54 protein-coding genes and 1 tRNA gene (2 of these 55 only partly in view) are annotated in these 55,185 nt (G+C 69.3%); 39 read left to right on the forward strand and 16 right to left on the reverse strand.

Features of this window, described 5'->3' with window-relative positions:
• From ntrX to hflX, 5 genes are all read left to right on the forward strand, one after another.
• A protein-coding gene (ntrX, locus tag P6F26_RS10125; RefSeq protein WP_278028564.1) for a nitrogen assimilation response regulator NtrX crosses the window boundary here: on the forward strand, positions 1–158 show its 3' end. 1,240 nt of this gene lie to the left of the window's left edge; the window shows 158 of its 1,398 coding nt (coding positions 1,241–1,398); its start codon lies off the left edge, out of view; its stop codon occupies positions 156–158.
• Positions 159–210: 52 nt separating this feature from the next.
• Positions 211–1,638: a Trk system potassium transporter TrkA gene (trkA, locus tag P6F26_RS10130; protein ID WP_347403041.1), complete on the forward strand. Its 1,428-nt coding sequence runs from the start codon at positions 211–213 to the stop codon at positions 1,636–1,638.
• 3 nt (positions 1,639–1,641) lie between these two features.
• Positions 1,642–3,159: a potassium transporter TrkG gene (locus tag P6F26_RS10135; protein WP_278028566.1), complete on the forward strand. Its 1,518-nt coding sequence runs from the start codon at positions 1,642–1,644 to the stop codon at positions 3,157–3,159.
• A gap of 121 nt (positions 3,160–3,280) precedes the next feature.
• Positions 3,281–3,514 (forward strand): RNA chaperone Hfq, encoded by a 234-nt coding sequence (gene hfq, locus P6F26_RS10140; RefSeq protein ID WP_262876822.1) that lies wholly within the window; start codon positions 3,281–3,283, stop codon positions 3,512–3,514.
• A gap of 60 nt (positions 3,515–3,574) precedes the next feature.
• The gene (gene hflX / locus P6F26_RS10145) at positions 3,575–4,825 is read left to right on the forward strand and encodes a GTPase HflX (protein ID WP_278028567.1); all 1,251 of its coding nucleotides are present in this window, start codon (positions 3,575–3,577) and stop codon (positions 4,823–4,825) included.
• Between the two features lie 55 nt (positions 4,826–4,880).
• On the opposite strand, the gene P6F26_RS10150 is transcribed toward hflX, so the two are convergent.
• The 4 genes from P6F26_RS10150 to mazG form a co-directional block, all read right to left on the reverse strand.
• The gene (locus P6F26_RS10150) at positions 4,881–6,023 is read right to left on the reverse strand and encodes an outer membrane protein transport protein (protein ID WP_278028568.1); all 1,143 of its coding nucleotides are present in this window, start codon (positions 6,021–6,023) and stop codon (positions 4,881–4,883) included.
• Positions 6,024–6,180: 157 nt separating this feature from the next.
• Positions 6,181–7,095: a DMT family transporter gene (locus tag P6F26_RS10155; protein WP_430736738.1), complete on the reverse strand. Its 915-nt coding sequence runs from the start codon at positions 7,093–7,095 to the stop codon at positions 6,181–6,183.
• 4 nt (positions 7,096–7,099) lie between these two features.
• Positions 7,100–7,453: a hypothetical protein gene (locus P6F26_RS10160; protein ID WP_278028569.1), complete on the reverse strand. Its 354-nt coding sequence runs from the start codon at positions 7,451–7,453 to the stop codon at positions 7,100–7,102.
• A 64-nt stretch (positions 7,454–7,517) separates the two neighbouring features.
• Positions 7,518–8,324, reverse strand: a complete 807-nt coding sequence (gene mazG, locus P6F26_RS10165; protein ID WP_278028570.1) for a nucleoside triphosphate pyrophosphohydrolase — start codon at positions 8,322–8,324, stop codon at positions 7,518–7,520.
• Positions 8,325–8,390: 66 nt separating this feature from the next.
• Between mazG and P6F26_RS10170 the strand changes: the two genes are divergently transcribed.
• A complete protein-coding gene (locus P6F26_RS10170; RefSeq protein ID WP_278028571.1) occupies positions 8,391–9,554 on the forward strand; it encodes a M20 aminoacylase family protein in 1,164 nt (387 codons plus the stop codon).
• 27 nt (positions 9,555–9,581) lie between these two features.
• On the opposite strand, the gene P6F26_RS10175 is transcribed toward P6F26_RS10170, so the two are convergent.
• Positions 9,582–10,100, reverse strand: coding sequence for a flavin reductase family protein (locus P6F26_RS10175; RefSeq protein ID WP_278028572.1), 519 nt, complete (start codon positions 10,098–10,100; stop codon positions 9,582–9,584).
• Positions 10,101–10,234: 134 nt separating this feature from the next.
• On the opposite strand from P6F26_RS10175, the gene speB reads away from it, so the two are divergent.
• The 6 genes from speB (at position 10,235) to P6F26_RS10205 (ending at position 14,987) form a co-directional block, all read left to right on the forward strand.
• A complete protein-coding gene (gene speB / locus P6F26_RS10180) occupies positions 10,235–11,197 on the forward strand; it encodes an agmatinase (protein WP_278028573.1) in 963 nt (320 codons plus the stop codon).
• Between the two features lie 85 nt (positions 11,198–11,282).
• The gene (locus P6F26_RS10185) at positions 11,283–12,215 is read left to right on the forward strand and encodes a lysophospholipid acyltransferase family protein (RefSeq protein ID WP_278028574.1); all 933 of its coding nucleotides are present in this window, start codon (positions 11,283–11,285) and stop codon (positions 12,213–12,215) included.
• Positions 12,216–12,234: 19 nt separating this feature from the next.
• On the forward strand, positions 12,235–13,053 hold the full coding sequence (locus P6F26_RS10190; protein ID WP_278028575.1) for a glutamate racemase: 819 nt from the start codon (positions 12,235–12,237) through the stop codon (positions 13,051–13,053).
• Positions 13,054–13,334: 281 nt separating this feature from the next.
• The gene (gene ccmE, locus P6F26_RS10195; protein ID WP_278028576.1) at positions 13,335–13,787 is read left to right on the forward strand and encodes a cytochrome c maturation protein CcmE; all 453 of its coding nucleotides are present in this window, start codon (positions 13,335–13,337) and stop codon (positions 13,785–13,787) included.
• A gap of 82 nt (positions 13,788–13,869) precedes the next feature.
• Entirely contained in the window at positions 13,870–14,481 is a 612-nt protein-coding gene (locus tag P6F26_RS10200; protein WP_278028577.1) for a holin-associated N-acetylmuramidase, read from the forward strand.
• A complete protein-coding gene (locus P6F26_RS10205) occupies positions 14,472–14,987 on the forward strand; it encodes a holin family protein (RefSeq protein ID WP_278028578.1) in 516 nt (171 codons plus the stop codon). The genes P6F26_RS10200 and P6F26_RS10205 overlap by 10 nt, the downstream gene beginning before the upstream one ends.
• On the opposite strand, the gene P6F26_RS10210 is transcribed toward P6F26_RS10205, so the two are convergent.
• Both P6F26_RS10210 and P6F26_RS10215 read right to left on the reverse strand, forming a co-directional pair.
• Positions 14,984–16,399, reverse strand: coding sequence for a M20/M25/M40 family metallo-hydrolase (locus tag P6F26_RS10210; protein ID WP_278028579.1), 1,416 nt, complete (start codon positions 16,397–16,399; stop codon positions 14,984–14,986). The two genes, P6F26_RS10205 and P6F26_RS10210, sit on opposite strands and share 4 nt — an antisense overlap.
• A 179-nt stretch (positions 16,400–16,578) precedes the next feature.
• Positions 16,579–16,668, reverse strand: a tRNA-Ser gene (locus P6F26_RS10215).
• A gap of 270 nt (positions 16,669–16,938) precedes the next feature.
• On the opposite strand from P6F26_RS10215, the gene P6F26_RS10220 reads away from it, so the two are divergent.
• The 9 genes from P6F26_RS10220 (at position 16,939) to P6F26_RS10260 (ending at position 25,121) form a co-directional block, all read left to right on the forward strand.
• Entirely contained in the window at positions 16,939–17,817 is an 879-nt protein-coding gene (locus P6F26_RS10220) for a hypothetical protein (protein WP_278028580.1), read from the forward strand.
• 231 nt (positions 17,818–18,048) lie between these two features.
• Positions 18,049–18,735, forward strand: coding sequence for a 50S ribosomal protein L21 (locus tag P6F26_RS10225; RefSeq protein WP_278028581.1), 687 nt, complete (start codon positions 18,049–18,051; stop codon positions 18,733–18,735).
• 11 nt (positions 18,736–18,746) lie between these two features.
• Positions 18,747–19,016 (forward strand): 50S ribosomal protein L27, encoded by a 270-nt coding sequence (gene rpmA / locus P6F26_RS10230; protein WP_278028582.1) that lies wholly within the window; start codon positions 18,747–18,749, stop codon positions 19,014–19,016.
• A 136-nt stretch (positions 19,017–19,152) separates the two neighbouring features.
• Entirely contained in the window at positions 19,153–19,692 is a 540-nt protein-coding gene (locus P6F26_RS10235; RefSeq protein WP_278028583.1) for a GNAT family N-acetyltransferase, read from the forward strand.
• Between the two features lie 105 nt (positions 19,693–19,797).
• A complete protein-coding gene (obgE, locus tag P6F26_RS10240; protein ID WP_278028584.1) occupies positions 19,798–20,835 on the forward strand; it encodes a GTPase ObgE in 1,038 nt (345 codons plus the stop codon).
• Entirely contained in the window at positions 20,823–21,953 is a 1,131-nt protein-coding gene (proB, locus tag P6F26_RS10245; RefSeq protein ID WP_278028585.1) for a glutamate 5-kinase, read from the forward strand. The genes obgE and proB overlap by 13 nt, the downstream gene beginning before the upstream one ends.
• Before the next feature lie 10 nt (positions 21,954–21,963).
• The gene (locus P6F26_RS10250; protein ID WP_278028586.1) at positions 21,964–22,503 is read left to right on the forward strand and encodes an antibiotic biosynthesis monooxygenase family protein; all 540 of its coding nucleotides are present in this window, start codon (positions 21,964–21,966) and stop codon (positions 22,501–22,503) included.
• Between the two features lie 29 nt (positions 22,504–22,532).
• On the forward strand, positions 22,533–23,798 hold the full coding sequence (locus tag P6F26_RS10255; protein WP_278028620.1) for a glutamate-5-semialdehyde dehydrogenase: 1,266 nt from the start codon (positions 22,533–22,535) through the stop codon (positions 23,796–23,798).
• Between the two features lie 132 nt (positions 23,799–23,930).
• Positions 23,931–25,121, forward strand: a complete 1,191-nt coding sequence (locus tag P6F26_RS10260; RefSeq protein ID WP_278028587.1) for a trans-sulfuration enzyme family protein — start codon at positions 23,931–23,933, stop codon at positions 25,119–25,121.
• 15 nt (positions 25,122–25,136) lie between these two features.
• Here P6F26_RS10260 and P6F26_RS10265 read toward each other — a convergent pair whose 3' ends face one another.
• Together P6F26_RS10265 and P6F26_RS10270 are read right to left on the reverse strand one after the other, a co-directional pair.
• Positions 25,137–25,469, reverse strand: coding sequence for a hypothetical protein (locus P6F26_RS10265; RefSeq protein ID WP_278028588.1), 333 nt, complete (start codon positions 25,467–25,469; stop codon positions 25,137–25,139).
• Between the two features lie 46 nt (positions 25,470–25,515).
• Positions 25,516–25,938 (reverse strand): hypothetical protein, encoded by a 423-nt coding sequence (locus P6F26_RS10270; protein ID WP_278028589.1) that lies wholly within the window; start codon positions 25,936–25,938, stop codon positions 25,516–25,518.
• Between the two features lie 225 nt (positions 25,939–26,163).
• Here P6F26_RS10270 and P6F26_RS10275 point away from each other — a divergent pair, with 225 nt between their 5' ends.
• The 3 genes from P6F26_RS10275 (at position 26,164) to P6F26_RS10285 (ending at position 28,794) form a co-directional block, all read left to right on the forward strand.
• Positions 26,164–27,255, forward strand: a complete 1,092-nt coding sequence (locus tag P6F26_RS10275; RefSeq protein WP_278028590.1) for an ATP-binding protein — start codon at positions 26,164–26,166, stop codon at positions 27,253–27,255.
• A 256-nt stretch (positions 27,256–27,511) separates the two neighbouring features.
• Positions 27,512–27,955, forward strand: coding sequence for a type II 3-dehydroquinate dehydratase (aroQ, locus tag P6F26_RS10280; RefSeq protein ID WP_278028591.1), 444 nt, complete (start codon positions 27,512–27,514; stop codon positions 27,953–27,955).
• A complete protein-coding gene (locus P6F26_RS10285) occupies positions 27,952–28,794 on the forward strand; it encodes a helix-turn-helix transcriptional regulator (protein WP_278028592.1) in 843 nt (280 codons plus the stop codon). The genes aroQ and P6F26_RS10285 overlap by 4 nt, the downstream gene beginning before the upstream one ends.
• 400 nt (positions 28,795–29,194) lie before the next feature.
• On the opposite strand, the gene tsf is transcribed toward P6F26_RS10285, so the two are convergent.
• Positions 29,195–30,070: a translation elongation factor Ts gene (tsf, locus tag P6F26_RS10290; protein ID WP_278028593.1), complete on the reverse strand. Its 876-nt coding sequence runs from the start codon at positions 30,068–30,070 to the stop codon at positions 29,195–29,197.
• Positions 30,071–30,188: 118 nt separating this feature from the next.
• Entirely contained in the window at positions 30,189–30,989 is an 801-nt protein-coding gene (rpsB, locus tag P6F26_RS10295) for a 30S ribosomal protein S2 (protein WP_278028594.1), read from the reverse strand.
• A gap of 354 nt (positions 30,990–31,343) precedes the next feature.
• Here rpsB and P6F26_RS10300 point away from each other — a divergent pair, with 354 nt between their 5' ends.
• The 3 genes from P6F26_RS10300 to P6F26_RS10310 all read left to right on the forward strand — a co-directional run bounded on the left by P6F26_RS10300 (position 31,344) and on the right by P6F26_RS10310 (position 33,934).
• Positions 31,344–32,237, forward strand: coding sequence for a PfkB family carbohydrate kinase (locus P6F26_RS10300; protein ID WP_278028595.1), 894 nt, complete (start codon positions 31,344–31,346; stop codon positions 32,235–32,237).
• Complete coding sequence (locus P6F26_RS10305; protein WP_278028596.1) at positions 32,230–33,138, forward strand: pseudouridine-5'-phosphate glycosidase; 909 nt, start codon at positions 32,230–32,232, stop codon at positions 33,136–33,138. Before P6F26_RS10300 ends, P6F26_RS10305 begins: the two co-directional genes overlap by 8 nt.
• A gap of 85 nt (positions 33,139–33,223) precedes the next feature.
• The gene (locus tag P6F26_RS10310) at positions 33,224–33,934 is read left to right on the forward strand and encodes a DUF502 domain-containing protein (protein WP_278028597.1); all 711 of its coding nucleotides are present in this window, start codon (positions 33,224–33,226) and stop codon (positions 33,932–33,934) included.
• A 43-nt stretch (positions 33,935–33,977) separates the two neighbouring features.
• Here the strand turns inward: P6F26_RS10310 and P6F26_RS10315 are convergent, their stop codons facing one another.
• Complete coding sequence (locus tag P6F26_RS10315; RefSeq protein WP_430736739.1) at positions 33,978–35,801, reverse strand: extracellular solute-binding protein; 1,824 nt, start codon at positions 35,799–35,801, stop codon at positions 33,978–33,980.
• Between the two features lie 567 nt (positions 35,802–36,368).
• Here P6F26_RS10315 and P6F26_RS10320 point away from each other — a divergent pair.
• The 3 genes from P6F26_RS10320 to P6F26_RS10330 all read left to right on the forward strand — a co-directional run bounded on the left by P6F26_RS10320 (position 36,369) and on the right by P6F26_RS10330 (position 38,730).
• Positions 36,369–37,154 (forward strand): 3-hydroxybutyrate dehydrogenase, encoded by a 786-nt coding sequence (locus tag P6F26_RS10320; RefSeq protein WP_278028598.1) that lies wholly within the window; start codon positions 36,369–36,371, stop codon positions 37,152–37,154.
• Positions 37,155–37,280: 126 nt separating this feature from the next.
• Positions 37,281–38,315: a patatin-like phospholipase family protein gene (locus tag P6F26_RS10325; protein ID WP_278028599.1), complete on the forward strand. Its 1,035-nt coding sequence runs from the start codon at positions 37,281–37,283 to the stop codon at positions 38,313–38,315.
• Between the two features lie 67 nt (positions 38,316–38,382).
• Entirely contained in the window at positions 38,383–38,730 is a 348-nt protein-coding gene (locus P6F26_RS10330; protein ID WP_278028600.1) for a CsbD family protein, read from the forward strand.
• A 230-nt stretch (positions 38,731–38,960) separates the two neighbouring features.
• Here P6F26_RS10330 and P6F26_RS10335 read toward each other — a convergent pair whose 3' ends face one another.
• Positions 38,961–39,581 carry a helix-turn-helix domain-containing protein gene (locus P6F26_RS10335; RefSeq protein WP_278028601.1) on the reverse strand — a complete coding sequence of 207 codons (621 nt, stop codon included), beginning with the start codon at positions 39,579–39,581 and terminating at the stop codon, positions 38,961–38,963.
• A 66-nt stretch (positions 39,582–39,647) separates the two neighbouring features.
• Here P6F26_RS10335 and P6F26_RS10340 point away from each other — a divergent pair, with 66 nt between their 5' ends.
• The 3 genes from P6F26_RS10340 to P6F26_RS10350 are packed head-to-tail and all read left to right on the forward strand — an operon-like array spanning position 39,648 to position 43,032.
• Positions 39,648–41,135, forward strand: coding sequence for a class I adenylate-forming enzyme family protein (locus tag P6F26_RS10340; RefSeq protein WP_278028602.1), 1,488 nt, complete (start codon positions 39,648–39,650; stop codon positions 41,133–41,135).
• Entirely contained in the window at positions 41,132–41,800 is a 669-nt protein-coding gene (locus P6F26_RS10345; protein ID WP_278028603.1) for a DsbA family oxidoreductase, read from the forward strand. Before P6F26_RS10340 ends, P6F26_RS10345 begins: the two co-directional genes overlap by 4 nt.
• On the forward strand, positions 41,797–43,032 hold the full coding sequence (locus P6F26_RS10350; protein ID WP_278028604.1) for a multidrug effflux MFS transporter: 1,236 nt from the start codon (positions 41,797–41,799) through the stop codon (positions 43,030–43,032). Before P6F26_RS10345 ends, P6F26_RS10350 begins: the two co-directional genes overlap by 4 nt.
• Before the next feature lie 4 nt (positions 43,033–43,036).
• Here the strand turns inward: P6F26_RS10350 and P6F26_RS10355 are convergent, their stop codons facing one another.
• From P6F26_RS10355 to P6F26_RS10365, 3 genes are all read right to left on the reverse strand, one after another.
• Positions 43,037–43,765: a DUF2306 domain-containing protein gene (locus tag P6F26_RS10355; RefSeq protein ID WP_278028605.1), complete on the reverse strand. Its 729-nt coding sequence runs from the start codon at positions 43,763–43,765 to the stop codon at positions 43,037–43,039.
• A gap of 112 nt (positions 43,766–43,877) precedes the next feature.
• Positions 43,878–47,402 carry a transcription-repair coupling factor gene (mfd, locus tag P6F26_RS10360; protein WP_278028606.1) on the reverse strand — a complete coding sequence of 1,175 codons (3,525 nt, stop codon included), beginning with the start codon at positions 47,400–47,402 and terminating at the stop codon, positions 43,878–43,880.
• Between the two features lie 80 nt (positions 47,403–47,482).
• A complete protein-coding gene (locus P6F26_RS10365; RefSeq protein WP_278028607.1) occupies positions 47,483–48,001 on the reverse strand; it encodes a component of SufBCD complex in 519 nt (172 codons plus the stop codon).
• 172 nt (positions 48,002–48,173) lie between these two features.
• Here P6F26_RS10365 and hemB point away from each other — a divergent pair, with 172 nt between their 5' ends.
• The 6 genes from hemB to P6F26_RS10395 form a co-directional block, all read left to right on the forward strand.
• The gene (gene hemB / locus P6F26_RS10370) at positions 48,174–49,172 is read left to right on the forward strand and encodes a porphobilinogen synthase (protein ID WP_278028608.1); all 999 of its coding nucleotides are present in this window, start codon (positions 48,174–48,176) and stop codon (positions 49,170–49,172) included.
• 170 nt (positions 49,173–49,342) lie between these two features.
• Positions 49,343–49,900 (forward strand): lipid-binding SYLF domain-containing protein, encoded by a 558-nt coding sequence (locus P6F26_RS10375; protein WP_278028609.1) that lies wholly within the window; start codon positions 49,343–49,345, stop codon positions 49,898–49,900.
• 88 nt (positions 49,901–49,988) lie between these two features.
• Positions 49,989–52,460: a penicillin acylase family protein gene (locus P6F26_RS10380; RefSeq protein ID WP_278028610.1), complete on the forward strand. Its 2,472-nt coding sequence runs from the start codon at positions 49,989–49,991 to the stop codon at positions 52,458–52,460.
• 228 nt (positions 52,461–52,688) lie between these two features.
• The gene (locus P6F26_RS10385; RefSeq protein ID WP_278028611.1) at positions 52,689–53,540 is read left to right on the forward strand and encodes a LysR family transcriptional regulator; all 852 of its coding nucleotides are present in this window, start codon (positions 52,689–52,691) and stop codon (positions 53,538–53,540) included.
• 67 nt (positions 53,541–53,607) lie between these two features.
• Complete coding sequence (locus P6F26_RS10390; RefSeq protein WP_278028612.1) at positions 53,608–54,486, forward strand: ATPase; 879 nt, start codon at positions 53,608–53,610, stop codon at positions 54,484–54,486.
• Between the two features lie 34 nt (positions 54,487–54,520).
• A protein-coding gene (locus P6F26_RS10395; RefSeq protein ID WP_278028613.1) for a homoserine O-succinyltransferase crosses the window boundary here: on the forward strand, positions 54,521–55,185 show its 5' portion. Its footprint extends 295 nt past the window's final position; only the first 665 of its 960 coding nucleotides appear in the window; the start codon lies at positions 54,521–54,523; the stop codon falls past the right edge of the window.

Genomic DNA, 55,185 nt, shown 5'->3' on the forward strand with positions numbered 1-55,185 from the left:
ACTACCTCATGGCGCAGATCAACCGCTTCGGCGGCAACATCAGCCGCACGGCGAATTTCGTCGGCATGGAGCGCTCGGCGCTGCACCGCAAGCTCAAGTCGCTGGGCGTGGTGACGTCGAACAAGGCCGGCGCACGGATGGCGCAGGTCGAGGAGTGACGCCGGGGCGCCGCGCGCCGCGCCGCCGGGGCCGCAGATTGACGCCCGCGCCCTGCTCTGCCATGGCTTTCAGTCCAGAGACACCGGTCCGGGCGTTGGGCACATGAAGGTCATCATCTGCGGCGCGGGCCAGGTCGGCTGGCAGATCGCGCGGCATCTTTCGGGCGAAAACAACGACGTCACCGTGGTGGACAACAACCCCGCCCTGGTGCGCCGCGCCACCGACACGCTCGACGTGCGCGGCCTGACGGGCTTCGCGAGCCATCCCGACGTGCTCGACACGGCCGGGGCGCGGGACGCCGACATGATCATCGCGGCGACCTTCTCGGACGAGGTGAACATGGTGACCTGCCAGGTCGCCCACTCGGTCTTTTCCGTGCCGCGCAAGATCGCGCGCCTGCGCAGCCAGTCCTACCTCGACGCGATCTATTCAGACCTCTACCGCCGCGACCACCTGCCCATCGATGTCGTGATCTCGCCCGAAAAGGAGGTGGCCGAGGCCGCGCTGCGCCGCATCGGCTCGCCCTCGACCTTCGACACGGAGACATTCCTGTCGGGAGACGCGCAGATGCTCGGCATCGCGCTGACCGCCGATTGTCCGGTGCTGAACACGCCGCTGAGGCAATTGTCCGAGCTGTTCTCGACGTTGCGCGCCATCGTCGCGGGCGTGCGGCGCGACGGGACGCTCTTCGTGCCGGAGCCGGGCGACCAGCTGTTCGAAGGGGACCAGATCTACGTCTTCACCCATATTCAGGACGCCGAGCGGACGCTGGAGATCTTCGGCAAGACGGCGAAGGCGCCCGAGCGCGTCATCGTGGTCGGCGGCGGCAACGTGGGCCTGAGCGTCGCCCGCACGCTGGAGCGGCGTCAGCAGCGCATCCGCACGCGGGTAATCGAGGCCAGCCGAACCCGCGCCGAGACGGCGGCCGACGCGCTGGAGCGGACCATCGTGCTGCATGGCGACGGCCTCGACATGGAGCTTCTGAAGGAGGCGGGTGTGGAGCGGACGGACGCCGTCCTGTGCGTCACCGACGACGACAAGACCAACCTCCTCGCCTCGGTGCGCGCCAAGTCGGCGGGCGCGCGCATGGCGATCGCGCTGGTGAACGACCCGACCCTCGTGCCGTTGATGGAGCCCCTGTCGATCGACGCCTACATCAACCCGCGCGCCACCACCGTCAGCTCGATCCTGCGCCACATCCGCCACGGGCGCGTGCGCGGCGTCTACTCCATCGGCGATGCCGAGGCCGAGGTGATCGAGGCGCAGGTCCTGTCGACCTCGTCGCTGGCGGGACGGGCGGTGCGCGACATCGATTTCCCCGAGGGCGCGCTTCTGGGCGCGGTGCAGAAGGGCGGCAAGGTGATCCGGCCTTCGGGATCCACCCGGATCGAGGAGGGCGACTCGATCGTCATCTTCGCGCTGGCCTCCGACGTGCCTGCGGTGGAGACCCTGCTCCAGGTCTCGATCGACTTCTTCTGAGCGATGCTGGCCTGGTTCCGCAATCTGCCGCTTTTCGTCGCCCTGCTCTGGATCTCCGCGGGTGCGATGCTCCTGCCAGCGGCGATGGCGGTGGCGAGCGAGGATTTCGCGACCGGCCGCAGCTTCTTCTACGCGAGCCTCCTGACGATGGTGGGCGCGACGCTGATCGGGATCGCCGTCCAGCGCAGCGGCAGGACCCCGAACGAGCGGCGCCAGCTCGTGACGCTTGTTCTGTCCTATCTCGTCCTGCCGCTGGTGCTGGCCGTTCCGATGGACGATGCCGTGCGCAACACGCGGTTCATCAACGTCTATCTCGACATGGTCTCGGCCTTGACCACCACGGGCGCGGTCGTCTTCGACCCCGCGCGCCTGCCCCCGGCGGTGCACCTGTGGCGCGCGACGGTCGGCTGGCTGGGCGGGCTTCTGATCTGGGTGTCGGCGATGGCCGTCCTCGCGCCGCTCAGCCTCGGCGGCTACGAGGTGACGTCCGAGGCGCGCATCGAGGGGCGCCTCCAGTCCGGCCTGATGCCGGCAGGCGCCTCGGGGGCCTCGGAGCGGCTTGCGCGCAGCGCGGCGCAGCTGACGCCCGTTTACCTCGTGCTGACGCTGGCGCTGGCCTTGCTTCTGTCGGCGGCGGACGAGGCGCCGCTGGTCGCGCTGATCCATGCCATGTCGACGATGGCGACCTCGGGGATCACGCCGGTCGAAGGTCTGGCGGGGCGGCCCGCGGGCGTCATGGGCGAGGCGATGATCTTCCTGTTCCTCGTCTTCGCCCTGTCACGGCGCACCTTCTCGCAGGGGTTCGACCGGACATGGCCCGAACGCGTCGCGCGCGACCGCGAGGTGCGGCTTGCGGCCTTCGCGGTGATCTGCCTGCCCACGCTTCTGTTCGCGCGGCACTGGCTGGGCGCGCTGGAGGTCGACACGATCTCGAACCTGCAAGGCGCGCTCGCTGCGCTCTGGGGCGGGGCGTTCACGGTTCTGTCCTTCCTCACGACCACGGGCTTCGTGTCCGAAAGCTGGGCGGACGCGCGGCAATGGTCTGGCCTGCCGACGCCGGGTCTTCTGCTGGTCGGTCTGGTGCTGATGGGGGGCGGCGTGGCGACCACGGCGGGGGGCATCAAGCTTCTGCGGGTCTACGCGCTCTACAAGCATGGCACCCGCGAGATGGGCAAGCTGGTCCATCCCCACTCGGTCGCGGGCGCGGGCGTCCTTGGCCGGCGCATCCGGCGCGAGGGGGCCTACATCGCCTGGATCTTCTTCATGCTCTTCGTCATTTCGCTGGCCGCCATCATGCTGGCGCTCGCGGCGACCGGGCTTGCCTTCGAGGAGGCACTGATCCTGACGATCGCCTCGCTGACCACGACCGGGCCCCTTGCCGCGATGGCGGGCGAAGTCCCCGTGCAATACGCCATGCTGGGCGACGCCGCCAAGCTCATCGTGGCGATGGCGATGATCCTGGGACGGATCGAGACGCTGGTGCTGATCGCGCTGTTCAACCCCGCGTTCTGGCGGTCCTGAACGCAAATGCGCCCGCAAGTGTCGGTTTCCGGGGTGGAAATCCGGTTTTTTTCACACCATAATATCCGTTGGAGGAGTCCGCCGGGTCAACGGCGGCAAACCGAAAAAGGCGCGAAAAAAAATGGCCGAGAACAAACAGAACCTTCAGGACGCATTTCTCAACCACGTCCGCAAGACCAAGGTGCCGGTGACGATCTTTCTCATCAACGGCGTGAAACTTCAGGGCGTGATCACCTGGTTCGACAACTTCTGCGTCCTTCTGCGCCGCGACGGCCAGAGCCAGCTGGTCTACAAACATGCCATTTCCACCGTCATGCCCGCGCAGCCGATCAACCTTTACGACGGGGAAGATTGAGCCCACCGGGCCCGGAGACCTTCCATAGAACACGACAGCCACGGGACCGAGCGCGCGAGGATGCGCACGCTCGTCCTGCACCCTGACATCCAGAACGACCGGGACCGCCGCGAGGCCGGGCCGGCGCTGGAAGAGGCCGTGGCGCTTGCCGCGGCGCTTCCCGACATCGACGTCGTGGGAGGCGCGATCGTGCGCCTGCCCAAGGCGCAGCCCGGAATGCTGTTCGGCTCGGGCAAGATCGACGAGCTGAAGGAGCGGATCGAGGCCGAGGAGGTCGGCCTCGTGTTGATCGACGGCTCGGTCACGCCCGTCCAGCAGCGCAACCTCGAGAAGGCCTGGGGCTGCAAGGTGCTGGACCGTACCGGTCTGATCCTCGAGATCTTCGCCGATCGCGCGCGCACGCGGGAGGGCGTGCTGCAGGTCGAGCTGGCCGCGCTGAGTTACCAGCGCACGCGGCTTGTGCGGGCATGGACCCACCTCGAGCGGCAGCGCGGCGGACTGGGCTTCGTGGGCGGACCCGGCGAGACGCAGATCGAGGCCGACCGGCGCGCCATCGACGAAGCGATCACCCGCCTGCGCCGACAGCTCGCCAAGGTGGTGCGGACCCGCTCGCTGCACCGGGCGGCGCGCAAGAAGGTGCCGTTCCCAATCGTCGCGCTGGTGGGCTACACCAACGCGGGCAAGTCCACGCTGTTCAACCGGCTGACGGGCGCGGACGTGATGGCCAAGGACATGCTTTTCGCCACGCTCGATCCCACGATGCGGGGCGTCACGCTGCCCGACGGCACGAAGGTGATCCTGTCCGACACGGTGGGCTTCATCTCGGACCTTCCAACGCAACTGGTCGCGGCCTTCCGCGCCACGCTGGAAGAGGTGCTGGACGCCGACCTGATCCTTCACGTCCGTGACATCTCGCATGCGCAGACGACAGAACAGGCCGAGGACGTCGCCGCGATCCTTGAGGATCTCGGCGTGACCGAGACGACGCCCCTGATCGAGGTGTGGAACAAGACCGATCTCCTGAAGGGCCCCGATCGCGAGACGCGCCAGACCGAGGCGGCACGCCGCGACGGCGTCTTCGCGATCTCTGCTCTGACAGGAGAGGGGTTGGGGCCGCTTCTGGCCGCGGTGGCCGAGGGCACGTCCGAGCCGCGCAACCGCGCCGAGGTCCGGCTTCCCCACGAAGAGGGGCGCCGCCGCGCCTGGCTCTACGAGCAGGGCGTCGTCGAGGGCGAGCGCCAGGAGGAGGACGGCATCGTGGTGGCGGTGAACTGGACGGATCGCCAGGCGCAGGCGTTCAAGGCGCTCTGAGACGCGAAAAGGCCCCGCGACGGCGGGGCCTTCTGCGTGTTCCAGAGTCTGCGGATCAGAAGCGGAAGCCGATCCGAAGGCCCACGCCGATGACCTCGTTGTCGTCGAAGTCGACCGGGGCGGCAGCGATGACCGTCTGGTCTCCGGGGATCCCGTAGGTGATCCCGCCCGAGAGCGTGACGGCGTCCATTTCGTACTGCGCCGCGACCGCGATGGAATTGAGGCCGGTGGTCGGCGACAGCGACGAATCCGACGGCACCGTTCCGCGCGTGCGGTGCGTGTAGGAGACCGAGCCCGACCAGTTCTCGTTGAGCCGGCGGCCCAGGCCGACCTGGTAGGTCGTCGTGTCGGACGTGAAGTTCACGTAGTTCCCGACATCGGTCGAAAGGTTGAACCCGTCCCAGTACTCGTAGTGGATCGAGCCGAAGACGAGCGTATCGGCCGCGATGCCGCTCTGGAATTCGAGCGTCCAGCTTTCAGGGAACTCCACCGAGAAGTCGGCGGTGCCCTCGGGACCGGTCGCAACACCGAAGAAAGTCGAGACGGGCGTCTCGGAGGCGTCGTCGAAATCGACTTCAAGCGCCGAATGGTAGGTCAGCGAGACTCGCAGCGCGATTTCCGGCCGTTCGTAGGCCGCGCCAAGAAGGTAGCCGTAACCGATCTCGCTCGTCCCTGCGAGACGGTGGAATTCGGTCGGGTCCGCGGTGACGTTCGTGTAGATGTCGCCCTCGACGTCCATTGCCCGGAGGCCGCCGTGGACGCTGAAGCCGTTGCCGAACTCGTAGCGGCCCATGAGGGTCAACTGCCGCGTGTCGACGGTGGCGTAGCCCCCGAAGAAGGGCCCGCCGGAGGGGATGAAGAACGGAGGCACGCCGATGGGCGTGCCGCCCGCGCCGAAGCCCGGATAGCTGACGTCCGCGCCGAAGGGCGTGTCGTAGCTCAGCGCGACCGAGACCTGGTCGCTGTAGCGGTGCAGGATGCCGAAGCCGGGCTGTGCGTAGCTGGCGAGCGGGTCGGGAACGACGCCGTTCGATCCGGCCTTGGGGTTGATCGAACCGAAGGACAGTTCACCGTAGGTTCCTGTCGGACCGACATCCTCGAACAGGAGGCGCACCGTCGGATCGGCGCGCGAGATGTCTGCCTGGGCGATCGCCGTCGTGGCGAGCAGGACCGCCGACGCGCTTGCTAGTTTCTTCATGGAATTCCTCCCCGACATGCCTCGTCATGTTTGAAACGATCCTATTCCGAAAAGCGTGGGACCGGTCAATTCTGCCGCAGGGTCAGGTTGCAGCGATGGCGTTGCATGACCCGCACACTGTGTCGCTTTTGCTACAAACCCCCTTGGTGACGCTGCGTCAGGTCGTCCTGCGGCGTGCCGCGATGATGTTGACGTAGTTTCCCGCGAAGATCAGCGCGGCCCCCCCGAGCACGCCCCACAGAAGCGGCTCGTCGTAGAACAGCATTCCCACGACGGCGATGGCGGGCAGCCTCGCGAAGTCCATCGGCATGACGATCGAGGCGGGCGCCATCGACAGGGCCGTGGTCAGGCAGAAATGCGCCGTCAGCCCGGCCACCGCGATCAGAACGACCCAAGGCGCGGTCGCGAGGCTTGGCATCGCCATGTCGCCGTCGATCAGCGAGCAGGCGAGGCCGAGGACCAGTTGCATGGCGGTGAGGTAGAACATGATGCAGGTGATCGTCTCGGTGGCGGTCAGCTTCTTGGTGAAGATCGCGGTCGTGGCGAACATCACCGCCGCCATCGCCGCCGTGACCATGCCCGACGACAGGGGCGCGGCGCCGGGCTGCACGATCATGAGCACCCCCGCGAAGCCCAGCCCGCCGGCGAGCGCCTTGGCGCGCGTCATCCGCTCGCCGAGAAAGATCGCGGCCAGCAGCATCGTCCAGAGCGGCGAGGTGAATTCCAGCGCGAAGACCAGCGCCAGCGGCGAGACAGTGATGGCGTAGAACCACAGGTTCTGCCCGGTGAAGTGGGCGATGTTGCGCGCGACGTGCAGGTGCATCCTGCGCCGCGTGACCTGCCCGAGGGTGCCTGCGAACGCGCCGATCGTCAGGACGATGAGAAGGCCCACGGCCGAACGCCACGACATCAGCTCGAACGTGTCGAGTTCCAGCGCCGCTGCCCGCCCTGCGACGGCCATCGCCGAGAACGACAGGATCGCCCCGACCATCCACAGCGCGGCCAGCCCCGGCCGCGCGTCGGGCAGCGGCGCGGAGGCGGCGATCACGGTCTCCCTCGGCAGGTCTGTCATGGTCTCAATCGGCCTCCCGGCAGCAGCCGAACATCGGCCGCAGTCCCTCCGAGGTCTGAATACCGATCTCTACCCGGTAGTCGAGTTCGATTCCGAAGATCGGGCAGGCGGCCTCCTCGAGAAACAGCGGCACCGCGCCGCCATGGGTCCGCAGATCGGTCCGGCGCACCCCGTCGAGGGGCAGCGTCACGGCAGGCTCCAGATCGAAGACGCCGTCGCCGAGGTAGTCGAAGCGCGCGGTTCCGCCATCGATCACCAGCATGAAGCCGGGGCCTGTCCCCAGGCAATGCAACTCGGCCCCGGCGAGGGGCGCGGGAAACAGCGCGGCGGCGAGGAACGGGGCGATGCGAAGCGGCATGGATCTTACATAGCGCGGCGTGCGGGCTCGTCCGCAAGCCGGGCGGGACGGCCGCGCCCCGGCCTCAGAGGCCGCGCGCCTTGGCCTCGTTCCAGAGCGCGTCCATCTCGTCGAGCGTGCTGTCGCCGGGACGCTTGCCAAGCTCGGCCAGTCGCGCCTCTATATGGGCGAAGCGGCGCGTGAACTTGGCGTTGGCGCGGCGCAGCGCGGCCTCGGGGTCCACCTTGAGATGGCGCGCGAGGTTGGCGACGACGAACAGCAAATCGCCCATCTCGTCCTCGATCCGGTCATGCGGCGCGCCGTTCCGCGCCTCGGCCAGTTCGCGCGCCTCCTCGGCGATCTTGTCGATCACCTGGTCCACCTGCGGCCAGTCGAAGCCCACGCGCGCCGCGCGCTTCTGCAACTTCTCGGCGCGCATCAGCGCGGGCAGGCCCAGCGCCACGTCGTCCAGAACGCCGCCCTTCGCCCGCGACGCGCGCTCGGCCGCCTTCACGGCTTCCCAGTCGCGGGTCTGCTGTTCGGCGGACTTGTCGCGGCTTTCGTCGCCGAAGACGTGCGGGTGGCGGGCCACCATCTTGTCGGCGATGGCGGCGGCGACCTCGTCGAAGGTGAAATGCCCTGCCTCCTCGGCCATCTGCGCATGGTAGACGGACTGGAACAGAAGGTCGCCAAGCTCACCCTTCAGCTCGTCCCAGGCCTGCCGCTCGATGGCGTCGGCGACCTCGTAGGCCTCCTCGATCGTGTAGGGGGCGATCGAGGCGAAGTCCTGCTCGATGTCCCACGGGCACCCCGTCGCGGGGTCGCGCAGGCGGGCCATGATGGCGCGCAGCCTGTCGATCGGGCGGGGGTGGTCCGGGGCGGTGTCTTGCATTGCGGCGGCGCCTGAACTGGTGCAGGTTCGCCCCCTTAGACCGAACCGCGAGGACGGAGTCCAGTTATGGCCGTTGTAAACCGCATCGCCTCCTACGCCGAAGAGATGACGGGCTGGCGGCGGCATCTGCACGCCCATCCCGAGCTTGGCCTCGACTGCTTGGGCACGGCGGCCTTCGTGGCCGAGAAGCTGCGCGCCTTCGGGGTCGACGAGATCCACGAGGGGATCGCGACCTCGGGCATCGTGGCCATCGTCGAGGGCCGGGGCGAGGGGCCGGTGATCGGCCTGCGCGCCGACATGGATGCGCTGCCCATGACCGAAGAGACGGGCGCCCCCCATGCCTCGACCGTGCCGGGGCGGATGCACGCCTGCGGCCATGACGGGCATACCGCGATGCTGCTGGGGGCCGCGAAGTACCTTGCCGAGACGCGCAATTTCTCGGGGCGCGTCGCGCTGATCTTCCAACCTGCCGAGGAATCCGGGGGTGGTGCGGACGTGATGTGCCGCGAGGGGATCATGGACCGCTTCGCCATCGACCGCGTCTTCGCCCTTCACAACGTGCCGGGGCTGGAGGAGGCGCGCATCCTGACGACGCCGGGGCCGATCATGGCCGCCGTCGACACGTTCCACATCCATGTGAAGGGCGTGGGCGGCCACGGCGCCATGCCCCACGAGACGGCCGACCCGATCCCGCCCGCGCTGGCGATCGCGCAGGCGATCCCCACGATCGTGTCGCGCAACAACTACGCGCTCGACGACCTCGTGATCTCGGTCACGCAGATCCACGCGGGCTCGGCCGACAATGTCGTTCCCGACAAGGCCTACATCAACGGCACCGTGCGCAGCTTCGACCCCGAGGTGCAGAAGATGGTGATCCGCCGGATGGAGGAGATCGTGGCGGGCCATGCCGCGGCCTTCGGCGTCGAGGCCCGCCTCGACTACGAAGTGGGCTATCCGGCCACGATCAACGATCCCGAGGCGGCGGATTTCGCGGCGGCGGTCGCGGCCGAGGTCGTCGGCGCGGACCTCGTGGACGCGCGCTCGGGCCGCGAGATGGGGGCGGAGGATTTCTCCTACATGCTGGCCGAGCGGCCGGGCGCCTACTTCTTCATCGGCGCGGGGCCGGGCGCGGGGCTGCATCACCCCGCCTTCGACTTCAACGACGCGATCTCGCCCATCGGCGCCAGCATCTTCGCCCGGCTGGTCGAGACGGCGCAGCCCGCGGCCTGAAGGAGGCCGGGCGGCCGCGCGCGCCGCCTAGTGGTCCTCGGGCCTTAGATACTTGCGCAACCCATAGAGCAGGGGCTCGCCCTCGTGCGCCGTCTTCACGGCCGCGACCTCGCCGATGCAGATGTGGTGCGTCCCGATCTTCTCGGCCGAGATCAGGCGGCAGTCGAAGCTGACCAGCGCCGACTTGATGCGCGGCGCGCCGGTGGCCATCGTCTCGGTCTCCACGACGTTGAACTTGTCGCCGCCGGGCGCGGGCAGGCGGGACGAGAAGATGTCCGAAATCTCGGTCTGTCCGGTCCTGAGCACGTTGATGCAGAAGCATCCGTTCTCCAGCACCAGCGGCAGCGCCGAGGACGACGCGTTGAGGCAGGTCAGCATCGTCGGGCGCGCGCCCTCCGCCGAGATCGACGTCATTGCGGACACGGTGACGCCGCCGCGCCCCGCCGGTCCGTCCGTCGTGACGACCGAGACCGAGGCGGCCGAGCGGCTCATCCCCTCGAGGAACGCGGCGCGCAGGTCGGCCTGGGGGTCTGTCACGTCTTGCATTGCGCGTCTCCTGGGGCGGTGCCGCCCGTCCATGCCCGATGCCTCAGGGATGGGCAAGGCCGATGCACGGCGCCTCTTGCGTTCCGGCGCAGGTAGCGGCAGGGCTGGTCGGGGAAAGGGAGAAGGACGGAAAAATGGCCCTCGAGGACGCCAAGAACGAGATCGACGCGGCCGTGACCCGGTCCGACCTGAAGGGCCTGCGTTTCGAGAACGTGTTTTCGGGCGCGCCGAGCTTCCTGCGCCGCCGATGGGGCAAGGATCTGAGCGGCGTCGACGTGGCCGTTACGGGCATCCCCTTCGACCAGGCCGTGACAAACCGGCCCGGCACGCGGCTTGGGCCGCGCGCGATCCGCGAGGCCTCGGCGCTTCAGCCCTTCGATCCGCCCTACGGCTGGGACGGCTATTCCCCGCTCGAGGCGCTTGCGATCCTCGACTACGGCGACATGGCCTTCGACTACGCCCACACCGCCGACGTGCCCGCGCGGATCGAGGCTCACGCCGCCACCATCCTTGACGCGGGCGCGGCCTGTTTCGTGATGGGAGGCGACCACTCGATCACGCTGCCGCTTCTGCGGGCGCACGTGGCGCGGCACGGCCCCCTCGCGCTGATCCAGGTGGACGCGCACACCGATACCTGGCCCGACGACGACCCGGCGCGCATCGACCACGGCACCTTCGCCTACAAGGCGGTGAAGGAGGGGCTGATCGACGTGGGGCGCTCGTCCCACGTGGGCATCCGCACGGTGGTCGGCGACAACCTCGGCATCGCCATCCACGATGCCCGCGAGGTATTCACGCGCGGCCCCGCGGCGGTGGCCGAGGCGGTGCGCGGGCGGGCGGGCGGCGCGCCGGTCTATCTCTCCTTCGACATCGACGGGCTGGACCCCGCCTTCGCGCCCGGCACGGGCACACCCGTCTGGGGAGGCCTTTCGAGCATGGAGGCCGGCATCTTCCTGCGCGAGCTTGCGGGGATCGGCCTCGTGGGCGGCGACGTGGTCGAGGTCTCTCCGCCGTTCGACCATGCGTCCATCACGGCGGTCGCGGCGACCCATGTCCTTCACGACCTGATCTGCCTCTGGGGGTGGACGCGGCGCTGATCGGGGGCGCCCGCGCCTGATGTCTGGACCGACTCGGGCAGGGCGGGCTATGGCAAACGAAAGCAACCCACCGGAGGGGCCGTTCATGGTCCGTCGCCGCCGAGACGCCGACCTCAGGACCGCCGCGCGCGACATCTCCTACGCGTCATCGGCCGAATCCCGGACCGGCCGCGCGATGATCCGCGCGATGGAGAACGCGACAGGCCGGCTGGGCCTGATCCGGCGCGCGGCGGGCTACAACGACGAGGTGCGCCAGGGCCGCGATTTCTGGCAGGTGATGGTCGAGCGCTACGGGCTGAAGCTGGAGGTTGCGGGCGGGAGCCTCGGCCTGATCCCGCGCGAGGGGCCGCTGATCGTCATCGCGAACCATCCCTACGGCATCCTCGACGGCCTGATGCTCGGCCACATCCTTGCGGAGGTGCGCGGCGATTTCCGCATTCTCGCCCATCGCATCTTCCGCCGGGCCGAGGGCATCGACCGCATCATCCTGCCGATCAGCTTCGAGGACACGAAGGAGGCGCTGGCGCTGAACATCGAGACGCGGCGCGACGCGCTGCGCTTTCTGGCCGGGGGCGGGGCGATCGGCGTCTTTCCCGGCGGCACCGTCTCGACCGCCGCGCGGCCCTTCGGGCGGCCGATGGACCCGGGCTGGCGCAGCTTCACCGCGCGGATGATCGCCAAGTCCGACGCCGCCGTGGTGCCGATCTACTTCGAGGGGCAGAACTCGCGGCTGTTCCAGCTGATGAGCCATGTCCACACCACGCTGCGGATGGGGCTCCTGATCAAGGAATTCCGGTCGCGCGTGAACACGCCCGTGCGCATCGTGGTCGGAAATCCGATCCCGAGGGACGAACTGGAGGCCTTTCGCGGGGACGCGCGGGGCATGATGGCGTTCCTGCGCGAAACGACCTATGCGTTGAGTCCCAGGCCTCTCGACGCGCGCCTGCGCGGCTTCGAGTTCGATCAGCAATATCGGGACGGGCAGGGGCGCACGGGACGGATCATCGACCGGTACTAGAGCCAGGAAGGGCAGGGACATGGCGGTTGGCGTTTTCGATTCGGGCCTCGGCGGCCTTACCGTTCTGGACGCGGTGACCAGGCGGCTTCCCGACGTGCCCTTCGTCTACCTCGGCGACAACGCCAACACGCCCTACGGCGTGCGCGACGCGGACGACATCTACGATCTCACCACGCGCGGCGTTCAGTGCCTTTTCGACCAGGGCTGCGACCTCGTGATCCTCGCCTGCAACACCGCCTCGGCTGCCGCGCTGCGCCGGATGCAGGAGGGCTGGGTGCCCCAGGGCAAGCGCGTGCTCGGCGTATTCGTGCCGCTGATCGAGGCTCTGACCGAACGCAAGTGGGGCGACAATTCTCCCCCGCGCGAGGTGGCGGTGCGTCACGTCGCCCTCTTCGCAACGCCCGCCACCGTCTCCAGCCGCGCCTTTCAGCGCGAGCTTGCCTTCCGCGCGATCGGCGTGGACGTCGAGGCGCAGCCCTGCGCGGGCGTGGTGGACGCGATCGAGATGGGCGACATGATCCTCGCCGACGCGCTGGTGCGAAGCCACGTCGAGTCGCTTCTCCGGCGGATGCCGAAGCCCGAGGCCGCGATCCTCGGCTGCACCCATTACCCGCTGGTCGAGGAGGTATTCCGCGAGGCCCTCGGCCCCGACGTGGCGGTCTACTCGCAACCCGACCTCGTGGCGGCGGCGCTGGCCGACTATCTCGAGAGGCACACGGGGATGCGCGGGGCGGGGGGCGAATCGAGGTTTCTCACCACTGGAAATCCGAAGCGCGTCGCGTCGAAGGCGACGCAGTTCCTCCGCCGCGAAATCGTTTTCGAGCCTGTCGAGACCTAGGCAGCCTGTGGACGGATCTGGGGTCGGATGCCGTCAGACTGCTTCCGGACGGAAGGCTTGCATAATAAAAACAAATACTTGAAGTTTTTTCCTCACGCTGGCCGCTGCGGTGGGAAAGTGCAGCTTCGGCGTCGCACGATGCCACGCGGGGGCCATCCTGCCCCGCGCGGCTCCGTGTCCACTCGACGCGGGGCCAAAACGCTCCCAAATAGATCCACAGGGATGCTGGCGGCGGCGATCCAAGGGAATGCGGCACGGCCGCCGAAACGAGCGAGTGACCCATGCGCGGTTTGAAGAAACAGAGACGGATCCAGATCATCGCCCTCGCGGTCCTGGCGCTTGCGCTGTCCTCGGCGCTGATCGGCTACGCGATGCGCGACGGCATCAACTTCTTCCGCGCGCCGACCGACGTGGCGGGCGCGCCGCCGCCTCCCTCCGAGGTGTTCCGCATCGGCGGCCTCGTCGAGGAGGGCACGCTGGTGCGCGGGCAGGGCGAGACGATCACCTTCAACGTGACCGACGGCGGCGCCTCGGTTCCGGTGCGCTACACCGGCGTCCTGCCGGACCTCTTCGGCGAGGGCGAGGGCATGGTCGGGACCGGGCGGCTGGTCGACGGCGTCTTCGAGGCGACCGAGATCCTTGCACGGCACGACGAGACCTACATGCCCGAAGAGGTCATCGACGCGTTGCAGGCGCAGGGCGTTTACCGCGCGCCGGGCGAACCCGAAAGCTGAGCCCGCGCTCGGCTTTAGCGAAATCTTAAGCATCCCATCGTGACATGCAGGCTGTCCCAAGCCGAGCATGGAGGTGCGAGCCATGCTTTCGGTTCGCGATATCGCCAAAGACATCGTGGCCCGTGAAGGCGGGTTCGTGAACGACCCCGACGATCCGGGCGGGGCGACGCAGCACGGCGTTACCCTCGCCACGCTGCGCCGGCTCGGGATCGACCTCGACCGCGACGGCGACGTGGATGCGCGCGACCTGCGCCGCGTCACGCCGCAGATCGCCGCCGACATCTGCGTCACCCACTACTTCGAGCGCCCGGGCCTCGCCGGCCTGCCCGAGGCGCTGCAGGCCACCGTCTTCGACATGTACGTGAACGCGGGCTCCAACGCGGTCCGGCTGTTGCAGCGGCTTCTGTGCGACATGGGCCACGACGTCGCCGTGGACGGCGTGATCGGGCCGCAGACGCTTCGGGCCGCGCACGCCGCGCAGGCCCGCGCGCCCGGCCACCTCGCCGACGCCTACGGCATCGCGCGGCGCAACTATTACTACCGCCTCGCCGACCGCCGCCCCGCAAGCCGCAAGTATGCCCGCACCCGCGACGGCGGAAAGGGCGGCTGGATCCGCCGGGCCGAGGCCTTCATCTCGCCGCGCTGGCATCTCAGCTTGCAGGGCCACAAGGAAAGGACCGCCGCATGGGACTGATCGGAAGGGCGCTCGCCTCGGGCGCGCTCGCTTCGGCGGGGGAGGCGGCCGAGGGGCTGTCGGAGGTCTTCGTGGCCAACGCCACACGCAGGCTCGAAGTCTCGCACGACGCCTACCGCATGGCGCTCGAGGCGGCGGCGGCGGAATACGCCCATGGCGGCTCGTCGCGCTTCGACCGGCTGGTGAACGGGCTCAACCGCCTGCCGCGCCCGCTCATGGCGCTGGGGACGATCGGGCTGTTCGCCTACGCGATGGCCGACCCGCCGGGCTTCGCGGCGCGGATGATCGGCCTGTCCGAAGTGCCCGAGCCGCTTTGGTGGCTTCTGGGCGCGATCGTGGGCTTCTACTTCGGCGCGCGCGAGTTCCACTATCTCAGGCGTCCGCGCGCCGCGCCCGCGGCGGGGTCCGGCGGCCTTTTCGCACGCCTCCGCCAAAGGCCCGCGGCTGCCCTAGACGAGAACCCGGCGCTGTCGGACTGGGCCGCGTCGCGGGGCGATGCGCCCTAGCCCGCGCCCCCGATCGAACCCTGGCGCAGATCCAGCGCCTCCGGCGTGCCGAGGTCCCAGTAGAGACCGGCCATGAGCCCCGCCGCATCGGGAAAGATCGCGGCGGGAAGATGCTCGTCCGGTGCGTGCTGCGAACAGCCCGGATAGGAATGCGGCACCCAGATCGTCGGAAGCGCCAGGATGTCGGTGAACACGTCGTTGGGAAGCGAGCCGCCGAGCGAGGGCAGGACCACCGGCTCGCGGCCGGCGGTCCGTTCCAGCGACGCGGCGGCGAAGCGCGCGGCGGGGTGCGCGGGCGGCGTCGCGGTGGCGGGGAAGGCCGCGCCGTCCTCCGTCACCTCGATATCGCCGAAGCCCTGCGAGGCGAGATGGTCGCGCAAATGGTCTCCGAGGCGGTCGGCCTCCAGGCCCGTGACATGGCGCAGCTGCACCCATGCCGTCGCCTCGGGCGGGATGGCGTTCACGGGATGCGAGGGATCGCCGCAGGTGAAGGCGAGAACCTCGGCCGAGCACCAGGCGTGGACGCGCTCGGCAGGCGTGAGGCCGGGCGTGCCCCAGCCCGGATCGATCTCGCCAGCGGCAGGCGTCACCCCCTGGAGAAGGCGGCGCGCTTCGGGATCTACGGCCGGCGGCGTCCAGCCGGGCACGCGGATCGCGCCGCGCGCGTCCGCGATCGCCGCCAGCGCGTGGGCCATCTCGAGACCCGGATTTCGCAGGAGCCCGCCGAAATTTCCCGAATGCCGACCGCCCTCGCGCCGCCTGAGATGCAGGCGGAAGGTCCGCCCCCCACGCGCGCCCAGAAACATCGTCGGCGTCTCGGCAGACAGGCGCGGCCCGTCCGAGGCCACAAGAAGGTCGGCGGCCAGGAGATCCCGCCGCTCGGCGCAGAGCGCACCGAGACCGGGCGAGCCGATCTCCTCGCCCATCTCGATCAGCCACACGGCGTTGAAGCCGAGCCGCCCGCGCGCGGCGAGCACGGCGCGCATCGCCGTGAGGTTGACGAGAAACTGGCCCTTGTTGTCGGCGATGCCGCGTCCGTAAAGACGCCCCTCGGCCGGCGCCTCGGTCAGCTGCCACGGCACGCGGCCCTCGCGCCAGCGCCCCTCCATCGCGGGCACGGTGTCGCCATGCGCATAGCCCAGGACCGTGGGAAGGGCGGCGTCCTCGATCCGGCGTGCGATCAGGAAGGGACGGCCCTCGGCCTCGCATCGCCGCGTCTCGAAGCCGTCATGCGCAAGCTCCGCCGCGACATGGTCGAGGTAGTCGGACAGGACCTGCCGCGCGCCCGGCGCGGAGGCGTCGGTCGGAAAGGCGACGAGCCGCGAAAGGGCGTCGCGGAACGCGGGTGACGCGGCCATGTCGCGGGCGCGGGCAACGGTGGCAGGGCGGGCGGCGTGAGGATCTTCTGTCATGGCACATGACTGGCGCGCTTCGCGGGTCTGCGCAAGCGGGAGGAGCATCCGTGAAGGGCCGGGGGCGGAGGCCTGATCCTGCGCGGGAGGCGTGCCAAGGGTCACGCACGGGGCGACCCGGGATATCCCCGCCCCGGGATGCCCCGGCGGCGGCTTCCGGTCGGGTCTTCAGGAAATTCTGGCGGAGAGACAGGGATTCGAACCCTGGGTGGACTTGCGCCCACAACGGTTTTCGAGACCGCCCCGTTCGACCACTCCGGCACCTCTCCGCGACAAGGTGGTCCTTGTGAGGGCGCGATGTAGCGAATGGTTTTCGGGGGCGCAAGAGGAATGCCCGCAATCGTCGCGCGATCCTTCGAGGGTGCGGTCCCCCCGTGTCCCCCTTCGTCGCTCGTGCCCGCTCACCCGTGCCCGCGCGCGCCGCCCTGCCGGCTCACGATCCCGGCATTCGCCCGCCGATGGCCTTGCGCCGCGCTGGAAATGCGTCGCGGACTGTCCCATGTGTTCCCATGACGATATCGCGCAACCGCGGAGAGCCCATGTCACGCAGTCTCATCCTTGCCACGTCCATTGCCGTCGCGCTGGCGGGCGCTGTTCCGGTCGCATCCGGCGCGCAGACGATGCCGGGCGCAAGCCTTCCCCCCTTGTCGGAGCGGGCGCCGCATGTCGAGGAGATGCTGGAGGCGCTGCACCTCTATGAGGTCCTTGCAATCATGGCGAGCGAGGGCATCGAGGCGGCGCGGACGCTCGAGGCGGACATGTTCCCGGGCGAGGGCGGGGCGGCCTGGTCGGCCGAGGCCCATCGCATCCACGGCGAGGACCGCATGACGGGCCTTTTCGAGGACGCGTTTCCGCTCGATGCCCTGAGCGAGGAGGAGGTGGCGCAGGTGACGGCCTTCTTCACCGCCGAGCCCGGCGCGCGCATCGCCGATGCCGAGGTCGAGGCGCGGCGCGCGTTCCTCGATCCGCGGGCGGAGGACATGGCGAACGCGGCCTTCCGAGCGGCCATCGCCGAGGGCGATCCGCGCATCGAGCTCTTGACCGGCTTCATCGAGGCGAACGACCTGGTGGAGCGCAACGTGGCCGGCGCGCTCAACTCCAACTTCGCCTTCTACCGCGGGCTTGCGGACGGCGGCGCTTTCGAGGTCGAGATCCCCGAGGACCTGATGCTTTCGGAGGTCTGGGCGCAGGAGCCGCAGCTGCGCCGGGACACGATCGAATGGCTCTATTCGTTCCAGCTGAGCGCCTATGACGACCTTTCGGACAGCGATCTGGAGGCCTATGTGGCGTTCTCCGGGACCGAGGCGGGGCAGGCGTTGAACGCTGCGCTCTTCGCCGCCTTCGACACGATGTTCGAACAGCTCAGCCACGAGCTGGGCGATGCCGCCGCAGGCTTCATCGCCGGCGAGGACGCCTGAGCCGAGCGGTCCGCCCGGACCGTCCCGCGCGCGGCCCGAGGGCCTTGACATGCGGGGTCGGGTGGGGCATCTGGCGGCTTCCGTCGTCGGGCGCCTCGCGCCGGGCACGGCAAACATGGATCAACGCCCCTTGCCGGGGCGCGCTGCTCGAGGCGGAGGTGCCGTGAAGGCCTCTCCACGAACGCCGGGACACCGGGGCCGCAGAGCGCGGGAAACTGAAGGGATACGCGCATGTTCGCGGTCATGAAGACAGGCGGGAAACAGTACCGGGTGCAAGCCGGCGACCGTCTGCGCATCGAGAAGCTCGCCGCCGATGCGGGCGAGACGGTGCAGTTCAACGAAGTTCTGATGGTCGGCGGCGACGAAGCCGTCGTCGGCAGCCCGCTGGTCGCGGGCGCCGCCGTTCAGGCGCTGGTCGTCGACCAGGTCAAGGGCGAGAAGCTGATCCACTTCGTGAAGCGCCGCCGCAAGCACGGCTCGCAGCGCAAGAAGGGTCATCGCCAGCAACTGACGCTGGTCGAGATCACCGAGATCCTGTCGTCGGGTGGCGACGCCTCGGGCGTCAAGGCGGCGATCGGCGCGGGCTCGGCTCCAGCGACAACGACGTCGGCACCCGCTTCGGCTCCGGCAGCGAAGACCGGCAAGTCGACCGCGAAGGCCGCGGCTCCGGCCAAGGCCGAGACTGCGAAGCCCGCGAAGGCGAAGGCCGCCGCCGCGGACGGCGACGATCTCAAGAAGCTGTCGGGCGTGGGCCCGGCGCTCGAGAAGAAGCTGAACGAGGCCGGCGTCACGACCTTCGCCCAGATCGCGGCGTGGACCGAGGCGGACATCGCCGAGTTCGACGAGAAACTGAATTTCAAGGGCCGGATCGAGCGTGAAGGCTGGGTCGACCAGGCCAAAGAACTCGCCAAGGGCTGAGGAGAGACGACATGGCACATAAAAAAGCAGGTGGTAGCTCCCGCAACGGCCGCGACAGTGCTGGCCGGCGTCTGGGCGTGAAGAAGTTCGGCGGCGAAGCCGTGATCCCCGGCAACATCATCGTGCGCCAGCGCGGCACCAAGTGGTGGCCGGGCACGGGCGTCGACATGGGCAAGGATCACACGCTGTTCGCCGTGGAAGAGGGCCGCGTGTCCTTCTCCAAGGGCTTCAAGGGCCGCACATACATCTCGGTCCTGCCGCAGGCGGAAGCCGCCGAGTAGCGCCGAATCCGTACGGACGTTTTCCGAGGGGCCGGCGGATCCGCCGGCCCTTTCGCATTTTCGACATCCTCTTGTGCGACGGGACGTGCGAGCCCAGCTCAAGCAGGGGCGGTTCGGCCGGAGGAGGGCCAGACCCATGAAGCAGGAAGCCATCGTGGCCCAGCCCGTGATCGAGGCGCCGCGCATGTACCTTAGGCCGCTTCGGCCTTCGGATGCGGGTCTCATGACCATGTATGCCTCGGACAGGCGCGTGGCGGAGATGACGACGACCATCCCCCACCCGCTGCCGCCCGGCACGGCCGAGGCCTTCATCGCGCAGGCCGCGCGGCAGGCCGGCGACGAGGCGGTCTGGGCGATGGACGCCACGGAGTTCGGGGGGTCCGAGCTGATGGGGATCGTGTCGCTCAAGCGGATGGACCGCGGCCAGTCCGAGATCGGCTACTGGGTGGCGCCCGCACTCTGGAACACGGGCTTCGCCTCGGAGGCGGTGGGCGCGCTGGTGGCGGCCAACCCGCTGCAGAACACCACCATGTTCGGCAGCGTCTTCCAGGACAACGCGGGATCGGCACGGGTGCTGACCAATGCGGGGTTCGAGTATCTTGGCGACGCCGAGGCCTATTCGGTCGCGCGCGGGGCGAAGGTGCCGACATGGACTTACCTCAAGCGTCTGGGGTAGGGGCGGGCGTCCGGCGGCGAGGGGCCAGCCCCTCGCGCTCCCCGGAGTTTTTTGCAAGGATGAAGCAGGGGCGCTTCCCGCGCATGGGGACGTCGGGGTGATGCGATGAAGTTTCTCGATCTGGCCAAGGTCTATATCCGCTCGGGCGGCGGCGGAGGCGGGGCGGTCAGTTTCCGCCGCGACAAGTTCATCGAGTATGGCGGTCCCGACGGCGGCGACGGCGGCGATGGCGGCGACGTCTGGGCCGAGGCGGTGGACGGGCTGAACACGCTGATCGATTTCCGCTACCAGCAGCATTTCTTCGCGAAGAACGGGCAGCCCGGCATGGGGCGGCAGCGCACCGGCAAGGACGGGGCCGACATCGTGCTGAGGGTGCCGGCGGGCACCGAGATCCTCGAGGAGGACGAGGAGACCGTGATCGCGGACCTCGCCGAGGTGGGCGAGCGCGTGCTGCTTGCGCGGGGGGGCAACGGGGGCTTCGGCAACCTGCATTTCAAGACCTCGACCAACCAGGCGCCGCGGCGCGCCAACCCGGGCCAGCCGGGGATCGAGCGGACGATCTGGCTGCGGCTGAAGCTGATCGCGGATGTGGGGCTTCTGGGGTTGCCCAACGCGGGCAAGTCGACCTTCCTTGCCGCCACCTCGAACGCGCGCCCGAAGATCGCGGACTATCCCTTCACCACGCTGGTTCCGAACCTTGGCGTCGTCGGCGTCGACGGCGCGGAATTCGTTGTCGCCGACATTCCGGGCCTGATCGAGGGCGCGCACGAGGGCAGGGGGCTCGGAGACACGTTCCTTGGACATGTGGAGCGGTGCGCGGTCCTGCTGCACCTCGTGGACGGGACGTCCGAGGAAGTCGTGCAGGACTACCAGACGATCATCGCCGAGCTCGACGCCTACGGCGCGGGCCTTGCACAGAAGCCGCGCGTCACGGTCCTGAACAAGGTGGATGCGCTGACCGCCGAGGAGATCGCCGAGAGGCGCGCCGCGCTGGAGGAGGCTTCGGGCGGGCCCGTCATGACGATGTCGGGCGTCGCGCGCACCGGTCTCGTCGAGGTCTTGAGGACGCTTCGGGCGCGCATCGACCGGGGGCGCGCCGCGGATCGCGACGCCCGCGAGGAGCCGCAGGCATGGCGGCCCTGAGCGAAGCGCGCGTGCCGGCGCTGGCCGAGGCGCGGCGGCTGGTCGTCAAGATCGGCTCGGCGCTCCTGGTGGACCGGGAGAGCGGCGCGCTCCGCTCGGATTGGCTCGGGGCGCTGGTTGCCGACATCGCGCGCATCAAGGCGCGGGGGACGGACGTGATCGTCGTGTCGTCGGGGTCCATCGCGCTGGGGCGCGGGGTGCTGGCGCTGGGGTCTGGCGCGCTGTCTCTGGACGAGGCGCAGGCCGCGGCGGCCGTCGGGCAGATCCGCCTGGCGCGCGCCTACGAGGAGGCTTTGGCGCCGCACGGGATCACGGCGGCGCAGATCCTGCTGACGCTGGACGATTCCGGGGACCGGCGCCGATACCTCAACACGCGCGCCACCTTCGCGGCGCTGCTTGGCCGGGGTGCCGTGCCCATCGTCAACGAGAACGACACCATCGCCACCGACGAGATCCGCTATGGCGACAACGACAGGCTCGCCGCGCAGGTCGCCGTCATGGCGGGCGCGGATGTCTGCGTGCTTCTGTCGGACGTGGACGGGCTCTATACCGCGAACCCCGCGAGCGATCCCGGGGCGGCGCACCTTCCCCTGATCGAGGCGATCACGCCCGAGATCGAGGCGATGGCCGGCGACGCGGGATCGGGCCTGTCGAAGGGCGGCATGAAGACCAAGCTGATGGCCGCGCGCACCGCGACGGCGTCGGGCTGCGCGATGGCGATCGCCGCGGGCGCGCGGCTGAACCCGCTCGCGGCGCTGGAAGAGGGCGCGCGGGCCACATGGTTCACCGCGACGCTGGACCCGCAGGCGGCGCGCAAGCGTTGGATCTCGGCGATGAAGCCGCGTGGCGCGCTGCGGCTCGACGCAGGCGCGGTGGCGGCGCTGGGGCGGGGAAAGTCGCTTCTGCCGGCGGGTGTCACGGCCGTCACGGGCACGTTCGGTCGCGGCGATCCGGTGATGCTGGAGGACCCGGACGGCGCGAGCCTGGGGCTGGGGCTGTCGCGCTACACCGCGGCGGAGGCGCGCGCGATCGCGGGCCACCGTTCGGACGAGATCGAGGCGCTGCTGGGGGCGCCGGGGCGTGCGGCGCTGGTCCATCGCGACGACATGGCGCTGTGAGGAGGCGGGGATGCTGGGACTGTTCTTCGACGTGCGGCCGAAGCCCGGGCACATGGTGCACTATTTCGAGCACGTGGACCGGCTGAAGCCGGTGCTGGCGGGGCACGGGGGGCTTCTGTATCTCGAGCGGTTCCGGCCGCTCGACGACGAAGGCGCGCTTCTGTCGCACCAGCATTGGGCGGACGAGGCGGCGCTTGCGGGCTGGCGGCGCGAGGCGACGCACAGGGCGAGCCAGTCGGCGGGGCGGCGTGTGCATTTCGAGGATTACCGCATCCGCGTGGGCGAGACCGTGGCCGATGCCGGGGCGCGGGGCGCGGGCCGCTTCGTGGTGGCCGCCGCGGGACCGGCGCCGACCGGGGGCCGCGCCTACGAAAGCGTGACGCGGGCCGGGCGCTTCCTGTCGCTGACGGAGGCCGGGACGGGCGAGGGCGCCGGGGCCATTGCGGAGGCGGCGCGCCGGGACGGCGCGGACGCCGTGCACGTCTTCGCGATCGCACGGGACTACACGCTGGAAGACAGGGCCGAGGCCCCACGGGACGGAATGGCATGACCCGGTTGGAAATGGACGGAGACGAAGCCATGGACGAGACGACGGACATCGCGGCGATGATGCAGGCGCTCGGCGCAGCGGCGAAGGCGGCCTCGGCGGAGCTTGCCTTCGCCACGCCCGAGGCCAAGCGGCATGCGCTGGAGGTTGCGGCCGACGCCGTGACCGCGCGCCGAGACGAGATCGTGGCGGCGAACGCCAGGGACATGGCCTTCGGGCGCGACAAGGGGCTTTCGCCGGCGATGCTCGACCGGTTGATGCTTGACGGGGCGCGGATCGAGGCGATCGTGGCGGGGCTGCGGGCGGTGGCGGCGCAGGACGATCCCGTGGGTGCGGTCATGGCGGCCTGGGACATGCCCTCGGGGCTGCATATCGAGCGGGTGCGCACGCCCCTCGGGGTCATCGGCGTGATCTACGAGAGCCGTCCGAACGTCACCGCAGATGCGGGCGCGCTGTGCCTGAAGTCGGGCAACGCCGTGATCCTGCGCGGGGGGTCGGAAAGCTTCCACTCGTCGGGCGTTCTGGTCGATTGCCTGAAACAGGGTCTGCGGGCGGGCGGGCTGCCCGAAGCCGCGGTGCAGCTTGTGCCGACGCGCGACCGGGAGGCGGTGCGCGCGCTTCTGACGATGACGGAGCATGTCGACGTGATCGTGCCGCGCGGCGGCAAGGGCCTTGTCGGGCTCGTGCAGGCCGAGGCGCGGGTGCCGGTCTTCGCGCATCTCGAGGGGATCTGCCACGTCTACATCGACGCCGCCGCCGATCCGGAGGTGGCGCTGAAGGTCACCATGAACGCCAAGACCCGCCGCACCGGGATCTGCGGCGCGGCGGAGTGCCTCCTGATCCATCGCGAGGTCGCCGACACGATCGGGCAGGGCGTGGTGCGCGCGCTGCTGGACGCGGGCGTCGAGGTGCGCGGCGACGCGGAGCTGCAGAAGATCGCAGGCGTGGTTCCGGCCACCGCCGAGGACTGGGGCCGCGAATTCCTCGACATGATCATCGCCGCGCGGGTGGTGGACGATATCGACGGCGCGATCGCCCATATCAGGCGCTACGGTTCGGCGCATACCGAGAGCATCCTGACCGAGGACGACGCCGCCGCCGGGCGGTTCTTCGAGAGGCTCGATTCGGCGATCCTGATGCGCAACGCCTCGACCCAGTTCGCGGACGGCGCCGAATTCGGGATGGGCGCCGAGATCGGCATCGCGACGGGCAAGCTTCATGCCCGCGGGCCCGTCGGGGCCGAACAGCTGACATCGTTCAAGTATCTCGTGACCGGGCGGGGGACGGTGCGGCCCTGACCCGCGGAAGCGGGGGGCCAGCCCCCCGCGCCCCCCGGAGTTTATCGCAAGGATGAAGGATGCGGAGGAAGGATTTTCCTCCGTTCGCCGGGCTGTTAGAAGCGGCCGGTGCCCGTGATGGAGAACAGGAAGATGACCGAGGACCGCCGCAACGACCGCCCCGAGACCCTCGTTCGGCGCAAGGCGCTCGCCGAAGGGGTGAGCCGGCCCGTGGTGACGCCGATCCAGCCTTCGGTGGTCTACGCCTCGCCATCGATCGACATGCTGCACGCGCAGTACGAGGGCCGCGAGCAGGGCTATACCTACGCCCGCGAAGGCCATCCGAACGCGACGCTTCTGGCGCAGAAGATCGACGCGATGGAGGGGGCCGAGGGCGGGCTCGTGACCGGGTCCGGCATGGCGGCGGTGACCGCGGCGCTGATGGGCGTGCTGGGGGCGGGGGACCACGTGATCGGGGGGAGCCAGCTTTACGGCCGCTCGCTGCGGCTGATGCACCAGGACCTCGCGCGGTTCGGCATCGCCACGAGCCTCGCCGATCCGACCGATGCCGAGGCGTTTCGCGCGGCGATCCGGCCCGAGACGAAGATGATCCTGGTCGAAGTCGTGTCGAACCCCACGCTGCGGGTCGCGGACATGGAGGGCATCGCGCGCGTGGCCCGTGAGGCGGGCGTGCTGCTGGCGGTGGACAATACCTTCACGACGCCGCGCGCATGGCGGCCCTTCGGGCATGGCGCGGACATCGTCATCCACTCGGTCACGAAGCTTCTTGCGGGACATTCCGACGTGACGCTGGGCTGGGTCGCGGCGAAGGATCCCGTCGTGGCGCGAAAGATCTATGACTTCTCGGTGACGGTCGGCTTCACGCCGTCGCCCTACGAATGCTGGCTGGCGGAGCGCGGGCTTTATACCTTTCCGCTGCGCTACGACCGGGCCGAGGCCAATGCCGCCATGCTGGCCGACCATCTCGCGGCGCACCCCAAGGTCGCGCGCGTGCTCTATCCCGGGCGCCCGGACCACCCGGACGCGGCGCGGGTGAAGACGCTTCTGGGCGCGCGGACTGGAAACATGGTGAGCTTCGAGATCTCGGGCGACGCGGCAGCAGCGGACCGGATGGTGCGCGCCGCGCCGCAACTGCCGTTCGCGCCGACGCTGGGCGACGTGGGCACCACGCTGAGCCATCCCGCGTCGTCCTCGCACCGCGCGCTCACACCCGAGGGGCGCGCCGCACTCGGGATCTCGGACGGGTTCTTCCGGGTCTCGGTCGGGATCGAGGAGATCGACCTTCTGAAGGATGACTTCGATCAGGCGCTGGCGGCGGTGTGACTGGGCGGGACGCGCTCAGGGGCAGCGCGTCCAGATGACGACGGAGCCGTCGCGCACGATGCCGAGGCCGTCCGGCAACGGCACGAGGATCGCCCGTCCGCCATCGTAGGTCGTCCCCTCGCCGGTGCAGGCGAGGTCGAAGGCCATCGCGTCCATGCCGGGCACCGGGAAGGGATTTTCGAGCGCGCAGGAATTCTCCACCCCGTGGAGCGTCTGGCCGATGACGCCGACGGCGCCGCCGTCCATGCCGAGGGTGCCGCAAGTCCATGCGCCCTGATCCTGCGGATGATAGAGCCCCTGCACACGGTCGAGGAGGCCTTGCGCGGCGGACGGACCGGCGGTCAGCATCGCGGCCGCGCAGGTTGCGGCGAAAGGGCCGCCCTTGCGGCACGCCTCAGAGCGAGTGAAGCGGCGAAGAGCCATCGAGGATCACGACGTCGAAGTTGAGATCCGGCGATTGCGCCTCGACCTCGCGGCGGATGAGCCTGGCGGAGGGCAGGCGGTCGACCAGCGCGAGATACCGCCCCGTGAAGCCGCGCTGGCTGAGGTAGCGTGCGAGGTCGATGGCGTCGAAGACCGGTGTCAGGAGTGGGGACAGCACCAGCGAGGGCGCACGCTCGCCCGCGAAGCTGATGCGGTCGAGGTCGTCGAAATCGACGCGCGCGATATAGGAATGCGGCTCGAGCACGTTGCGCGGGAGCAGGTCGAGCGCATCGGAGTGCAGGGCGACGGCAAGCACCGTTCCGACCCGGGCATCTCCGGGCGGAAGGCCGTCACGGAGGCTCCCCGTGAGTTTCTTGTCGCGGCCGTCCATCATGATGAGGGCCCTGTGATTTCGGTGTGCGGTCGTCGGGCCGGCAATACGGTCTCGGTCCTTCGTGTCGCCGCCTGAATTAAGGCGAATAGCCAATAGTCTAACAAAAAGACGCCACTTCGCAATTGAAAGATTGTCCGTGCAATGATCGGCCCGGCGCGACTCGTTGTCAGGGCGCGGGATTTGCGTCAAGTGAAGGATACGTAAATTGCAGGGTGTTTCAGTGCCATGGGTGGAAACCAGCTGACGACCGTGATCGAGGCGGTGCCGGAACCGATGCTGCATCTCGACTCCGGCGGAACGATCGTGGCATCGAACGCGGCGGCGCGCGGCCTTCTGGGCGAATGGATCCAGGGGCGGAGCTATGCGACCGTCCTGCGCCAGCCCGCGATCCTGGGGCGGATCGAGACCGTTCAGGTCGACGGCGCACCGGGCGAGGCGCGTTTCGAGCTGGCCGACAGCGCGGGCAGCACGCAGTTCCGGGTTCGGATTTCGCCGCTGTCGCGCGACCGGGCGCAGGAGGGGCAGGGTGGCGGTGCGCGCGTTCCGCTCCTGCTGCACTTCACCGACATCACCCATCTGCGCGAGGCCGAGGAGATGCGGCGGGACTTCGTGGCGAACGTCAGCCACGAGCTTCGCACGCCGCTAACGGCGGTTCTCGGCTTCATCGAGACGCTGCGCGGTCCGGCGAGGGACGACGAGGCCGCGCGCGAGCGCTTCCTGTCCATCATGGAGGACGAGGCGCGGCGGATGAACCGCCTCGTCTCGGACTTGTTGTCGTTGAGCCGGGTGGAGGCGGCGGAACGGATGCGTCCCTCGGAGATGGTGGACCTTGCCGCGGTGCTCGACGGCGCCTTCGCGGCGATCCGCCCGGCGGCGGAAGAACGTGGCAACACGCTGGAGCTGCGCAAGACAGGCTTCGGCACGGACCCGCAGGCCGGCACGCGCGCGATGATCCTCGGCGACCGCGACCAGCTCATGCAGGTGTTCCTCAATCTCACCGAGAACGCCTTGAAATACGGCGGCCCGGACAAGCCAGTCACGGTCGCCTTGTCGCGCGAGGCGGGCACGGGCAGCATGAAGGGCAATGTCGTGCGCGTCGACGTCATCGACCGCGGCGAAGGCCTCGACCCGCAGCACATCCCGCGGCTGACCGAGCGTTTCTACCGCGTCGACACGCACCGCAGCCGCGCGATGGGCGGCACCGGCCTGGGGCTTGCGATCGTGAAGCACATCGTGAGCCGGCACCGCGGGCGTCTGAGGATCACGAGCGAGAAGGGGCAAGGCAGCATGTTCAGCGTTCTCTTTCCGGAGGCTTGATCCGTTGCGTCCCTGCGGCGTTCAAATGGCCTATAATCATGATTATGTTAAATAAGAAGGTGGCGCGCTTGACGCCCCTGCGGCCGGACACATGAAAGACCATCCGCAAGCGCCCGATCCTGAATGCCTTTTCCGGCTGCGCCCCCCCGGCGCGCGGAAGATGCGCAAACGCATCGGCGTGCCAACAAAACGACGCCGGGCCATTCCACCGGCATGGACCGGACCGTATATTGAGCGCGCGAAGGGAAAACTGCTCATGTCCATCCTGATACTGAACGGACCCAACCTGAACCTGTTGGGCACGCGGGAGCCCGGTATCTACGGCAGCGCGACACTGGCCGAGATCGAGGCCTCCTGCCATGCCATCGCCGCCGAGCTCGGGCACGAGATCGTCTGTGTGCAGTCCAACCACGAGGGCGCGATGATCGATGCCCTTCATGCCGCGGCGCGTGTCCATGACGGCGTCATCCTGAACGCCGGCGCCTACACGCATACCTCCATCGCGCTGCGCGACGCGATCGCGGCGACGGGTCTAAAAGTGATCGAACTGCACCTGTCCAACACCCATGCGCGCGAGCCGTTTCGCCACGTCTCGATGATCGCGCCGGTCTGCGCGGGCGTGATCCAGGGCTTCGGCGCCAAGGGCTACGGGCTTGCGATCCGCGCGATGGACGGACTTCTGAAAGGTGGCGGTCCGTGAAGGTCCTCCTGCCCTATCTCGCCATGGACAACGTGGACGAGCTTTGGGCGCATCACACGCGCGTGATGGCCGATTTCGGCTTCGACAGGCTGTTCTACGCCTTCAACGCGTTCCGCGGCGCGGGCCTTTACGACAATCCCGAGGACGCTCTCGTCCTGACCAACATGCCGACGGACTACATCGAGGCCTATGTCGGTGGCGGCATGTTCCGTGACGGCGTCATGATGCGTTGGGCGATCGGGAACACCGGCGCGGCGAGCTGGCGCGAGGTCTACCGCGAGATGTCCTCGGTGCCGCCGACCAGCGGCGAGCGCGCGTTGCGCGAGCTGAACGAGCGGCACGGCATCGTCGCGGGTTACACGATCAGTTTTCCCATGGCGATCAAGAACGCGAATGCAGGCATCGGCATGGCCGTCCGTCAGGGCATGACGCAGGACGACGCCGATGCGATCTGGGCCGAGCATGGCACCGAAATCATGATCATCAACCATGTCGCGCACCTGTGCATCCTGCAGCTGCCGGCCGAGGGCCAGCAAAGGCTTCTGACGCCCCGGCAGGCCGAGGTCCTCGAACTGGTGGCCGACGGCAAGACGATGCAGGACATCGCGCTGCTGCTGGGGCGCAACGTCGCCACCATCGAGAAGCACCTGCGCGGCGCACGCGACGCGCTCGGGGTCGAGACGACGGCGCAGGCCGTGCGCAAGGCGTCGATCCTGAACCAGATCTTCCGGCTCGATCGCGGCAGCCGCAGCGGCGACGCGGCGCGCCGGCCGCAGTTGTCGGGCGCGGTCTCGAACGCGCGTGAGGCCCCCCGGCGGCCGTCGGCGCCCTCAAGGTAAGGGAATCCCCACTACACGGTCGCCCTGATTCTGCGTCACCAATCAGATGTTCCGCGAGTGATGGCAATTGCAGCCAGGAACCCGGGCTTGGGGGCGGCTTTTTTCCGTCCCGACGCCCGCACCCGGCTTCATTGGGTGGTTGGCGGCACGGCGGCGTGTTTTTTTGCCGCCGTCGCCGTCAGATTTGTCGGGAACCGGACTGTCCCAATCGGTCCGTAGTCCTTGTTCCGGCGGCGTCGCCGTGTCCCTCGGCGACGCCGCATCCTTCTTGAGCAGCGGCATTTTCAGGAATTGGCGGCGGCTTGCCCTTGGGCGGCGGGTGCGCGCAAACGAAAAACGCGGGGCAGATGTCCCTGCCCCGCGCCATTCTCTTTCGCGTTGTCGCGGAAGCCCTCGCGCGTCAGCCCTTGACGGCCTTCGCGACCTCGGCTGCGAAATCCTCTTTCTCGACGACGATGCCCTCGCCCACCTCGAGCCGGACGAAGCCCGTGATCGAGACGCCGGCTTCCTTGGCGGCGGCTGCGACGGTGAGGTCGGGATTGACGACGAACTGCTGGTTCAGAAGCGTGATCTCGGCGAGATACTTCTTCATCCGGCCTTCGATCATCTTCTCGATCACCTGCTCCGGCTTGCCGGATTCGCGGGCGATGTCCATCTGCACGCTGCGCTCCTTCTCGACGATCGCGGGGTCGAGATCGCCCTCGTCGAGGGCGGCGGGGTTCACGGCGGCGACATGCATCGCGACCTGGCGGGCGAAGGCGTCGTCACCGCCCGTGAAGGACACGAGGACGCCGATCTTGCCCATTCCGGGCGCGGCGGCGTTGTGCGTGTAGGACACGACGTTCTCGCCCGAAAGCTTCGCCATGCGGCGCAGCGACATGTTTTCGCCGATCTTTGCGATGGCGTCGGTCAGGACCGTGTCGACGGGCTTGCCGCCGACTTCGGCGGTGCGCAGCTGCTCGACATCGTCCACCGACAGCGCGGCTTCGGCGATGCTGGCGACCATGGCCTGGAACTCGGCGTTCTTGGCGACGAAGTCGGTCTCGGAGTTCACCTCGACCGCGACGGCGGTGCCGTCCGCGGTGGCGACGGCCACGAGGCCCTCGGCGGCGGTGCGGCCCGATTTCTTGGCGGCCTTCGCCAGACCCTTGGTGCGCAGCCAGTCGACGGCCGCCTCCATGTCGCCATCGGTCTCGGTCAGCGCCTTCTTGGCGTCCATCATGCCTGCGCCGGTGCTTTCGCGCAGGTCCTTCACCATTGCAGCGGTAATCGCCATGGTCGGTCTCCTGATTGGTCTTACCACGGGCCGGGCCTGACGGCCGGCCCCTTTTAATCATGGGCCGGGAATTACCCCGGCCCGCGTGTCAGATCCGTGACGGCAGCGCCGACGGCCCTCAGGCCTCGGCGTCGGTCTTCGCCTCGGCGGCCTCGGGCGCGGCCTCGGGCTCGAGCGCCTCTTCGACCTGGGCCTCCTCGAAGGCGCCGATGTCGACGCCTGCGGTCTCCATCTGGGCCGACATGCCGTCGAGCGCCGCGCGGCTCACGAGGTCGCAGTAGAGCGAGATCGCACGGGCCGCGTCGTCGTTGCCGGGGATGATGTAGTCGACGCCGTCGGGCGAGCAGTTGGTGTCGACAACGGCCACCACCGGGATGCCGAGCTTGCGGGCCTCGGCGATGGCGAGGTCTTCCTTGTTGACGTCGATCACGAAGATCAGGTCGGGAAGGCCGCCCATTTCGCGGATGCCGCCCAGCGAGGCCTGCAGCTTCTGCTGGTCACGCTCCATGCCGAGGCGCTCCTTCTTGGTCAGGCCCTCGAGGCCCTCCTCGAAGCGCTTGTCGATCTCCTTCAGACGCGAGATCGAGTTCGACACGGTCTTCCAGTTGGTGAGCGTGCCGCCCAGCCAGCGGTGGTTCATGTAGTATTGCGCGCAACGCTCGGCGGCGTCGGCGATCGGCTTCTGCGCCTGGCGCTTGGTGCCCACGAAGAGGATGCGGCCGCCCTTGGCCACCGTCTCGCGGATCACGTTGAGAGCCTGGTCCAGCAGCTCGACTGTCTGCGTCAGGTCGAGAATGTGGATGCCGTTGCGGTCGCCGTAGATGTACGGAGCCATCCGCGGGTTCCAGCGCTGCGTCTGGTGACCGAAGTGAACGCCAGCTTCGAGAAGCTGACGCATGGAGAAATCGGGGAGCGCCATGTCCTGTCCTTTCCGGTTTCGCGCCTCGGCGGAGGTTTTGAAGACGCCGGGCGTCCAAGGGACGATCCGGGGCCTCAACCGGTGGACGCTGCGGGGATGTCTCCCCCGCAGGCCCGCCTCCGCCTGTGAGATGAGCGCGCCATTAGGGGGTTTTGGGGGGAATGGCAAGTCCCCTGCCCCGGATGCGTGGCCTGGACCCTGCCGGGCACGGATGCCCGCCCGCGCGCGGGACCGCGGCGTCGGAGGGGGCGCTGCCCCCGCGCCTTGCGGCGCTCCCCCGGAGTTTTTCGGCAAGGATGAAGCGGGGGACCGGCGCACTGGACGGCGCCGTCCGGGGCGGCTAGAGGCCGGGGCATGAGCGCACGCCCCGACATCCTGTGCATCGGTTCCGTCCTGTGGGACGTGATCGGCCGCGCGCCCGTGGCGATGCAGGCGGGCCATGACCGTCCCGGACGCATCATGCGCCTGCCGGGGGGCGTGGCCCTCAACATCGCCGTGACGCTGAGGCGCTTCGACCTGACGCCCGCGCTTCTGACGGTGGTGGGCGACGATCCCGACGGGCGCGACCTGCTGGCGGAATGCGGGCGGATGGGCCTCGTGACCGAGCATGTGCTGGTGGACGGCGACCTGCCGACCGACCGCTACATGGCCATAGAGGGGGCGGGCGAGCTGGTCGCCGCGATCGCGGATGCCCATTCGCTGGAGCGTGCGGGCGCGCGCATCCTCTCGCCGCTGAGCGACGGGCGCCTCGGCACGTCCGGCGCGCCCTACCGGGGCGCCATCGCGATCGACGGGAACCTCACGCAGGAGACCCTCGCCGAGATCGCGGCGAGCCCGGCCTTCGCGGAGGCCGACCTGCGCCTCGTGCCGGCGAGCCCGGGCAAGGCGGAGCGGCTCAGGCCGCTTCTGGGGCATCCGCGCGCGACGCTCTACGTCAATCGTGAGGAGGCCGCCCTGATCGCGGGCGTGGCCTGCGCCAGCGCCGAGGACGGCGCGCGGGCGCTTCATGCCGCCGGCGCGCGCCGCGTGGTGGTGACGAATGGCGGCGGCGAGGCGGTGAAGGCGGACGCTGAGGGCCTGTGGCGCGCGACGCCGCGGGCGGTCGTGGCCCGGCGCATCACGGGTGCCGGCGACACGTTCATGGCGGCGCACATCGCCGCGGAGTTGCGCGGCCTGGGACGGCAGGAGGCGCTGGAGGCGGCGGCGAAGGCGGCGGCCGACTATGTTGCGGAGGAAGACGATGCATGACCTGATCGAGCCGTCGCCCGAGGTCGCGGCGGCGCTGGAGGCGGGCGCGCCGGTGGTGGCGCTCGAATCGACCATCATCACGCACGGAATGCCCTGGCCCCGGAACCTCGAGACCGCGCGCGCCGTCGAGGACGCGGTGCGTGCCGAAGGCGCGGTGCCGGCCACGATGGCGGTGACGGGCGGCCGGATCCGGGCGGGGATGGACGCCGCGGCGCTGGAGGGGCTGGCGCGGGCGCGCGACGTGGCCAAGCTGAGCCGGGCGGACCTTGCGGTCTGCCTCGCCACCGGCGGCACCGGCGCCACGACGGTCGCTGCCACCATGATCGCTGCGCGCCTCGCGGGGATCGAGGTCTTCGCCACGGGCGGCATCGGCGGCGTGCATCGCGGCGCGGAGGAGAGTTTCGACATCTCGGCCGACCTGCAGGAACTGGCGCAGACCCCGGTGAGCGTCGTCGCGGCCGGGGCCAAGGCGATCCTCGATCTGCCCAAGACGCTGGAAGTGCTGGAGACGCTGGGCGTGCCGGTCATCGCGGTCGGGCAGGATGCCTTTCCCGCCTTCTGGTCGCGCGACAGCGGCCTTGCGGCGCCCCTGAGGCTGGACGACGCGGGCCGGATCGCCGAAGCCCATGCCCTGCGGCGAAGGCTGGGCCTTCCCGGCGGGCAGCTCGTGGCCAACCCGATCCCGGCCGAGGCGGAAATCCCGGCCGAGGTCCTGAAGCCCCTGATCGCCAAGGCGCAGGCGGCGGCGCTGGCCGAGGGCGCGACCGGCAAGGCGGTCACGCCCTTCCTTCTGCAGAGGCTTTTCGAGCTGACCGAGGGGCGCACCCTGGAGGCCAACATCGCCCTCGTCCTGAACAATGCGCGGCTTGCGGCGCGCATCGCGCGCGCGATGGCACGCTGAGCGGGCGACGGGGCCCGCCATGCTTGTGCGGGCGCGCGCCGCTGACTAGATAAGAGACGACGGACGGCCGAGACACCACACCGACATGCAACTGCCCGAGACGCCCCCGCCCCCGAAACGCGGCCTGCTTGCCGGGCTCAGGTCGAGCTTTCTGACCGGCCTGATCGTGATCACGCCGATCGGCGTGACGATCTGGCTGATCTGGACCCTCACGGGGTGGATCGACGGCTGGGTGCTTCCGCTGATCCCGAACGCCTACAACCCGGTCAATCTGATCCGCGACTACACCGGCATCGAGATCAACATCCGCGGCTTCGGCGTGGTGACGTTCATCCTGTTCACGCTGCTGGTGGGCTGGGTCGCGAAGGGCATCATCGGTCGGTCGCTGATCTTGTGGGCGGAAAGCCTTGTCCTGTCGATCCCGCTGATCCGGACCCTCTATTCGGGGCTGAAGCAGATCGTGGAGACCGTGCTGGCGCAGGGGCAGCAGAATTTCGACAAGGCCTGCCTCGTGGAATACCCGCGCCGCGGCATGTGGGCCATCGCCTTCATCTCCACCCATGCCAAGGGCGAGATCGCGCGGCGGCACGGCACGCAGGAGATGGTGTCGGTCTTCCTGCCCACGACGCCCAACCCGACCTCGGGCTTCCTCTTGTTCGTTCCGCGCAAGGACGTGGTCATCCTCGACATGACGGTGGAGGATGCGGCCAAGCTGATCATCTCGGCCGGCCTCGTCTATCCCAGCGAGGACGATCCCTCGAAGCCGCCGCAGAAGGTGCCGGAAGCGGCGGAATGATCGCGCGGGCGGCGTGCCCGGCGGGCGGGCCCGGCCGGACGCCCTACTCCACCCACCACACGTCTGGCTGCCAGCCGATCCAGTCGCCGTAGATCGGGATCGTGTCGGGATAGCGAAGCTCGGCGTTATGGGCGATGCGCGCGATGGGGTTGTACCAGAACGGCACGACGTAGCGCCCGGAGATGAGCGCGCGGTCGAGGGCGCGCACGGCGGCGAGGTAGTCGTCCTGGCTGTCGGAGGTCAGCATCCGGTCGATCATCGCCTCGATCGCCGGGTTGCAGGCCCCCATGAGATTGCGCGAGCCGGGCGTGTCGGCCATGTCGCATCCCCAGTAGAGCCGCTGCTCGTTGCCGGGCGACAGCGACAGGCCGCGGGAATAGGTGGTCATGTCGAAGTCGAAGGCGTCCGTCCGCTCGCGATACTGCGCGGAATCCACGCTCGTGACCGCGGGGCGGATGCCGATGCGCTCCAGCGCCTCGACATAGATGCTCACGATGGCCTCGTTCTCGGAGGATCCGTTCTGCAGCAGGATCTCGAAGGTGAATGGCGTGCCGTCGGGACGGGTCATGACGCCCTCCTCGACCGTGTAGCCGGCCTCCTCCATCAGCCTCAGCGCCTCGGCGATGCCCGCGCGGTTGCGCTCGGAGCCGTCGGAGACGGGAAGCGCGTAGCCCTCCAGCGCGCCGGGCAGAAGATCGTCCGCGAAGGGCGCGAGAAACTCCGCCACCCGCCCCTCGGCGGGGCCTTCGCGCATCCCCAGCGGCGAGTTGGAGAAGTAGGACGTGATCCGGGGCTCCGTGCCGCCGTTCAGCGTCTGGTTGACGAACTCGAAGTTGAAGGCCTGGATCATCGCCTCGCGCACGCGCCAATCCGCGAAGGCGTCGGCGCGGGTGTTCATCACGAGGCCCGTGATCCCCGAGGGCCGCTGGTGCGGGATCTCCGACAGGACCACCTCGCCCGCGCGGGCACGGGGAAAGTCGTAGCGCGTCGCCCAGTCGGCGGCGTTGGTTTCCCGGATCGTCGTGATGATCCCGCTCGTGAAGGCCTCGAACATCGCGGTTCCGTCGGCGAAGAACTCCATCCGGATCTCGTCGATGTTGTTCGTGCCGCGGCGGAACGGCAGGTCCGCGCCCCAGTAGTCGGGATCGCGGCGAAGCGAGACGAAGCGTCCCGCCTCGAAGTCGTCGACGACGTAGGGCCCCGTCGCGATCGGAACCACGTCGAGGCCGCTTTCCGCGAAATCGACGCCCTCCCATTGCGCGGCCTTCAGGATCGGCCGCAGGCCCATGATCAGCGCAAGTTCGCGGTCGGGTTCGGTGAAGGTGATGCGCACCGAACGTTCGCCCGTGGCCCCGATCGAGGCGACCTGTGTCCAGGCGTTCAGGTAGCGCGGGTGCCCCTCGGTGCCGAGGGTCTCGTAGGACCAGATCACGTCCTCGACCGTGACCGGGCTTCCGTCCGAAAACCGTGCTTCGGGGCGGAGCGTGAACTCCACCCACATGTGGTCCGGATCGACCTCGAGCGATTCGGCGAGAAGGCCGTAGAGCGTGAAGGGCTCGCCCCAGGACCGGCCCATCAGCGATTCGTAGGCGAGGAAACGCAACTGCCACGGAACCGAGCCGCGCCGGATGTGCGGATTGAGGCTGTCGAAGGATCCGACCTCGCCCGTCACGATACGTCCGCCGGTCGGCGCGTCGGGATTGACGTAAGGCAGATGCTCGTAATCGGGTGGAAGCGCGGGATCACCATACATGGCGATTCCGTGCGCGGCTTGCGCCATCACTTGTGCCGGAAACCATGCCGCAGCGCCGATCGCGGCCGCGGTCAGCGCGCGGCGTAACCCGTTGCGGCACTGGGCGAAAGCCATGAAACAATCCGTCGGCATCTGCGAACAATCCTCTCGAGCCCAGGTTCTGCCATTTCGCGGACGCTATCCGGGCAAACGAGGGCAATGCAACTTTTCGGTTGGACAGGCGGCAAGTCATTGCTTATAAAGGGGGCACTGCTCGATAGGTTTCTTGCCTGTATGAAACCTGCCTCAATAACTTAACGCCGGCCTCGTGCCGGCGTTTTTTTTTGCGCTGCCGCCACCGATGCGGCGCGTTCGACCGAGGCCGTCCAGACCCCCTGCCGCCGCTCCCGCGTTGTCGTCCCGGATGGACCGAAAAGGCATCATGAGGCCCGCACGACTGTCAGGCGCAGGCTTCGCGGCGACCGCGATCGGCTTCGACCTTGGACGGGACAAGGCGGCCGCGATCCTGGGCACGGGTTCCTGCTCGGCCTGATGGCCGCGATCCTCATACCCCCGCCCGGTGTGCGAAATTCCCGCCGACGCCCGAGCGCATGCGTCGCTTGCGCGGCATTGCCCCTGTTCCTTTTGCAGGCGCAGCATTAGGCTTGGGCGGGAGACCAGCCAGAACGAGGAACGTCAATCATGGCCATCACAACCGACCTGTCGGGCAAGACCGCGATCGTCACGGGGTCCAATTCGGGCATCGGCCTGGGGATTGCACGCGAACTGGCGCGGGCCGGTGCGAACGTCGTGCTGAACTCGTTCACGGACCGCGACGAGGATCACGCCCTCGCGCGCGAGATCGCCGAAGAGGCCGGCGTCGAGGCGCGCTACATCCGTGCCGACATGTCGAAGGGCGCGGAGTGCCGGATGCTGATCGAGCAGGCGGGCGCCTGCGACATCCTGGTGAACAATGCCGGCATCCAGCACGTCGAGGCGATCGACCGCTTCCCGGTCGAGAAATGGGACGCGATCATCGCCATCAACCTCAGCTCGGCCTTCCACACGACCGCCGCGGCGCTTCCGATGATGCGCGCCGCCGGATGGGGCCGCGTGATCAACATCGCCTCCGCCCACGGCCTGACCGCCTCGCCCTACAAGTCGGCCTACATCGCCGCCAAGCACGGCCTCGTGGGCCTGACCAAGACCACGGCCCTTGAGACCGCGGAAGAACCGATCACCGCCAACGCGATCTGCCCCGGCTACGTCCTGACGCCGCTCGTGGAGGCGCAGATCCCCGACCAGATGAAGGCGCACGACATGGACCGCGACACGGTCGTGCGCGAGGTGATGCTGGCGCGCCAGCCCTCGAAGGACTTCGCCACGGTCGAGCAGATGGGCGGCACGGCGGCCTTCCTGTGTTCGGACGCGGCCGCCCAGATCACCGGCACGACGATCAGCGTGGACGGCGGCTGGACCGCGCTTTGAGGGCGCGGCGCAGCCGAATGGCGGTGCGCCCGGACGCGGGGGGGCCGCAGGGGGCTCTGCCCCCGCGCGCGCGCCGCGCGCTCCCCCGGAGTTTTTCGGCAAGGATGAAGGAGGGGCCTGGCCGCGATGGCTGAGCGAAAGCGGATCAACCTCGCGCTTCAGGGCGGCGGGGCGCATGGCGCCTTCACCTGGGGCGTGCTCGACCGGCTTCTGGAGGCCAGGGAGATCGAGATCGCGGCGATCACCGGCACGTCGGCGGGCGCGCTGAACGGGGCTGCGCTGAAGGCGGGCCTCGCGGCGGGTTCGCGGGAGGCCGCGCGCGAGAACCTCGAGTGGCTCTGGCAGCAGGTGGGCGCGATCACGGACCTGCGGCTTGCGCCCTGGCTGGAGGCGGTGGCGCCCTCGGCCATGAGCGCCGTGATCGAGGCCTCGCTGCCCTTCGCCCTTGGCGACGGACTTGCGCGAATGATCAGCCCCTACGCGTCGGGCCCGTTCTACGCCAACCCGCTGGAGCGGATCGTGGAGCGGTTCCGCTACGACGCGGTCTGCGGCGATGCGGGGCCGGCCTTCTTCATCTGCGCGACGAACGTGCGCACCGGCAAGATCCGCATCTTCACCGGGGACGAGATCGCGCCCGCGTCGATCATGGCCTCGGCCTGCCTTCCGACGCTGTTCCGTGCGGTGGAGATCCACGACCCCGGCACCGGCCGGACCGAGGCCTACTGGGACGGCGGCTATACCGGGAACCCTGCCCTCTTTCCGCTTTACGCACCGGACCTGCCTGGCGACGTGCTGGTGGTGAACATCAACCCGCTGCACCGCGAAGATGTGCCGACCTCGGCGCGCGCGATCCAGAACCGGATCAACGAGATCAGCTTCAATACCTCGCTCCTGCGCGAGCTGCGCGCCATCGACTTCGTGCAGCGGCTGCTGGAGGCGGGGACGATGCCCGAGGGCGCGATGAAGCGGGTGCGGGTGCACATGATCTCGGACGACAAGCTGATGCGGCAGCTTTCGGTGGCCACCAAGATCGTTGCCGTCCCGCAGGTCCTGCACCAGCTGCGCGCGGCGGGACGCGAAGCGGCGGAGACCTTCCTCGACACGCATCTCGGCGCCATCGGGCAGCGGAGCAGCGTCGATCTGAGGGAGATGTTCGGCTGAGGCCGGAACAAGCGGCCGGGGTGTGCCGTTGCCCCCTTCCATGACCGGAAAGAAGGAGGGGACACCGATGCAATGGAGCGAGATCCGAGAGAACTGGACGGCGCTGATCCCGTCGGTACAGGCACGCTGGCCGCAGCTGAGCGAAGAGCGTCTGACCGCGCTGAACGGCGAGCGTGACGAACTGGTGGCCACGCTCGTGCAAAGCGGCACCGACGCGCAGGAGGCCGAGCGCGAGGTCGAGGACTGGCGCGAGACGCCGTTGCCCGCCGACGCCTATGCCGATCCCGCGCATGACGCGGCCGCCGCGCAAGACGCGGGCGGCTATGTCCCGGAGGGCGAGGATCCGCTGTCGGACGACCGGCGCTTCGGCGACGACAGCATTCCCGAGACGCCGATCGGCAGGCGCGAAAGCTGAGGGCAGGCCTCAAGGCGCGTGACCGGCGGGCCCGGTCGCGGTTGCGCCGTCCTTGGCATGAACCGTGCGGGAGGTCTGGGCGCGCATCCGGCACGATGCCTGGGTTCGGGGCCGGGGCGCCGACGGCGAGCCCGCCCCCGGCGCTCATGTGGCGAGTGTCCTTGCGCGGCCGAAGTCGTCGCGGGCACCGTCGCGAAAGCGCCAGAGCCGGACCGACGGGGCCTTCGCGGTCAGGCGAGCGACGTGACCCAGAGGATCGTCGCGTCGTCCTCGGAGACCGAGATCACGTTGTGGCCCATGGCTGCGTCGTAATAGGCGCTGTCGCCACGGGCGAGGTCCACGGGCGCGTAGTATTCCGTGAAAAGCCGGACGCGCCCCGTGAGGACGTAGAGGAATTCCTCTCCGTCGTGGCGCACCCATCCGTCGAATTCCTCGAAGGCGCGGGCGCGGATGCGGGCGCGGTAGGGCAGCATCGACTTGCGGGTCAGCGTGTCGGCAAGCAGGTCGTGCTCGTAGGTGGCGGTCGGATGCGCCTGCCCCTCGCCTGCCCGCGTGACCGCCATGCGTCCGTTGACCTGCGGCTCGGACGGCGGCGTGAACAGCTGCGGTACCGAGATCGCGAGGCCCTGCGCGAGTTTCTTCAGGGCGTCGTAGGTGGGCGACATCTGCCCGTTCTCGATCTTGGAGAGCGTCGAGCGCGCGAGGCCCGCGGCCCGCGCGGCCTGTTCCAGCGTCCAGCCGCGTTCCTTGCGAAGCGCGCGGACGCGTTCGGCAAGATCCACGGGTTGCGGCGGCGCGTCCACGTCGCCGCTGGCGCGCGCAAGGCGGATGAGGCTCGGTTCCTCGGTCATGGCGGGCGATTTAGCGGTGCGGTGCCCGACTTGCAACGCGCGCGCCTGCGGCATAGGGCGGTGGTCATGGACGCGCCCCGCCTTGATGTCTTCAACCTCGCCGAGCACGTGCTGGCCGCGGGCGCGCGCTGTCCCGACAAGGTGGCGCTTGCCGTCGTGGGGCCAGCACGCGCCGAGCGCTGGAGCTACGCGCGCCTCGACCGCGCGGTGCGCGGCATGGCGGGCGCGCTTGCGGCCGCGGGGCTCGGGCCCGGCGACAGGCTGCTTCTGAGGCTGGGCAACACGGTCGAGTTTCCCGTGGCCTTCCTCGGCGCGATCGGGGCGGGCGTGGTCCCTGTGCCCTCGGCGGCCGGCCTGACGAGCGATGAGGTCACGCGCCTGTCACGCCTCGTCGCGCCCGCGGCGACCCTCGCGGCGCCGGGCATCGCCCTGCCTGAGGGCGGCGCGCCGGTGCTGGGCGATCTGCGTGTGATGATGGAGCACGCCCCCGCCAATTTCGTCACCGGACCGGCGGACCGGCTGGCCTACCTCGTGTTCACCTCAGGCTCGTCGGGGGCGCCCAAGGCCGTGGCGCACGCGCATCGCGCGATCCTTGCGCGGCGCATGATGCATGAGGGCTGGTACGGCCTGACGCCCGACGACAGGCTGCTGCACGCGGGGGCGTTCAACTGGACCTTCACGCTGGGCACGGGCCTTCTAGATCCGTGGTCGGTTGGCGCGACGGCGCTGATCCCCGCGCCGGGGACGGAACCCGCCACCCTGCCCCTGCTTCTGCGGCGGCATGACGCGACCATCCTCGCCGCGGCGCCCGGCGTCTTCCGCAAGCTGCTGGCCGGTGATGCGCCCCTCGACCTGCCACGCCTGCGCCATGGGCTTTCGGCGGGCGAGAAGCTGCCCGAGGCGCTGAGGGCGCGCTGGCGGGCGGCGACGGGAACGGACCTGCACGAGGCGCTCGGCATGTCGGAGTGCTCGACGTTCCTGTCGGGCTCGCCCTCGCGGCCCGCGCCCGAGGGCACGCTGGGCCATGCGCAGGCCGGACGCAGGCTTGCCGTTCTGGACGCGCGTGGCCGTGACGCGGGGACTGGCGAGGTCGGGACGCTGGGCGTCCACCGCTCCGATCCGGGCCTGATGCTGGGCTACTGGTCGGAGGGCGGGGCGCTGGAGCTGCCGCTGAACGGCGACTGGTTCGAGACTGGGGACCGCGTGGCGCGGCGGGCGGACGGCGCCTTCGTCTACCACGGGCGGCGCGACGACCTCATCACGGCGGGCGGCTTCCGCGTCTCGCCGGTGGAGATCGAGGCGGCGTTCCACGGCGCGCCCGGAGTCGAGGATTGCGCGGCCCTCGCCGTCAGTCCGAAATCCGACACCACGATCATCGCGCTCGCCTTCGCGGGCGACGCCACGGAAGACAGGCTTGGCGCACTGGCCGCGCGGGCGCTTGCGCGCTACAAGCAGCCGAGGGCCTACCTGCGGCTTGCCGCCCTGCCCCGATCCCCGAACGGAAAACTCGACCGGCGCGCGCTGGCCGAGATCGTGAGAGAGGCCATGCCATGATCCCGCTCGACATCATTTCGGATCCGATCTGCCCCTGGTGCTACATCGGCTGGACGAACCTCGCCCGCGCGATGGAGGCCCGCCCCGACCACCCTTTCGCGATCGAGTGGCATCCCTTCCAGCTGAACCCCGACATGCCCGAGGGCGGGATGGACCGCCGCGAGTATCTCGAGCTGAAGTTCGGCGGGCGCGAAGGGGCGGTAAGGGCCTACCAGCCGGTCGTCGATCACGCAGAGGCGGCAGGCCTGACGCTGAACCTCGACCGGATCGCGCGGACGCCGTCGACCATCGACGCGCACAGGCTGATCCACTGGGCCGGGATCGAGGGCCGGCAGACGCCCGCGGCGATCGCGCTTTTCCGGGCGTATTTCGTCGACGGGCGCGACATCGGCGACCACGCGACGCTGCGGGACATCGCCGAGAGCGTGGGCATGGACGGCGCCATGGTCGCGACGCTGCTGGCCGGTGACGCCGACACGGCCGACATCCGCGCCCGCGACGCCAACAGCCGCGCGCGGGGCGTGACGGGCGTGCCATGCTTCGTCGTGGCGCGCCAGCATGTCGTGACGGGCGCGCAGCCGCCCGAATTGTGGCTGCAGGTGATCGACGAGCTGAAGGAGGCCCAGGAGGCCGCGCCGGGTCCGGCCGCTGGCCCCCTCCAATGAGCGCGCGCCCCGACATCGCGGCCCCGCCGCGGATCCGGCGGCTGTCCAAGGCCGAGTTCATCGCGCTGATGGGCACGATCTTCGCCACGGTCGCCTTCTCGATCGACGCGATGCTGCCCGCCCTGCCCGAGATCGCGGAGGCGCTGACGCCGCAGGACGTGACGCTCGCGCAGCTGATCCTGACGAGCTTCATTCTGGGCATGGGGCTGGGCACGCTGTTCGTGGGGCCGATCTCGGACGCGCTGGGGCGAAAGACGGTGATCCTGATGGGGGCCGCGCTTTATCTGGTCGGGGCGGGCCTTGCGCTGGTGGCGCCGACGCTGGAGCTTCTGCTGGCGGCGCGGCTGATCCAGGGGCTGGGGGCGGCCGGGCCGCGGGTCGTCGCGCTCGCCATGGTGCGCGACCTCTATTCGGGGCGGCAAATGGCGCAGATCGTCTCCTACGCGATGCTGATCTTCACGCTGTTTCCCGCCGTCGCGCCCCTGATCGGAGCGGCCGTCATCGCCGGGTTCGGATGGCGCGCGATCTTCGTCGCCTTCATCCTGTTCTCCATCGTCTCGGTCGGCTGGCTGACGCTGCGCCAGCCCGAGACGCTGCCCCCCGAGGCGCGCCGCCCGCTGCAGGCGACGCGGATTCTGGGCGACTTCCGCGAGGCGCTGGCGCACCGGCAGATGCAGTTTTCCATCGTGGCGCAGACGCTGATCTTCACCGCGCTCTTCGGTTCGCTCAGCTCGATCCAGCAGATCTTCGACATCACCTTCGGCCGGTCCGACAGCTTTCCGCTTTGGTTCGCGCTGATCGCGCTGCTGGCCGCACCCGCGGCCCCGATCAACGGGACGCTTGTCATGCGCCTGGGGATGCGCCCGATGATCCGGCGCGCGCTCTGGCTGTCGGCTTCGGCGGCCTTCGCGACGGCGGCGTTCCTGTGGGTCTTCGCGGCCCCCGGCGACGGTTTCGCCGTCTTTTTCCTTTGGTCGGTGACGGTCTTTGCCACCGCCGCCTTCACCATCGGCAACCTGAACGCGCTGGCGCTCGAGCCGCTCGGGCACATCGCGGGCACGGCCGCATCGCTGATGGGGGCGCTGGCGACGGTCGGCGGCGCGCTTGGCGGCGCGCTCATCGGCCAGTTCTACGACGGAACGGCTGCGCCCGTCGTGCTGGGCGTGGGCATCGCGCTGAGCCTTGCGGGCCTCGTCATGATGCGGATGCCGCGCGAGGCGGTGGACGACTGAGGGCCTATTCGGCCGGCGTCACCGGGGCGGGCGCTGCGGCAAGCCCCGGACCGCCACGACCGCCGCGGCCCGCGCGCGCGACGTCACGCTGCCACCACCACATGACGACAAGGACGTTGGGCACCCAGCAGGTCCAGCCGATGTAGGGAAACACCACGTCCTGATCGAAGAACAGCCGCAGCAGCGGCAGTTGCAGGCGGAAGCTGATGGCGCCGAAGCACAGGGCGGCCATCATCACCATCCAGCGGCGATGGCGTTCACGGTCGCCCTTCACGATCCAGTAGATGCCCATGACGAGCGCGCCGAACCACGCGACCGAGCCAAGCGCGAAGCCCACCTCGGACCACATCGGGTAGTCCATGTTGAACGCGATCGGCGGCGTCGTGAGGGCCGCGATCGTGATGACGGGCACCAGCGCCCAGCCCATGAGGCGATGCTTGCGCCTGTCGCCCCGCCGCCACATCCGGCTGACCTGCAGCGGGATCAGGAGGACGGCGAGACCGCCGAAGAACATGTGCACGGCCAGCGTGTCGCCGACGTTCGCCAGATGATGCGCGACATGGTCCGCGCCCCGGCGCACGCCCTCGTCCACGAAGGCCATCCACGCCCCCGGCACGCCCTCGCCGAGCGCGGGGAAGAAGCCGTGGATCAGGCCAGGCGGCACGAACTTGAAGGCCGACGCGGCCGAAAGGAAAGAGAAGAAGAGAAACGCGTACCAGCCCCATCTGGGCATTCGCCGGGGAGGCTCCGCGCGGGGTGCAACGGTCCGGTGGCCCGCGCCTGCGGTGGATCTGTCCATGTCGATCTGTCCCACGTTGCCTTGCCTGCGCCATACCGCAAAACGCTCAGCCGGCCAATCCCGCCTTCTGTTTCTGCACTGCGGCGTGTTGCGCCAGGTCCCGCGCGATGGCGAAGGCCCCCTTGATCTTGTCGGCCTCGCTCGACCAGTCGCGGCGCACGACGATCTTGTTGTCCTTGACCTTGGCCAGGCCCTTCTGCTCCTGCACGAACTCCACGAGGCCGGCGGGGTTGGGGAACTTGTCGTTGTGGAACTGCAGCGTCGCGCCCTTCGGGCCCGCGTCGAGCTTGGCGATATGGGCGCGCTTGCACATGGCCTTGATGCGCACGACCAGAAGCAGCGTGTTCACTTCGCGCGGAAGGGTGCCGAAACGGTCGATCAGCTCGGCCGCGAAGCCTTCGAGGTCGACCTTGGTCTCGAGCTGACTGAGGCGGCGATAGAGACCGAGGCGGACGTCGAGGTCGGGGACATACTCCTCCGGGATCAGGACCGGCACGCCGAGATTGATCTGCGGCGACCATTGCCCGTCGTCGCCGGGCAGCCCCTCGGCCTCGCCCGAACGGATCGAGGCGATCGCCTCTTCCAGCATCGACTGGTAAAGCTCGAAGCCCACCTCGCGGACGTGGCCCGACTGCTCCTCGCCCACGATGTTGCCGGCCCCGCGGATGTCGAGATCCTGGCTTGCGATGGTGAAGCCCGCGCCGAGGCTGTCGAGGCTGCCCAGCACGCGCAGGCGCTTTTCGGCGGCGGGCGTCAGCTTGGCGCGGGGCTTGGTCGTCAGGTAGGCGTAGGCGCGCGTCTTGGCGCGGCCCACGCGCCCCCGGATCTGGTAGAGCTGCGCGAGCCCGTACATGTCCGCGCGGTGGATGATCATGGTGTTCGCGGTCGGGATGTCGATGCCCGACTCCACGATGGTCGTGGCCAGAAGAACGTCGTACTTGCCGTCGTAGAAGGCCACCATTCGGTCGTCCAGCTCGCCCGCCGCCAGCTGTCCATGCGCCGTGACGAAGGTGATCTCGGGCACCTGTTCGCGCAGGAAGTCCTGGATCGCGGGCAGGTCCTCGATCCTCGGGACGACGTAGAAGGACTGCCCGCCGCGATAATGCTCGCGCAGCAGTGCCTCGCGGATCGTGACCGCGTCGAATTCCGAGACGTAGGTGCGGATCGCGAGCCGGTCGACGGGCGGCGTGCCGATCATGCTTAGGTCGCGCACCCCCGACAGCGACATCTGCAGCGTGCGCGGGATCGGCGTGGCAGACAGAGTCAGGACATGCACGTCCGAGCGCATCTCCTTCAGGCGCTCCTTGTGGGACACGCCGAACCGCTGTTCCTCGTCGATGACCAGAAGCCCGAGGTTCTTGAAACGGACGCCCTTGGCCAGCAGCGCATGCGTGCCGATCACGATGTCCACCGACCCGTCGGCCAGGCCCTTGCGCGTTTCGGTGGCCTCCTTCTGCCCGACGAAGCGCGACAGTTGGCGCACGTTGACGGGAAAGCCCCGGAACCGGTCCGCGAAGGTCTTGGCGTGCTGGCGCGCAAGCAGGGTCGTCGGCGCGATGACGGCGACCTGCAGGCCCTGCGCGGCGGCCACGAAGGCCGCGCGCATGGCCACCTCGGTCTTTCCGAAGCCCACGTCGCCCACCACCAGCCTGTCCATCGGGCGTCCGCGTTCGAGATCCTCCAGAACGTCGGCGATGGCCGCAAGCTGGTCGTCCGTCTCCTCGTAGGGGAAGCGGGCGCAGAAGGCGTCCCACATGTCGCCGGGCGGCTCGAGGATCGGGGCCGAACGCAGCTCGCGCTCGGCGGCGATGCGGATCAGCTTGTCGGCGATCTTCCGGATGCGCTCCTTCAGCTTCGCCTTCTTGGCCTGCCACGCCCCGCCGCCGAGACGGTCCAGAAGACCCTCCTCGTGGCCATAGCGGCTGAGCAGCTCGACGTTCTCGACCGGCAGATAGAGCCGGTCGCCGCCCGCGTATTCCAGCGCGAGACACTCGTGCGGCGCGCCCATCGCCGTGATCGTCTCGAGCCCGGTGTAGCGCCCGACCCCGTGGTCCACATGCACGACAAGATCGCCCGGCGACAGCGACTGCGCCTCGGTCAGGTAGTTCTCCGCGCGCTTCGTCTTCCTGCGCGGGCGCACCAGCCTGTCGCCAAGGACGTCCTGCTCGGAGATGACGGCCAGCCCGCGGCCTGTGAAGCCCTGCTCCAGCGGCCAGACGGCGAGGTGCAGGGGCAGCGGATGGCGCGCCGTCGCGGGCGTGCCGTCGAAGCCGCCGCCCGCGATGTCGCCCGCGTGTTCGATCAGCTTGGTGTCCGTAAGGCCCTGATCCTCCAGAAGCCCCTGAAGGCGCTCGCGCGCGCCCTCGGACCATGAGGCGATGACCACGGCGCGCTCCCCGCGAAGCGCGCGAACGTGATCGGCCAAGGCCCCGAAAAGGTTCAGCTTCTCGCTTTGTCGTTCCGGCGCGAAGTCGCGGCCCGCGCGGCCGCCCGCGTCGATCACGCCGGGCCCCGGCGCCTGCGCCAGCGGCGAGAACCGCACCACGCGCCGGTCCGTCACGGCCGCGTCCCACGCGGCCTCGTCGAGGTAGAGCTCGCCAGGCGGCACGGGCTTGTAGACCGTGTCGAGCCGCCCCTTCTGCGTGAGCGCGGTCCTGCGCGTGTCGTACTGGTCGGCGATCGCCTCCCAGCGGGCGATGCGCTGGGGCTCGGACTGGTCGTCCAGCGTGACCGTCGCTCCGGGCAGGTAGTCGAAGATCGTCTCGAGCCGCTCGTGGAAGAACGGCAGCCAGTGCTCGGCCCCCTGCGGCTTGCGGCCCGCGCTGATCGCCTCGTAGAGAGGGTCGTCGGTGCCCGCCGCGCCGAACTCGACGCGGTAGTTCTGGCGGAAGCGCGTGATCGCGGCCTCGTCGAGGATGACCTCCGAGACCGGCGCAAGCTCGACCCGCTGCAGGGCCTCGGTCGTGCGCTGGCTCATCGGGTCGAAGCGCCGGGCGCCGTCCAGCACGTCGCCGAAGAGATCGAGGCGCACCGGCGTCTCCTCGCCCGGCGGCCAGAGGTCGATGATCCCGCCGCGCACGGCATAGTCGCCGGGTTCGGTCACGGTGGGTGTCTGCACGAAGCCCATCCGCACGAGGAACGCGCGCAGCGCCCCCTCGTCGATGCGCCCGCCGACCTCGGCGGTGAAGGTGGACGCGGCCATCAGGCCGCGCGCCGGGATGAACTGCGTCGCCGCGTTCAGCGTCGTCAGGACGACGAAGCGCCCCTCGATGCCGCGGGCGAGCGCGGCCAGCGTCGCCATGCGCGCGGCCGAGATCTCGGGGTTGGGCGAGACGCGGTCATAGGGCAGGCAGTCCCAGCCGGGAAAGCGCAGGACCGGGATGGAGGGGTCGAAGAAGGCAAGCGCCGTGGCCATCGCCTCCGCGCGCTTGTCGTCGCGCGCGACATGCAGGACAGGCCCCGCCCCGCGCGCGACCTCGCCCAGCACGAGCGTGGCGTCGAAGCCCTCGGGCGCCCCGCCGGCAAGGACGTGTGCGGGGTTGGGGCTTTGTTTTCGGGATGTGTCTGCCATCGCGCGCCTCACCTACGCTCCGCCCGCCGGGTGTCAAGTCCGCTCTGCCCCATGCGGCCGCCATGCTCACGCCGAGACCCTCAGCCGAGGGGGCCGACCGTCACGTTGGTGTACATGCCCCAGAAGGCCGTCACGAAGATGAAGAGGACGCCCAGCATCTGCACGAAGACGCGGTGCACCCGCAGTCGGTGCGCGACGTCGGCATAGCCCGTCGCCCGCAGCTTGCGCGCCGTCAGCACGGTCAGCGCGCCCACGAGCATGGCGGGAAAGATCAGCAGGAACAGAGCCTGGCAGAACTCCACCCGGTAAAGCCAGCCGGTCACCGCGAGCCCGGTGGCCAGGAAGGTGGCGAGCGCCACGAGCACGGGCGCGGACTGGTCGGTGACGGTGAGGATCCGCTCGCCGTTGATCTCGGCCAGCGCCTGCATGTCGCGCCGCGCGCGCTCGTCGCCGCGCCGCGCGCGGGCCACGATGTGATAGGGCACGCCGATCGTCCAGTGGGACATGGTGGACCACAGCATCGCCAGAACGATCCAGTACCACAGGTTGGAGAACGACCTGAGGTCGATCACTTCGGTCACGAGGTCGAGGAAATCCACTGCGGGTGCCGTCCCCTCAGGCAGGCTTCTTGGTTGACGGCCGGAACCATAGGGGTGTGATCCGGCAGACGCCAGAGGCGAAAGTCCCGCCCGGACGGATTGCCGTATTGCGGTCACGGGACGCCCATGCGACGCCTTCCCTCAAGACCATGATCACCTGAAAGTCCCGACGATGACAGCCAACCAGGCCCCCTTCCCCGCCACGCGCTTCCGCCGCACCCGCGCCACCGCCAGCCTGCGCAACCTCGTCCGCGAGACGGAGCTGTCGGTCAACGACCTGATCTGGCCGGTCTTCGTGCGCGACGGCGAGGGCGTCGAGGAACCCGTGGCCTCGATGCCCGGCGTGGTGCGCCGGTCGGTGGACCGGATCGTGGAGGCCGCGCGCGAGGCGCATGGCCTCGGCATCCCGGCGATCTGTCTCTTTCCCTATACCGACGCCGCGCTCAAGACCGAGGCCTGCGAGGAGGCGTGGAACCCAGACAACCTGTCGAACCGGGCGATCCGCGCCATCAAGGACGCGGTTCCCGACCTCGCCGTGATGACCGACATCGCGCTCGATCCCTACAACGCCAACGGCCATGACGGCATCGTGCGCGACGGCGTGATCGTCAACGACGATACGGTGGAGGCGCTGGTGAAGATGGCGCTGGCGCAGGCCCGCGCGGGCGCGGACATCCTCGGCCCTTCCGACATGATGGATGGGCGGATCGGCGCGATCCGGTCCGCGCTGGAGGCCGATGGGCACACGAACGTCGCCATCATGTCCTACGCGGCCAAGTTCGCCTCGGCCTATTACGGCCCGTTCCGCGACGCGGTCGGCGCGAGCGGCGCGCTGAAGGGCGACAAGAAGACCTACCAGATCGACCCCGCCAACGCCCGCGAGGCGCTGCGCTGCGTCGAGCGCGACCTGAGCGAGGGCGCGGACATGGTCATGGTCAAGCCGGGCCAGCCCTATCTCGACATGGTGACGCGCGTGAAGGCGGCCTTCGGCGCCCCGACCTACGCCTACCAGGTCTCGGGCGAATACGCGATGATCGAGGCCGCGGCCGCCAATGGCTGGATCGACGGCGAGAAGGTGATGCTGGAAAGCCTGATGTGCTTCCGCCGCGCAGGGTGCGACGGGGTGCTCACCTACTTCGCGCCGCGCGTCGCGCGTATCCTCGCCGGCTGAGACGTCCCCAACGTGTAGCGGTCGGGTCGGCGGGAAACCGCAGGGATTGTGGCATTGACGGATGACAGAGCCCCCGCCAGCGCCTATGATCGCGGCCAACGGCACGCGGCGCGGAACGATCGCGGCCGAATGGCACCGAGGCGGGACGCAAACAGGAAGGCAGGCAGCCCATGAACAGGATTTCACGGCGCAATTTCATCGTGGCCGGGGGCACCGTTCCCCTGCTGGCGGCATGTGGCAACGGGTTGAATTCCGGCGCCGCGGCGCGGATCGACGACCGTGTGGACGCCGCCATCGGCTTCATGATCCAGGAGGTGCCGGGCACGGCCCAGCTGGCCGAGGACGCGGCGGGGATGCTGGTGATGCCGCTGGTGACGGAGGCGGGCTTCGGCTTCGGCGCGGCCTACGGGCGCGGTGCGCTCAGGATCAACGGCGCCACCGTGGACTACTACTCGGCGCTCGCGGGCAGCTTCGGCCTTCAGATCGGCGCGCAGCAATACGCCCACACGCTGTTCTTCATGACCGAGGACGCGCTGCGCAACTTCCGCAACTCGCAAGGCTGGTCGGCCGGGGCGAACGTGCGCTACGCCGTCAACGAGAACGGCGCGACGCTGGGGGTGGACACCACCGTCCTTCTGGACCCCGTGATCGCGGTGATCTACGGGCAGGCGGGCCTGATCGTCGGCGCGACGCTGGAAGGCACGCGCTACACCCGCATCCTTCCCTAGGGTCAACAGGCGCGGCGGACCTTCGCGCCCGGCTTGCATTTCGCCGCAGCGGGGTTAGACCCGAACCGTCGTCCCTCACCGAGGTCTCATGTCCGTCGTCCTGCGCTGGCTCCTGCGATTGGTGACTGTCGCCGTGGCGCTCAGCGTCGCGGCGCTGGCCGTTTCCGGCTGGGTCGCATCGCGATCGATTCCCGACTACGAGTCGGACTGGACCGTGGGAGGTATCTCGGCCCCGGTCGAGATCGTGCGCAACACCGCCGCCGTCCCGCACATCTTCGGCGAGACAGACGCCGACGTCTTCTATGGCCTCGGCTTCGTCCATGCGCAGGACCGGCTGTGGCAGATGCTCATGCTCAGGCGCACCGCGCAGGGCCGTCTTTCGGAGCTGTTCGGCCGCGCGACGCTGGAGATCGACGACCTCCTGCGGCGGCTCGACGTGGACGGCCATTCGCGCGCCTCCGTCGACGCGCTCGACCCCGAGACGGTCGCGATGCTCGAGGCGTATTCGGCCGGGGTGAACCAGTGGATCCGCCTCGTGGGCGAGGAGGCGCTGGGACGGGGCGCGCCGGAACTCCTGCTGTTCGAACCCGAGATCGCGCCCTGGCGTCCGGCGGATTCGGTCGCGGTCGTCATGATGATGGCGCTCCAGCTCGCCACGCATCACGAGGTCGAGGTGCTGCGCGCGCGCACATCGCTGGCGCTGGGCAACCCCGCGCGGCTCGCAGACATCCTTCCCGACGCGCCGGGCACGGGCGCGGCCGACCTCGCGGAATACGCAAGCCTCTTCGACGGGCCCCTGCCCCGCTTCGCCGAGGCCTCGTCCGCGCCACGCCATCCGCTGCATCCCAACGTGCAGGGCCGCGGGCGCGGCGGTGCCTCGAACGTCTTCGCGGCCTCCGCCGAACGCTCGGCTGCCGGGGGCGCGATCCTCGCCAACGATCCGCACCTTCAACTCACCGCGCCGACGATCTGGTATCTCGCCCGTCTCGAACTGGCGAGCGGCGCCGTAATCGGCGGCACGATCCCGGGAATGCCGCTGGTCCTGTCGGGACGCTCGGACCGTCTCGCGTGGGGGATCACGTCGTCCTATCTCGACGACATCGACCTTTATGTCGAAGAGTTGAACCCCGAGAACCCCGAGCAGTATCGCACGCCCGACGGCTGGGCCGAGTTCGAGACGACCCGCGAGATCATCGCGGTGGATGGCGAGGCCCCCGTCACGATAACACTCAGGCGCACCGAGAACGGGCCCGTGATCCCCGGCGTGCATTACGGTTTCGGCACCGTCACCCCGCCCGGACACGTCATGAGCATGGCGTGGACCGCGCTCACCGACGAGAACACGACGATCCAGTCGGGCCTGAAGCTGATGCGCTCGCGCAGCATCGACGAGGCGCTGGCCGCCGGCGAGGATTTCGTCGCGCCCTCGCAGACGCTGATGCTGGCCGACGCGGACGGGCAGATCGCCATGCAGGTGCTGGGCCGGATGCCGTGGCGATCGAACCGGCACCAGACCCAGGCCCGGATGCCCGCGCCCGGCTGGGAGGCCGACAATCGCTGGCTCGGGATGCTGCAATACTCGGCCAATCCCCGCTTCGTGGACCCGGAGGGCGGGCTTCTGGGCAACACCAACAACAAGATCGTGGACCGCGACTTCCCGCTTCACCTCAGTTTCGACTGGGGCGACACGCAGCGCATCACGCGGCTGACGCGGCTGATGCGGGACAGGCAGGTGCACACACGCGACAGCCTGATCGAGGCGCAGCTCGACACGGTGTCGGCGGCCGCGCGCAACATCCTGCCGCTGGTGGCGCGCGACCTGTGGTTCATCGCCGAGGCCGCACCCGAGGGCACCCCCGACCGCCGCCGTCAGCGCGCGTTGGAGCTTCTGGCCGACTGGAACGGCGAGATGAACGAACATCTTCCCGAACCGCTGATCTTCGCGGCCTGGATGCGCGCCCTGCAGCAGCGGCTGATCCGTGACGAGCTGGGGCCCCTCGCGGACGAGTTCTGGAAGGTCGAGCCGGTCTTCATCGAACGCGTGTTCCGCGACGTGAACGGCGCGTCCGACTGGTGCGACGTGGCGCGCTCGACCGCCGAGGAAGCCTGCACCGACATCGCCCGCATCGCGCTGGACGACGCCCTGCAGGAGCTGGTCGACCGCTACGGCGAGGATGTCGAAAGCTGGCGCTGGGGCGCCGCGCACGAAGCGCATCACGACCACCAGGTGCTGGGCGACACGGCCATCTTCTCGTGGTTGGTCAACATACGGCAGGCGACCTCGGGCGGGGACTTCACGCTCCAGCGCGGGTCGACGCCCGGCAACGGCCCCGAGCCCTACGCCAACACCCATTCGGCCGGCTACCGGGGCGTCTATGACTTCGCCGACCCCGAAAGCTCGGTCTTCGTGACCGCCACGGGCCAGTCCGGCCACCCGCTCAGCCGGCACTACGACGACCTCGGCGAGTTGTGGCGGCGCGGCGAATACGTTCCCATGACGCTCGACCCCGATCTCGCGCGGGCGGGCAACATCGGCGTGACGGTCCTCACCCCCAGGTGAAGCTCCGGCGGAGAGCGCGCCAGCGCTCGGCCCGTCGCCGAATACGCTCCTCCTCCACCATTTTTGCAAATCGGCGCTGTTCCTGCTCATAGGCGCTCGAGGGTTGCGGGAACGGGGTGTGGCTTGGATTGTCTCGCATTTCTTGCATCCTGTGGTTAAGATCCATCGGAAACATGGGCCTTTGCGCCAGGCCGCGCGACAGCGAAGATCGCAACCGGGTTTGCAGAAATGAAAAGCGACCTCTCGTGGAACGACCTCGTTCTCTTTGCCGCCGTGGCGCGGTCGGGGACGCTGACGGCTGCGGCCGGGCGCGCGGGGTCGAGCCCTGCCACGCTGTCGCGCCGCATGAAGGCGCTGGAGGCGCATTTTGCGCGGCGTCTGTTCCTGCACGGCGCGCAGGGCTACGCGCTGACGGCTGACGGGCGCGCGCTTCTGGAGCATGCGGGCGCGATGGAGCGCGCGGCGGCGGCCATCGCAGAATGGCGCGACGCGCGCGGCGGCCCGGTGAGGGTGCGCATCTCCGCCGGAACCTGGACCGCGCGTCACCTTGCGCGGCACCTCTCGGAATACTGGCGGCCCGATGCGCCCTTCGTGCCCGAATTCGTCCAGTCCAACCGCGACATGGACATCGCCCGGCGCGAGATCGACATCGGCATCCGCAACCGCAGGCCGGAGCATGTCTGGCTCGCCGGTCGCCAGACCGGCATCGTGGACTACGCCGCCTATGCCGCGCGCCCCGATATCGAGGGATGGATCGGCGCCTCGGACGACGCCGCGGCGACGCGCTCTGCCAGATGGGTGCGCGACACCCACGAAAGCGGCATCGTGACGACGGCCAACGATCCGCGCCTGATGCTGGAGCTTGCGCGGGCGGGTGCGGGACGGATCGTCCTGCCGGTCTTCGCGGGCGACGCGGAACAGGGTCTCCTTCGCGTGTCCGCGCCCATCACGGACCTGCGCTCCGAGGAGTGGCTGGTCTGCCACCAGGACGCCCGCCACGACCCGCCGATCCGCGCCGCGCTCGAGGCGCTGGCCGGTTTCCTGCGGAAGGCGGAGCGTCCCCGGCCCGTCACGGACTGAGACGGCCTTTTGCCGCGCGCGGCCCTGCGCTATGACACCCCAAACCCCCCGACCCGGACCCCAGCCCATGCCCCTTCTCTACGACAGTCCCGACGCCTGGCTTTCCGCCCCCGAGAAGCGGGTGTCGGTCTTCGGCATGTCCGGCCTGGGCAAGACGCGGCTCGCCTCGATCATGCGCGACCAGGGCGACTGGTTCCACTACTCGGTCGATTACCGCATCGGCACCGCCTACATGGGCGAGCACATCACCGACAACCTCAAGCGGCAGGCGATGAAGGTGCCGTTCCTCGCCGATCTGCTGCGGTCGGATTCGATCTACATCGGCTCGAACATCACCTTCGGAAACCTCGCACCCCTCTCGACCTTCCTCGGCAAGCCTGGCGATCCCGCCAAGGGCGGCCTGCCCTTCGAGGAATACATGCGCCGGCAGAACCTGCACCGCAGGGCCGAGATCAACGCGCTTCTCGATGCGCCGAGCTTCATCGCGCGGGCGCGCGACCTCTACGGCTATCCGAATGTCGTGTGCGACACCGGCGGTTCGATCTGCGAGGTGGTCGATCCGCAGGACCCCGCCGACGAGGTCCTGCGCACGCTGTCCGATCACACGCTGATGGTCTGGATCGAGGGGACCGAGGACCACGCCGCAGAGCTGATCCGGCGCTTCCGGGCGGCGCCCAAGCCCATGTACTACAATCCCGACTTCCTGCTGCCGCTGTGGCATTCCTATCTGGAGGAGCGCGACCTGAAGCCCGACGCGGTCGACCCCGACGACTTCGTGCGTTTCGCCTATTCCCGCGCGCTCGCGCATCGTGCGCCGCTCTACGCCGCGATGGCGCGCAACTGGGGCGTCAGCGTCACCGCCGCCGAGGTCGAAAGCGTCCGCGACGAGGCCGACGCCGTCGCGCTGGTGGCTGCAGCCCTTGGCAGGCGCGCGGCGACGGCCTAGTTCACCAGCTTCACGTCAAGGAAATCCCGCGCCGATGCCCATCCGCCTCCCCTCAAGCCTGCCCGCCTTCAAGGTCCTCCGCGACGAGGGCGTGATGGTCATGGGCCGGACCGCCGGCGACCGGCAGGACATCCGCCCCCTGCGCATCGGGCTTCTGAACCTGATGCCCAAGAAGATCCAGACCGAGACGCAGTTCGCCCGCCTGATCGGCGCGACGCCGCTGCAGGTCGAGTTGTCGCTGATCCGGATGAGCGACCACGAGACGCGCAACACGTCCTCCGACCACATGGAGGCCTTTTACCGGCCCTTCCGCGAGGTCGAGGCCAGCGGCGAGAAGTTCGACGGCCTCGTGATTACCGGCGCCCCGATCGAGCATCTTCCCTTCGAGGACGTCACCTACTGGGACGAGCTGTGCCGCGTTTTCGACTGGACGCAGACCAGCGTGCATTCGACCTTTGGCGTCTGCTGGGGCGGCATGGCGATGATCCACCACTTCCACGGCGTGTCGAAGCACCTCCTGAACGAAAAGCTCTTCGGCTGTTTCCGGCACATGAACCTCGCCCCAGAAAGCCCTTATCTCAGGGGGTTTTCCGACGATTTCGTAATGCCCGTAAGCCGCTGGACCGAGATGCGCCGCGACGAGATCGAGGCCGCGGGCCTGCCGATCCTGCTGCATTCCGACGAGGTCGGCCCCGCCCT

The sequence above is a fragment of the Roseicyclus salinarum genome, assembly GCF_029624655.1.
GTDB classification, from domain to species: Bacteria; Pseudomonadota; Alphaproteobacteria; order Rhodobacterales; family Rhodobacteraceae; genus Roseibacterium; species Roseibacterium salinarum.

What these genes read in the sequence shown, in the direction of transcription:
- P6F26_RS10135 (WP_278028566.1), top strand. Translation starts at nt 1,642, where the DNA reads ATGCTGGCCTGGTTCCGCAATCTGCCGCTTTTCGTCGCCCTGCTCTGG.
- hfq (WP_262876822.1), top strand. Translation starts at nt 3,281, where the DNA reads ATGGCCGAGAACAAACAGAACCTTCAGGACGCATTTCTCAACCACGTC.
- hflX (WP_278028567.1), top strand. Translation starts at nt 3,575, where the DNA reads ATGCGCACGCTCGTCCTGCACCCTGACATCCAGAACGACCGGGACCGC.
- P6F26_RS10150 (WP_278028568.1), bottom strand. Translation starts at nt 6,023, where the DNA reads ATGAAGAAACTAGCAAGCGCGTCGGCGGTCCTGCTCGCCACGACGGCG.
- P6F26_RS10155 (WP_430736738.1), bottom strand. Translation starts at nt 7,095, where the DNA reads ATGACAGACCTGCCGAGGGAGACCGTGATCGCCGCCTCCGCGCCGCTG.
- P6F26_RS10160 (WP_278028569.1), bottom strand. Translation starts at nt 7,453, where the DNA reads ATGCCGCTTCGCATCGCCCCGTTCCTCGCCGCCGCGCTGTTTCCCGCG.
- mazG (WP_278028570.1), bottom strand. Translation starts at nt 8,324, where the DNA reads ATGCAAGACACCGCCCCGGACCACCCCCGCCCGATCGACAGGCTGCGC.
- P6F26_RS10170 (WP_278028571.1), top strand. Translation starts at nt 8,391, where the DNA reads ATGGCCGTTGTAAACCGCATCGCCTCCTACGCCGAAGAGATGACGGGC.
- P6F26_RS10175 (WP_278028572.1), bottom strand. Translation starts at nt 10,100, where the DNA reads ATGCAAGACGTGACAGACCCCCAGGCCGACCTGCGCGCCGCGTTCCTC.
- speB (WP_278028573.1), top strand. Translation starts at nt 10,235, where the DNA reads ATGGCCCTCGAGGACGCCAAGAACGAGATCGACGCGGCCGTGACCCGG.
- P6F26_RS10185 (WP_278028574.1), top strand. Translation starts at nt 11,283, where the DNA reads ATGGTCCGTCGCCGCCGAGACGCCGACCTCAGGACCGCCGCGCGCGAC.
- P6F26_RS10190 (WP_278028575.1), top strand. Translation starts at nt 12,235, where the DNA reads ATGGCGGTTGGCGTTTTCGATTCGGGCCTCGGCGGCCTTACCGTTCTG.
- ccmE (WP_278028576.1), top strand. Translation starts at nt 13,335, where the DNA reads ATGCGCGGTTTGAAGAAACAGAGACGGATCCAGATCATCGCCCTCGCG.
- P6F26_RS10200 (WP_278028577.1), top strand. Translation starts at nt 13,870, where the DNA reads ATGCTTTCGGTTCGCGATATCGCCAAAGACATCGTGGCCCGTGAAGGC.
- P6F26_RS10205 (WP_278028578.1), top strand. Translation starts at nt 14,472, where the DNA reads ATGGGACTGATCGGAAGGGCGCTCGCCTCGGGCGCGCTCGCTTCGGCG.
- P6F26_RS10210 (WP_278028579.1), bottom strand. Translation starts at nt 16,399, where the DNA reads ATGACAGAAGATCCTCACGCCGCCCGCCCTGCCACCGTTGCCCGCGCC.
- P6F26_RS10220 (WP_278028580.1), top strand. Translation starts at nt 16,939, where the DNA reads ATGTCACGCAGTCTCATCCTTGCCACGTCCATTGCCGTCGCGCTGGCG.
- P6F26_RS10225 (WP_278028581.1), top strand. Translation starts at nt 18,049, where the DNA reads ATGTTCGCGGTCATGAAGACAGGCGGGAAACAGTACCGGGTGCAAGCC.
- rpmA (WP_278028582.1), top strand. Translation starts at nt 18,747, where the DNA reads ATGGCACATAAAAAAGCAGGTGGTAGCTCCCGCAACGGCCGCGACAGT.
- P6F26_RS10235 (WP_278028583.1), top strand. Translation starts at nt 19,153, where the DNA reads ATGAAGCAGGAAGCCATCGTGGCCCAGCCCGTGATCGAGGCGCCGCGC.
- obgE (WP_278028584.1), top strand. Translation starts at nt 19,798, where the DNA reads ATGAAGTTTCTCGATCTGGCCAAGGTCTATATCCGCTCGGGCGGCGGC.
- proB (WP_278028585.1), top strand. Translation starts at nt 20,823, where the DNA reads ATGGCGGCCCTGAGCGAAGCGCGCGTGCCGGCGCTGGCCGAGGCGCGG.
- P6F26_RS10250 (WP_278028586.1), top strand. Translation starts at nt 21,964, where the DNA reads ATGCTGGGACTGTTCTTCGACGTGCGGCCGAAGCCCGGGCACATGGTG.
- P6F26_RS10255 (WP_278028620.1), top strand. Translation starts at nt 22,533, where the DNA reads ATGGACGAGACGACGGACATCGCGGCGATGATGCAGGCGCTCGGCGCA.
- P6F26_RS10260 (WP_278028587.1), top strand. Translation starts at nt 23,931, where the DNA reads ATGACCGAGGACCGCCGCAACGACCGCCCCGAGACCCTCGTTCGGCGC.
- P6F26_RS10265 (WP_278028588.1), bottom strand. Translation starts at nt 25,469, where the DNA reads ATGCTGACCGCCGGTCCGTCCGCCGCGCAAGGCCTCCTCGACCGTGTG.
- P6F26_RS10270 (WP_278028589.1), bottom strand. Translation starts at nt 25,938, where the DNA reads ATGATGGACGGCCGCGACAAGAAACTCACGGGGAGCCTCCGTGACGGC.
- P6F26_RS10275 (WP_278028590.1), top strand. Translation starts at nt 26,164, where the DNA reads ATGGGTGGAAACCAGCTGACGACCGTGATCGAGGCGGTGCCGGAACCG.
- aroQ (WP_278028591.1), top strand. Translation starts at nt 27,512, where the DNA reads ATGTCCATCCTGATACTGAACGGACCCAACCTGAACCTGTTGGGCACG.
- tsf (WP_278028593.1), bottom strand. Translation starts at nt 30,070, where the DNA reads ATGGCGATTACCGCTGCAATGGTGAAGGACCTGCGCGAAAGCACCGGC.
- rpsB (WP_278028594.1), bottom strand. Translation starts at nt 30,989, where the DNA reads ATGGCGCTCCCCGATTTCTCCATGCGTCAGCTTCTCGAAGCTGGCGTT.
- P6F26_RS10300 (WP_278028595.1), top strand. Translation starts at nt 31,344, where the DNA reads ATGAGCGCACGCCCCGACATCCTGTGCATCGGTTCCGTCCTGTGGGAC.
- P6F26_RS10305 (WP_278028596.1), top strand. Translation starts at nt 32,230, where the DNA reads ATGCATGACCTGATCGAGCCGTCGCCCGAGGTCGCGGCGGCGCTGGAG.
- P6F26_RS10310 (WP_278028597.1), top strand. Translation starts at nt 33,224, where the DNA reads ATGCAACTGCCCGAGACGCCCCCGCCCCCGAAACGCGGCCTGCTTGCC.
- P6F26_RS10315 (WP_430736739.1), bottom strand. Translation starts at nt 35,801, where the DNA reads ATGGCTTTCGCCCAGTGCCGCAACGGGTTACGCCGCGCGCTGACCGCG.
- P6F26_RS10320 (WP_278028598.1), top strand. Translation starts at nt 36,369, where the DNA reads ATGGCCATCACAACCGACCTGTCGGGCAAGACCGCGATCGTCACGGGG.
- P6F26_RS10325 (WP_278028599.1), top strand. Translation starts at nt 37,281, where the DNA reads ATGGCTGAGCGAAAGCGGATCAACCTCGCGCTTCAGGGCGGCGGGGCG.
- P6F26_RS10330 (WP_278028600.1), top strand. Translation starts at nt 38,383, where the DNA reads ATGCAATGGAGCGAGATCCGAGAGAACTGGACGGCGCTGATCCCGTCG.
- P6F26_RS10335 (WP_278028601.1), bottom strand. Translation starts at nt 39,581, where the DNA reads ATGACCGAGGAACCGAGCCTCATCCGCCTTGCGCGCGCCAGCGGCGAC.
- P6F26_RS10340 (WP_278028602.1), top strand. Translation starts at nt 39,648, where the DNA reads ATGGACGCGCCCCGCCTTGATGTCTTCAACCTCGCCGAGCACGTGCTG.
- P6F26_RS10345 (WP_278028603.1), top strand. Translation starts at nt 41,132, where the DNA reads ATGATCCCGCTCGACATCATTTCGGATCCGATCTGCCCCTGGTGCTAC.
- P6F26_RS10350 (WP_278028604.1), top strand. Translation starts at nt 41,797, where the DNA reads ATGAGCGCGCGCCCCGACATCGCGGCCCCGCCGCGGATCCGGCGGCTG.
- P6F26_RS10355 (WP_278028605.1), bottom strand. Translation starts at nt 43,765, where the DNA reads ATGCCCAGATGGGGCTGGTACGCGTTTCTCTTCTTCTCTTTCCTTTCG.
- mfd (WP_278028606.1), bottom strand. Translation starts at nt 47,402, where the DNA reads ATGGCAGACACATCCCGAAAACAAAGCCCCAACCCCGCACACGTCCTT.
- hemB (WP_278028608.1), top strand. Translation starts at nt 48,174, where the DNA reads ATGACAGCCAACCAGGCCCCCTTCCCCGCCACGCGCTTCCGCCGCACC.
- P6F26_RS10375 (WP_278028609.1), top strand. Translation starts at nt 49,343, where the DNA reads ATGAACAGGATTTCACGGCGCAATTTCATCGTGGCCGGGGGCACCGTT.
- P6F26_RS10380 (WP_278028610.1), top strand. Translation starts at nt 49,989, where the DNA reads ATGTCCGTCGTCCTGCGCTGGCTCCTGCGATTGGTGACTGTCGCCGTG.
- P6F26_RS10385 (WP_278028611.1), top strand. Translation starts at nt 52,689, where the DNA reads ATGAAAAGCGACCTCTCGTGGAACGACCTCGTTCTCTTTGCCGCCGTG.
- P6F26_RS10390 (WP_278028612.1), top strand. Translation starts at nt 53,608, where the DNA reads ATGCCCCTTCTCTACGACAGTCCCGACGCCTGGCTTTCCGCCCCCGAG.